A 57,321-nucleotide genomic window follows, 5' to 3' on the forward strand; every position below is an offset into this window, starting at 1 on the left:
CTTCCAGAATGGCTTCGACCGTTTCAGCATCGACAGTTTCGGCCAGTGCAGGCAACTCGGCCCAGAGTTTGGCGACCTCGAATACTTCATTGAGGACGAAGCGCATATCGCGCAGGGGCGCTTTGTAATCAGCCATGATGAAATCGCTCGCTTGGAGATTGGAGAGTAGACATTCAGGATTCGCCAGTGCCGACAGAGTAAGGACGTTTGATGGCGGCGACTTGACCATCCGGGACAAGCGTTTCCTTGCTGCGTCGTTCACCATTCAGAAGGAAGTACGACAGCGCCGGAATCAGGACCAGTGCCCCGAGCATGTTCCACAGGAACATGAAGGTCAGCAGGATGCCCATGTCGGCCTGAAATTTGATCGGCGACCAGGCCCAGCACACCACGCCCGCCGCCAGGGTAATGCCCACCAGTCCCACAACCCGTCCGGTAAACGCCACTGCATTGCGATAGGCTTGGGGCAGCGACTGGCCCTGGCGCTGGTAATGCAACTGCACACTGAGTAGATACAGCGCGTAGTCCACACCGATTCCGACACCCAGGGCGATCACCGGGAGGGTCGCGACTTTCACCCCGATGCCCATGGCCACCATCAAGGCTTCACAGAGGATCGAGGTCAATACCAAAGGTAGCAAAGCCACCAGCGTCGCCCGCCAACTGCGGAAGGTGATCAGGCAGAACAGCATGACCGCCAGGTACACATACATGAGCATGGTGCGGTTGGCCTCGCGCACCACAATGTTGGTCGCGGCCTCGATGCCGGCGTTGCCGGCGGCCAGCAGGAACTGACGATCGGCGGTGCCGTTTTCCTTGGCAAACCTGTCGGCAATGGCCACCACGGCGTCCAGTGTTTCGGCCTTGTGATCCTTGAGGTAACCGATCACCGGCATCAGCGAGCAGTCGGTGTTGAACAACTCCGGGGCGTTGACCGAGGCCTGTTGCGCTGCGTAGTTCAGTACATTCTGGTTGCGCTGGATGTTGTTGAGCTTGGGGTTGCCTTCGTAGGTGCCGGCGGTGATCTGCCGTACCGCGTTGACCAGCGACGTCGTCGCTTGTACACCCGGGTTCTGTTGCAGTTCCCAGGCCAGGCGGTCGGCCAGCACCAGCGTCCTGTAGTCGAGGCAGCCTTCCGGTGCGGTCTTGATCATCACGGCGAACTGATCGCTGGACAGCGCGTAGTGGCTGGTGATGTAGGCGTTATCACGGTTGTAACGCGAGTCCGCACGCAGCTCAGGGGCACCGCTGTCGAGGTCGCCGATTTTCAGGTGCAGGCTGATTGCGAAACCACTGACACCCAGCAGCACAGCGACCAACACGGCACCAGTGGCCCACTTGCGCGTGGTGAAGCGGTCGAGCAGATCCCACACTTTGCCAAAGCCTCGATGCTCGGCGGCGCGCGTGTCGATTTTCAGCGCGCGCTCGGCAGCCTTGCGCCCGACGCCGATGTAGGACAATGCCACCGGCATCAGCAACAGCGAGGTGAAGATCAGCACGGCCACGCCGATGCTGGCGGTGATCGCCAGGTCCTGGATGACCGGGATGTCGATCAGCATCAATACGGCGAAGCCCACCGCGTCAGCCAGCAATGCAGTGACCCCGGCAATGAACAGGCGGCGGAAGGTGTAGCGCGCGGCGATCAGTCTATGAGTGCCGCGGGCGATGTCCTGCATGATGCCGTTCATCTTCTGCGCCGCGTGGGACACGCCGATGGCGAAGATCAGGAACGGCACCAAGACTGAATAGGGGTCGATGGCGTAACCCAGCCACGCAACGATGCCCAGCTGCCAGACCACTGCGATCAACGAACAGCCGACCACCAACAGGGTACTGCGCACACAACGGGTGTAGGCATAAATGATGATCAGCGACGTGATGACCGCGAGGCCGAAAAACATCATGACTTGAATCAGGCCATCGATCAGGTCGCCCATCAGCTTGGCGAAACCGATCACCCGGACCTTGTACTGACCCGTGCCCTCCTCCCCAGCCTTGTGTGAGGCGCCGTTGGCGAACTCGAACTTGTCGCGCAAGCGCTCTTCGAGCTGACGGGAGAACGAATGGTAGTTGATGCTCTGACCAGTGGCCGAGGTTTTGTCCAGCAGCGGCACGATCAGCATGCTCGACTTGAAATCACTGGCCACCAGGCTGCCGACGATGCCTGCGCGGTTGATGTTCTGCCGCAACTGTTCGATGTCCGGGGGCGAGCCCTGATAACTGTCCGGCATCACTGCGCCGCCCTGGAAGCCTTGCTCCGTGACTTCGGTCCAGCGCACGGCCGAACTCCACAGCGATTTCATCCAGGCGCGATCGACGCCCTGCATGAGGAACAGTTCGTCATTGACCTGCTTGAGAACCCTCAGGTAGTCCGGATCGAAAATATCGCCTTGGGTGTTTTCAACCACCACGCGCACGGTATTGCCCAAACCCCGCAGCGACTGGCGGTTCTCCAGGTAGTTCTGGATGTAGGGCTGGCTCTGCGGGATCATCTTTTCGAAGCTGGGGCGCAGCTCCAGGCGCGTCACCGCCATGTAGCCCAACACCACGGTGGCAAGCGCCATCAGCAGCATGAACAGCGGGCGATGGTTGAACACCAGCCGTTCCAGCAGATTACCGGAGCGCCGGTCGAAGTCCGGCAGTTCGCGGATCACCGGCATGGTGTCTTGCTTCAAATTGCCCATGTCTGGGTACTCACTCTGATTCTTGTCATTTTTCGACGGACAGCGTACTCACACCGCGGGCACCGACCAGCACCAGCGCACCATTGCCGGCCGATGCTGCACCGGCAACCGGTGCCTGCCGGGCCTGCGGCATCAATTGCAGCGGCGCATTGCCGCCTCGGCTGATGAGCATGTGCCCGGCCTGGGTGAACAGTCGGAAATGGCCGTCGGCGTCCCGCGTGGCAGCGGTGATGCTGACCTGCAGACCGCTCTCGAGCTGGGTCCAGTTCAGCCCGCCATCGGTGCTGCGAAACACATGCCCGCGCAGGCCATAGGCGAGCACTTCGCCAGGCTGGCCGACTACGCCGAAAAAACTGCCTTGATAGGGTGTCGGTAAGGCGGAGAAGCGTTGGGCGTGGTCATCCCATTTGAGCAGCAGGCCTTGTTCGCCGGCGATGTAGAGCGCCTCGCCCGTGGAGGTAATGGCATTGAGGTGAAACCCTTGCGGGTTGTCGGTGCGGTCCTGAAACGGTACCCAATGCTGTCCACCGTCTTCGGTGCGCAGGATGAGGTTGAAGACCCCGACCGCATAACCGAGCCTGTCGTTGGCGAACCAGACGTCGAGCATCGGTTTATCGGCGCCTTCCTCGATCCATCGCTGGCCATCGGCGGCCAGCACGGCCCATTGTTCGTTGTCCGGTTCAGCCTGCGCCAGGGCGGTGTAATGCTTGAACATCAGCTCGCCGATCTGGCGGCCATCGAGTTGCTTGGTCCAGGTGACGCCGGCATCGCTGCTGTGCAACACCACACTGTCATTGCCGACCGCCCAGCCTTGGGTGGCCGAAGGAAAACTGACCGCCGTAAGGTCGGAACTGACCGGTACTGCGGCCTGCTGCCAGTGTTGTCCGGCGTCATCGGAATAAAGTATGTGCCCGCGCTGGCCCACGGTGACCAGACGCTGCCCCGCCTGGGCTGCACCCAGTAAGGGGCTGCTCGCTGCCAGTGCACTCGACCGGGATGGCAGATCCAGCACGTCCACGTAGGTCGATGCCTGCGCACCGCCCAGCAGCAACGCCAGCAGCGTCCCGAGCACCCGTGGCGCAATCTTCTTGTTACAGGAGCCCATGATGCGCCCTCTTGGCAAAAAGGCGCCGGGAAGTACCTGCGTACGACCCGGCGCAAAAACTGCTCGATCATCAATCGGCAGTAGCGACGAAGGTGTTAACGGATACCGGCACCTGCCAGCGATTCCGGTGCCCATTGAGTCTTGCTCAGCGCCTCGCTGTATTTGATACCGCCGTAAGGGCCAGGGAAGCCCACGGCGCTGTAAGTGCCACCGACCAGGTCGTAAATCAGATAAGGCGAGGCATCCGGCACCTGTTGGTCGTAGCTTTGGCTGAGGAAGCTATAGACGCCGCGGTACAGTTGGCCGTTGGCATCGTATTGGTCGGATGCCAGAGCGACCCAGGTGTCTTCATCCAGATAGAAGCGGCGCTTGGCGTAGATGTGCCGTGCTCCCGGCTTGAGGGTCGCCTCGACCACCCACACCCGGTGCTTTTCCCAGCGAACGAACTCGGGTGCCAAATGGTTGGGGGTCATTACCGGCTTCAAATCGTTCTGATACGTCACACGGTACGTGTTGTACGGAACGATCACTTCCTGCTTGCCCACCAGTTTCCAGTCAAAGCGGTCCAGCGCACCGTTGAACACGAAGGAGTCGTCCCACGTAGAGGCACCGGCGCTGCCTGGGTTAGGCGTGTCGTAGGCCAGGCTCGGTGCCAGCTTCACGCGGCGTTGTCCCGGCAGGTATTGCCAGCCACGACGCGGTTGCACCAGCGGGTTGACCGAGTCGCGCAGCATCACAGCCTCACCGGCACGACGGGCCGGGCCGGTGAAGGTCAATTTGGTCTGGTAATAGGTGTCCGCAGCCACCAGCTGTTTGGACAGGTCGTCATAGGCGGCGTAGTTGATCTGCGCGATACCGGTCGTAGCCAGACTGGCGACGCCGGCGGAGTCGACGTTCCAGTTGTCATACTTGACCTGGAGATTGACGCCCTGGTAGCGCAGCAAGTGGTTCCAGATGGCCTCGGCGCCGGTCTTCGGGATCGGGAACGGAATGCCCGGCAACGCATTTTCGATGGAATTGCCGCCTTCGGTGGAGCGTGCCGCAGTGGCATTTTTTACCGTGTTGTCCAGCACACCTTTAGGCAACGCGGCCGTGCGGTGAGTCGGGAACACCTCGACACGGAAGCTCGGATAACGCTTGACCAGTTCGGCGGTCACTGCGGTCAGCTGGCCCTTGTATTGATCCACGTTCTTGCCATCGATCACCAGCACCGGCTTTTCAGAAGCGAATGGATCGGGGCGCGATTTGTCGCCCGCCTTGAAGCTGGCCGGCGGGGTAGTCAAGCCACCCTGATAGGCAGGAATTGAACCGTCGGCGTTGCCGGCTTTTTCGGCGCCGACCTGGGTCAACTGGTTGCCCAGTTTCGCCGCTTCCGCGGCATCGACAGCCGCGTGGATCGGTCCGGCAAGGGCCATGGCCAGGGAAGCGGCCATCAGGGTATAGGCGAATTTCATCTTGGTGTTCTCCTGCTTTCGCGAGGCTGGGTGAATCAGAAGGTGGTTTTCAGGGTCAGGTAAACCGCACCCCGATCCTCGGTGGCACCGGAGCCGGAGGCCGAAGCCAGACCGCCTGCGTAGCAGGTGTAACGCTGTGTGCCGTCAAGGGCGTTAGGGGTCGAACCATCGGTTGCGCCGTCGTCGCAGTCCATGGTTTTGCCAAAGGCGTCGACGTACTTGAGGTCAACGTAATACTTGTTGTAGATCGCGGCGCTCACTCCAACGGCGTAGTTGCCGGCATCTTCCGCGCCACCCGCTACCACAGGTGAAACACCGTCGATGCCGACGTTGACCGAGATCGGAGCACTCAGGTCCACGCCGGGAAATACCTGGTACCAGGTTGGCGTGAAGTTGACGGCGATGCCCCAGTTGTCACGGGTGGGTTTGTCGATACCGCGATAGGTGTCTTCGCCCTTGTAGAGCGCCTTGTTTTTACTATCGAGGCTCAGCAGGTTGCTGTAGTACAGCTCACCCAACAGCGTGGCGGAATCGAACAGCGGCGTATCGGCGATCGCCACCAGTCCATTGACGGTCCAGTGCAGTGTGTCGCCCGTGGCGGCCAGGCTGTCACCGTCCCGTGGCACATCGGTGATCACCCCGGTACCTGGACTGCGTGCAGGGAGCAAGCCAAGACCCGCCTGCAAGCCGCCGGCACCCGGGGCACTGATGATCGCCGGAATGCTGGCCAGTGGCATGTTGTGACGAATGTTCAAATCGCTGCCAACGCTGACCCCGCCCACTTCCTTGGACAGACTCAGACCATAGATATCGATGTCATCGCCATAGGCAAATTCATAGGTGGCAGTGCTGATCGAGTTACGCAGCCCCGCTACCCCGCCCACGCTGGTCAGGCCCCGAGTATCGAGGACGGCTTGGGGGAGAATGTCGGAAGTCTTGCGGTAGTAAGCACTCAGCGTTCCGTCCAGCCACTCGGGCGACCATTTGAGCATCAGGCCCCAGTCACCGCGATTGTCCGGGGTGTAGTCATGACCGCGTCGAACGGTGGTCAGGGTGCCATTCGGCCCCGCCAGCCCCGCACCACCGGTATGCCCCAGCAGGAACGACTGAGCGCCGAAGCCGACCACGTCGGAGCCGCTGTAGAAAGTACCGGCCTCAGGCAGGCGAGCGCCTTCCCAATCCAGGAAGTACTGGGCGCCGAAGGTCAGTTCGGGAGTGAGTGTAAAGGTGCTCGAAATCTGGTTGCGCGGAACGAACAGTTCCTTGGCTTCGGTACCGGGCGATGCCGCGGCCTTGGCGAGGTCAAGGGACGCCTGTCCATAGCTCAGCGAGTGCACCGGGTTGAGTACCGTCTCGCCCCAGAACACGTTGTGCTGGCCGGCCTTGATGCTGAGCTGGGAATCATCGCCGACCTGGGTGTTGTAGAACACGAAGGCATCGAGCACTTCGCCAGACGGCCCGCTGTAGTAGCGCTGGGCGTAGTTGCTCAGGTGCGGGCTGCCGAAAATGGCCGGTGCCGCCGGACGCCCGCCAAACCCGGAAATCGATGAGTATTCATCGTTGCCGTTCACGAACGGGTTGGAGTTCGAGCCGGTGTTGTCATAAGCCTTGTCGTACCAACTAGCCGTGCTGACACGAAAGCCCATTTTGTTCTGGTAAACCACGTCCAGCTCGGACAGCAGGTCGACGCGGTTGGTGATGTTGGTGCCGGCCTTGCGGAAATTGTAATCACCGTCGTTGCTGTTGGGCGTCCCCAGAATGCGCTGGTCGGCACTCTCCGTACGCACGCCATAGTTGTACTTGACGGTGTTGTCGAAACGGATGGACCAGTCTTCGCTGCCCGTATCCAGTTCGACAGCGTGGGCGGCCGGCAGACTCGAGGCCAGGATAGCGGTGGCGAGCAGTTGGCGCCGCGCGCAGAGATTGCGACTCTTCATCGGGTGATACACCTTTATTGTTTTTGTTGTGGCTTGCCGGCAGACCTGGCGGCTGACGACGGGTAAATGGGGTTCAGGCTACGGATGGATAAGCGCTAGTCCCGGAACTCACTCTAAGAGCAACGCTGTGATCGGGATTGACTTATCGGGGCATTGGTTTGACATTTCGGGACGTCCGACAGACCGTCCCGAAAAACTCAGATGTAGGTGCCGCCGCCGGCGTTGATGATCGAACCGACCAGGTAACACTCGTCCGACGCCAGGTGGGACACCAGCGCCGCGTACTCCTCGCCCTTGCCCAAACGCCCCAGCGGCATGACCTGTTTGAACACGCTGAGTTGTTCAGGCGACTGCTGTTCGAGGTAGCGCTCGAAGGCTGGGGTCTGGACGCCGCCCGGACAGATCGCATTGACCTGCACATTGGCGCCGGCCACTTCATAGGCAACCGCACGGGTGAACGCGATGACCGCACCTTTGGCTGCCGAGTAATGCGGGCTGTGCGCCCCCATGGCGGAAATGCCGGCAATGCTGGCGATGTTGATGATCTTGCCGTAGGCCTGGGGCTCCATGCGCTGCAAGGCAGCGCGGGTGCAATAGAAAACGCCGTCGACGTTCACCGCCCAGAAGCGCTTCCATTCTGCATCGTCCATGTGGCGGGTGATCTCCAGCGACTGACGGGGCAGCGGTTGGGTCACCAGCGCGTAATGGCGCTTGCGGCGCTCGTCATCATGGGGTTTGTCCGGCACCAACGCAGCGTTGTTGACGAGGATGTGCAGTGTGCCGAATCGCACATCGATCCGTTCGAACATGGCGTTCACGTCAGCGCTCGACGAGACATCACATCGCACTGCCAGGCATTGCGCGCCCAGCGCCTCGATCATGCTGCGTGTGGTTTCAAGCGCCGCTTCGTTGATGTCGCAAATGACCACGCTGGCGCCTTCACTGGCCAGGCGCAGGGCAATGGCTTGGCCCAATCCACCTGCGCCACCGGTAATCAAGGCAACTCGACCATTCAATTTCATGGGGACACTCCGTCTTGTGGAGGACGAAGTGTCGCCGAGCGGCGAGCATCCGCCTTGACCTGACGGGACATCGACCTGTCAAACGGATGGATCGCTGCCAGCCTGTTTGCTGCGGTTTCGCCATTCCCGAGGCGAACAACCGAATTCAGTGCAAAACCAGCGCGTAAACGAAGTCGGAACCGCGTAACCGATCATCATGCCCACACGCTGCAGGGAATAATTTTTGTTTGCCATGTAATGCAAGGCGAGTTCGCGACGCACAGCGTTGAGCAGCTCGGAAAATGTCAGGCCGGCCTCATCCAGTTCCCGTTGCAGGGTTCGCACGCTGACGCCTTTGGCATAGGCCACCTGATGGATGGTGGCGCGCCCGACCGGCATCAGCAAATAGATGGCCTTGCGCACATCGAAAATCACCGAGTGCTCGCTGGCGTCAGCCATCGAATCCATGAACTGACGAGCGTAACCCGCCATCGCCGGGTCGGCCTGGGGATTGAGTTGATCAATATCCTCGGCGTCGCAAACGATGCCATCGAACTCGGCGTCGAACACCACCCGGCAACGAAAGAATCGCGTGTGCTCCTGCTGGCTTGCCGGGGCCTCATGGCTGAAATGAATGCTATGCGGATGCCATTGACTGCCCATCAACGATTTGCACGTGCGGTGCAGGATGCCGATCGCCAGCTCGGCCGCTTGACGCTTGGGTACGCCCGCATCGGCCATGATTTCATCGCGGATCAGCACCGTGTGCCCTACCGTTTCCAGGTTCATGGCCAGTGTTCGATTGAGCAGGTGTCGATACTCGATGCTGGTGAGGAGCATGTCGCGCAGTGTGCGCTGATGACTGAACAGCAAGCTGATGGCGCCGAGATCCGAGAGTCGTCGAGCCTCGGCCATGCGCAGGCCAAAGGCCGGGCAGGATGAGCGAGCCGCAGAGGACTCCAGCAGCTTGAGAGCCGCCTCCAGCGGCAGCATGCATTCCGGGTCATTCAACATGACGGGCGTCAGGCCGACGCCACGCAGCATCTCGCCCGGATTCAGGCCGAGGTTCTGGGCAACCTCCGTGTAGTTCTTGAGGGTTGCCGCCCGTACAAACGCGTCCATCGCACCTCCTCCCGTGTTCTCGACTGCCGTCTTCGGTGAAGCCTGCAATCAATTATATGGGCACCGATTGAACACTGGTATTGGCACGTATTGAAAGGTTTTTGGCACGTGATGAGAGGTTTTCACCTGCCGGTGGCCCCAAAGTACAAGCCATGTACCACCGACAACGCCCCCCTCAAAGCACAAAAACAACAACTGACTGGAGACATGCATGAACTTTCTTGACGGATCCATGTACCCCGAAAACCAGCAAAAACTGGTCATCACCGCCGCCCCGTTTGCACCTTCCTGGATCCCCGCGGACTTCCCGGAAGAGATTCCAGTCACCATGGAAGAACACATTCAGATGGCCGTCGACTGCTATAACGCCGGGGCCACTGTGCTACACCTGCATGTGCGCGAGCTGGACGGCAAGGGCTCGAAGCGACTGTCCATGTTCAACGAGTTGATCGCCGGCGTGCGCGAAACCGTACCCGACATGATCATCCAGGTCGGCGGCTCGATTTCCTTCGCACCGGAAGATGATGGTGATGTCGCCAAATGGCTCTCGGACGATACGCGGCACATGCTCGCCGAACTCTCGCCCAAGCCCGACCAGGTGACCATTGCCATCAACAGCAACCAGATGAACGTCGTCGAGCAAATGCTGGAAGCCGACATTGCCGGTACCAGCATGGGCACGCCCGAGGGTTTTCGCGCCTACCGTGAGATGACCATCCCGGCGGGTCCGGAATGGGTCGAAGAGCACATCAAGCGCCTGTCGGCCAATGGCATACAAACGCAATTCCAGCTCGGCAACATTCCCTCGTTCGAAACAGTTGAACGGATGATGCGCCGCGGCGTCTGCAACGTGCCGCTGATCCTCACCTGGGTGGCCATTGGCGGTGGCGCCGACTCCCCCAGCCTCTACAACCTGGCGAATTTCGTGCGTGCCTGTCCGGACGGTTCCGTGCTGACACTGGAATCCTCGGTACTCAACGTGCTGCCACTGAACGTGATGGCGATTGCCCTGGGCCTGCATGTGCGTTGCGGCACTGAGGACAACATCTGGACCCAAAGCCGCGATCGCAAAATGGGCACGGTCGAGCAGATCGAGCAACTGGTGCGCATTTCCCGCGAAATGGGTCGCGAAGTCGCCACCGGCAAAGAGGCTCGCGAGATCTACAAGATCGGCACGTTCTACAAGGACGCCGACGAGACGCTGGCCGAGAACGGCTTCGCGCCGAATCGCAAATCCGGTCAGAAAGGCTTTACCCAATTCGGCTAAGTCGAACCTTGTGGGGCGCACGCTTGCAGTACCTGCGTGCGCCCCGCGAGTCCCGCTACACCTCATTTCAAGAGCTGCGAATTGAACGCGGCCGTAACAAGAGGAAAGACTCCGTGACTTTGCATGCTCCAATGGAAGTACGCAGTGAGACCTGGCGACGTGTCGCACGACCCTACGCCTGGGTGGTCTTCGCCCTGACCTTCGGCCTGTTGCTGTCAGACTTCATGTCCCGACAGGTACTGACGGTGGTTTTCCCGCAGCTGAAAGCTGAGTGGGGTCTCTCCGATTCCGAGCTCGGCGCGCTCTCCGGCGTCGTTGCGATCGCCGTCGGCGTGCTGGCCTTTCCGCTGTCAGTCGTCGCTGATCGCCTGGGTCGCATCCGCAGCCTCATCTTCATGGCGGCAATGTGGAGCCTGGCAACCCTGATGTGTGGTTTTGCCTCCGACTATCAAGAGATGTTCGTGGCGCGTTTCTTCATCGGCGTCGGCGAAGCGGCCTATGGCAGCGTCGGTCTTGCCGTGGTGCTGAGCATTTTCCCGCCGCAGCAAAGGTCCACCATCACTGGTGCGTTCCTGGCCGGAAGCATGGTCGGTTCCGTGCTCGGCATCGGCCTGGGTGGCGTCCTGGCGACACATTTCGGCTGGCGTGCGTCCTTCGTAGGCATGGCGATTTATGGCATCGCGCTGACGGCGGTGTATGCGCTGGTCGTCAGGCCTCGCCGCCTCGAATCGCCGCGCCCGGCTGCCGGCTCGGATCAGCGTCAGGTGCTTCCTCCGCTCAGGAGCCTGTTCTCGACGTCTTCAGTGTTGAGCATCTACATCGGCAGCGGCCTGCAGTTGTTCGCCATCGCTGCCCTGCTGACCTGGCTGCCCAGCTACTTGAATCGCTTCTACGACATGCCGCTGACGAGCGCCGGTGCAGTTGCGGCCATCTTCATGCTCTGCACGGCAGTCGGTATGCCTCTTTGCGGCGCCATCGCCGACCGGTCGTGCCACGGTTCGCCAACGCGAAAAATCGGATTGACCATGGGCTACTGCCTGCTCTGCAGTGCGCTGTTGACCGTGGCCTTTCAACTGCCGGCTGGACTGGCACAACTGGTCATGATCGGCCTGGCGATGTTCGTTGGCGGTGGCATTGTCGGCCCCTCCGGCACCATGGTCGCCGACCTGACACCACCTGCCCTGCACAGCACCTCGATGGCCACGCTGGCCATTGCCAATAACCTGCTGGGCATGGCCCCTGGCCCCTTCGTCACCGGGTTGCTCGCCGATCGCATTGGCTTGGCCTCAGCGCTTCAGCTGCTGCCATTGGCTGGCATTGCCGCAGCGCTGGTGCTGATGGTCGGGGTGCGCAATTACCGACAGGATCTTCAACGCGTCTGCGCTCAGCCTTGTTCCTGAGGCAAGCGCCACGGAGCGTGGAAATCGTCGAAGCACCCTCACCCTCTGCGAGACCTCTTTATGACAAACATCCTGGTGGTGCCCGCCTCTGTTGATCTGGGCATTGGCAAGCGCGCGCGTGTGCAAGCCAACGGCAGCCATATCGCATTGTTCAATGTCGATGGCCAGGTTTACGCCATCGACGACAGCTGCCCGCACAACGGCGCCTCATTGTTGTTCGGCAAGCTCGATGGTCGCTGGGTGCAGTGCCCCGCCCATGGCCTGCGTTTCAATCTGGCCACCGGCTGCCTGCGCGGCGGAGGGATGAACGTGCGCGCCTATCCCGTCGAGATCGCCGAAGACTGCATTCGAATCACCCTACCCACTCCCGTCACCCGCCACCAATAACTTCAACAGCAGGTTGATCATGACCCAATCATTCACCACAGCCCGTCATTGGCAACAGAGTTACGACGCCCGCGTACCGGCGAATATCAACCCCGATGCCTGGCCTTCGGTGGTCGCGATGGCGCAAGACGCCATGCAGCGCTACGCCAGCCAAACGGCATTTCGTTGCTTCAAGCACTCCCTCAGTTATGCGGATGTCGATCAGCAGTCCTGCGCATTTGCCGCCTATCTTCAGCACAACGGAGTGCAACGAGGAGACCGGGTTGCGGTGATGCTGCCCAATATCCCGGCATTTCCGGTGGCCATGTTCGGCATACTCCGGGCTGGCGCAGCCCAGGTGAATGTCAATCCGACATACACCCCGCAGGAGCTGTTGCACCAGATCAATGATGCCGGCGTCCATACCATCGTCATTATCGCCAGTGCACTCCCCACTCTGGAGGCAATACTGGTCGGCACCACCATCAGAAAAGTCATTGTGGTCAACCTTTGCGATACCTTGCCCGGGCCAGTGGCCGACGGCGCGATGGATATCCAGTCTTCAATTCCGTTGACACGTTTCAGCGACGCCTTGCGTGAGGGCAGCACGTTGCACCTGACACCGGTTGACCTGACGGGTGACGATTTGCTCTTTCTGCAGTACACCGGCGGCACCACGGGCCCCTCGAAAGGTGCTGCGCTGTCTCACCGCAACCTGATCGCCAACATCATGCAGGCACGCGCTTTTCTCCCTGACATGTTCGACACTGACGGCGACAACGTGGTGGTCACGGCGCTGCCGCTGTTCCACGTGTTCGCCCTGACGATCAATCTGCTGATCGGCTTTTCGGCCGGAGCCGAGAACTGGCTGGTTCTCGATGCGCGCAATACCGATGATCTGGTCGACACGCTGATCAAGGCACGGCCGACGCTGCTGACCGGGGTCAATACCCTGTACGGCGCGCTGGTACGCCATCCGCGAATCGGCGAAGTGGATTTCTCGCGCCTGCGCCTGGCGATTGGCGGTGGCGCCGCCGTGCTGCCGGCAACCTCGACGCAATGGAAAACCATTACCGGCCAGGAGATCCTCGAAGGCTACGGCCTCTCCGAGACGTCGGCCATTCTGTGTCTGAATGTCATGGGACGCAGCCAATTCTCCGCGGCCGTAGGACTACCCCTGCCTTCGACCGACATCGTGTTGCTCAAGGACGATGATCAACCCGCTCAATTAGGCGAGGCGGGAGAAATTTGCGCCAAGGGGCCACAGATCATGTCCGGTTACTGGCAAAAACCCACGGCCAACGCCAACGCGTTTACCACCGATGGTTACTTTCGCACGGGCGACATCGGCATTTTTACCGCCGATGGCCTGCTCAAGATTGTCGATCGTAAAAAGGACTTGATCATTGTCTCGGGCTTCAACGTTTACCCCAACGAGGTGGAGGTCGTTGTCGCCAGTTGCGCAGGTGTCAGCGAATGCGCCGTGATCGGCATGCCGGATGAACGCAGCGGGGAATCCGTGTGCCTGTACGTCGTCAGGGCCAACGATGCCGCACTCGATGAAGCTCGGCTGATCGAGCACTGCCGTGCACACCTTGCAGCCTACAAAGTACCTCGCCAGGTGCGATTCCTGGCGGCGTTGCCCAAGTCCACCGTGGGCAAGATATTGCGTAGGGACTTGCGCGTACTTGCAATCGCGGACAGCTCCACCGAAGCGACGGCGGTCAGTTGAACTGACGATACGTCAGGGCCAAAGCGAACTTCACAACCCGCAAATCCCATTGCCGAATTAACGCTGGCGCCTGGTGTCATTCGCCACTCCCCCCCTCCTCAACACCGTTCCTTCGACGACGGCCCAAGGGCATCCTCGGGTCGTGGCGGGGACGATATTTGACACCAAATGAAAGGTGGCTGGCACCAAATGAGAAGTTCTCAAACAGCCTTCGCCCTACAGTCAATCAACGGCCACACCGACACCTGCCCATTGCCATATCCCCATGGCTTCGCCTGCGAGGACTGCACTTCATGAGCTCAATCGCTCTCGTCAATATTCACTCTCGGGCCCTGGAACTGGTGCCGGGATTTTTCGTCAGCGTGATCGTTGCCACGGCGGCGACCTTCCTCTCCGAGCACTATGGCGCGCCGGTGATGCTGTTCGCGTTGCTGCTCGGCATTGCGATGAATTTTCTGGCCGGCGAAGGCAAGTGCAAGGCCGGAATCGAGTTCACTGCGCGCACTGTCCTGCGCCTCGGTGTAGCCCTGTTGGGGATGCGCATCACACTGGAACAAATTGCGACGCTGGGCTGGAGGCCACTGGCATTGGTGGTGATCGCAGTGGTTACGACCATTGCCGTGTCCGTAGTGGCCGCGAAGGTCATGGGCTTCAAACGCATCTTCGGCATGCTCACCGGTGGCGCCACGGCGATCTGCGGCGCCTCGGCGGCACTGGCCCTGGCTGCCGCGTTACCCAACCATCCGCAAAAGGAACGCGCCACGCTGTTTACCGTGATCGGGGTGTCGGCGCTGTCCACGGCGGCGATGATCCTCTACCCGATGATCGCCAAGTGGTTTGCCCTGTCGCCGCAGGAGGCCGGCGTGTTTTTGGGCGCGACTATCCATGATGTGGCTCAGGTCGTGGGCGCTGGTTACAGCATGTCTACCGAGACCGGTGATACCGCCACGGTGGTCAAGCTGATGCGGGTGGCGATGCTTGTGCCGGTGATCCTGTGCGCCACGCTGATCACTCGCGCGCAGGGTGCGGACCCCGCAGGCAAGCGCCCGCCGCTTCTGCCCATGTTCGCCATCGGTTTCCTGGTCCTGGCCTGTGTCAACAGCACCGGTTGGATAGCGCCCTCGGTACAGGGCTTCATTAACGAGTTGTCGCGGTGGTGCCTGGTGATTTCCATCAGTGCCCTGGGAATGAAAACCCAGCTCAAGGAACTCGCCACGATCGGTATCAAGCCCATTGTGTTGATGGTGGGAGAAACCGTGTTTCTCGTAGGTCTGGTGTTGCTGTTGCTGCACTGGGGGCTGTAAGGCGCGGGTTTGCGAAGACCGATCCGGCCTTCGCATCGGGGCAAGCAAGAGGTGTCGTGATGAATTCAGAAGGTACCTTGCACCGGCCCCTCGTCGGCCAGTTTTTTGGCCTCATCAATGAGGATCGGAGCGCCAAGCGCCATGCTGTGAATGCCCAGAATCGAGGTCAGCTGCAACACCGCCAGGATTTCCTCGACGGTGACACCCAGCTCAAGCGCCTTGCGAATGTGGCGACGCACACCGGGCGCATACAAATGAGTGCAGGAAACGTCGACGGCGATGGCGATCAGTTCGAAGGTCTTGGGTTCCAGAATCCCCTTGCGCAGGGGGTGTGTGGCCATGCCGAGAAACTTCTCCGTCCAGTCGGCATCCAGCTCGGCCAGCGAGTCCCAGGCAGTATTCCAGCTACCCGCCTCACGCATGGCGTCGCAGGTAGGGGTGTCCGGTTTGGTCTGGTTTTCATTCATTGCAATTCCTCAAGGTTGAGTGGTTGCTTTCAACTCTAAGCATGCCGGTGCCCTCTGTATTGACTCCAGGGGGCACAGGCGTGACATCTCGGGACACGCGCACGTATGGGTAATCACTCAATGAAAGGTCTTGTTCGAAGTGCCAGCCTCACCAACTACGCGGAAATTGCACGCTCGTTGAACGTCGACCCGATGCAACAGTTGCGTCTTGTCGGCCTTGATCTACGCTGCTTGCTGCAGCCGGACCTGAAAATCTCCATCGAGGCCGTGGCGCGATTGCTGGACAGTTCTGCGTGGGAAGCCGGCGTGGAAGATTTCGGCCTGCGGTTGGCAGAAAGTCGCAAAGTCTCCAATCTTGGACCGCTGGCATTGCTGTGGCGTGAGCCAACCCTGCGCTCAGCATTGAAGGCGCTCCAGGAGTTTCTTTATCTGCACAATCAGGGGTTGGTTCTGGATATCGAAGAAAGTGGCGGCGTGGCGGTGTTACGTCTTGAGCTGGTGACGGTCAGCCACTTGTTTGTGCGACAGTCCGTGGAGTTGGCGGTAGCGGTGACTCACCGAATGTTAAAGACTCTGCTCGGCAACCAATGGCATCCTTCTGCGGTGTGTTTGCGCCACTGCGCCCCCCGAGACGATAGCCGGCATCAGCGTGTGTTCGGCACGGCGGTACAGTTCAATTGTTTGCTGGACGGCATTGTCTGTCGCACCAGCGATCTCGACCAGACCCTTCCCAGTGCCGATCCGGAAATGGCCCGCTACGTTCATCAGTATCTGAAAAGTATTCACGAAGATTCCAGGACAGCCCTGCTCGAGCAGGTGCACCAGATGATCTGGACGCTGCTGCCTACCGGGCGTTGCTCGGTAGAACAGGTGGCAGCCCACCTTGGCCGCGACAGACGGACACTGCACCGGCACCTGGCGCGCGAGGGTGAGACGTTTTCTTCGTTGCTGGATCAAGTTCGCAGGGAGCTCGCATCACGTTACCTGGCAAACCCCCACCATCCTTTGAGCGAAATTGCCGGTGTTCTAGGTTTTTCCGAACTGAGCGCCTTCTCCCGTTGGTTCAGCCGACTCTTCGACTGCAGTCCATCCTCCTGGAGAACCCAGCCCTCCCCGATCAACCCAAGAAAACCGGCTCTTGAGCTATTCAATTAGAGGCTGTCCACAGGGGACAGCCCACATACAGCGCCATTGCGCGAGGTAACCTGATTTGCTGAAGCACATTGTCGGGTCGTATGGTGTCCTCCTCACTCACAAACTCCGATACCGGCGCTCGAAATCACTGGCGAGCTGTTCAAGGGTCACGCTCCCCAAGCGATCGATCAGCAACGCCTGCGCCGCATCAAATGCCTCGGTCAGCGCAGCATTCACAGCCTGTTCAACCAGGCATTCCGGGTGATCAGTCGACAAGCCGATGGCAAAGAGCGAGGACGAGCCCAAGGCCTGATGGATGTCCAGCAACGTCATTTCCGCAAGCGGTTTCGCCAGCGTCCACCCGCCGCGGTGGCCCTTTTCTGAACGCACGTATCCCTGCTCCTTGAGCAATGCCATGGTCCGTCGGACCACTACCGGATTGGTTCCGAGCATCTGCGCGATGGTATCGGACGTGGCGGGTTGTTCGTGACGAGCCATGTGGATCAGTACGTGCAGCATGCGGGACAGGCGAGTGTCGTTTCTCACGGTAGGCGGCTTCCTGAAGGGCGTGGCGTGAGTATCCCTCGATACAGCAAAAGTTACGAGACCATTGACACTCCGACATCATGTAACTTACGTTGTTTCTAGAGTTCTTCGAGCAGGTCGGAGATCCGGGGAGACTTGACCATGATTTATGACGTGATCATCGTTGGCGGCAGCTATTCAGGCATTTCCGCAGGTTTGCAATTGGCACGAGCACGCCGAAAGGTGTTGGTGATCGACGCAGGCCAGCGCCGAAATCGGTTTGCTCAAAGCTCACATGGCTTTTTAGGACAGGACGGTCGCGATCCCGGCAAGATTGCCAGCGAGGCACGCGCTCAGTTGCTGTGTTACCCAACCGTGGAATGGCTGTCGCAATCCGCCATCCAGGCCACGACGGACAATGATGGATTTGTCATATCCACTGCGAACGGGGAACACTTCACGGCGCGGCGCTTGATCCTGGCCACAGGGGTGGTGGATGAGTTGCCTGATGTTCCCGGACTGTCAGAACGCTGGGGGCAGCGCGTTTTTCATTGCCCGTATTGTCACGGATATGAACTCGACGGCGGGCCGATTGGCGTATTGGCGGCATCGCCGATGGCCATCCACCAGGCGTCAATGCTGCCCGACTGGGGACCTACAACCCTCTTCCTCAACCAGTTACTTGAGCCTGATGTCGACCAGTTGGCCATGCTGACCAGGCGTGCAGTGGTAGTGGAGCACGAGCCCGTCCTGTCGATCAGCGGGGAGCACGCCGATGTGAGGCTCGCCAGCGGCCGCGTGATCACACTTGCAGGACTGTTCACTCAGCCACGCACGCGCATGGGCAGCCCGTTGGCAGCGCAATTGGGTTGCGAATTCGAAGCCGGTCCAACGGGTGAGTTCATCAAGGTCGATTCGATGCGGGAAACCAATGTATCTGGCGTATTCGCTTGCGGGGATGCGGCAGTAGCCGCTGGCAATGTGGCCATTGCAGTGGGCGACGGCGCACGCACGGGCGGCGCGGCCCATCAATCGCTGATGTTTCGTTGAGCATCGTTCCCATGATGCCCGCGGCGGGATCTGCCGCTTTCCGGCATCAGTCGCATCAAGCGAAGGCTCACAAGGGATGGGCAGTTAGCAGCTGCCCCGATACCCGCTTCAAATCACGGCTTGAGCTTCAAATGCGCGTTGACTCTTGCGCTTTTAGGGTCAACCAGCCAGAACTCATTGTTAGCCACTTTCACCTGGCTGCACTTCGTTGGATAGCCCTTCAGGATGAAGCAAACAACGCCCTCTTTTCAGGGTCCAGCTTTCCTTCTCGGGCGGGTTGGGCGCCATTTGGAGAAAGTCATGTCGCACCTTCCTTGTAGTTGCCGGACAAATTTCCGGTAAATCAAAGCGTAGACAAGCCAGATTGCCGGCTCCTGTGCAGGCGCCCAACGGACGAGCAAAAAAACCGTGGCGAGGGGATTTATCCCCGTTCGGCTGCGCAGCAGTCGTAAAACCAGAGAACGCGATTTGCCTGATTCGCCTCGGTTGTAGCATCTGGGGCTGCTTCGCAGCCCAACGGGGATAAATCCCCTCGCCACGGGAATCCCCTCACTACAGCAATCCCCTCACCACAGAATCCCTTTGCCACGCCTTTATGTGTATCGATTAGTGGCCAGTACTGCCGGTATCAACCCGCCCGACCACCAACCTTTATCTGCGTCAGCCCAACCAACCCAGCCTGCTTCAGAATCTCCTCCGGCGTCGCATCCGCCGTGGGCATGATCAGGCTGTTTTCGCCATCCCCAAAGTGCAGTTGAAGCAGGTGCATCGCCGCTTCATGGGCCTGCAGTTCTGAATGCTTGAGTTCGAACACATGGGTGCGGGACTCGCCGTTGAACAGGTAACTCACGGTGTAGTTGTGCATGGAAGGATCCTCGTCATGGAAGTAGTGCAACTGATTATCCTGACTGGACAGTCAGTTTTTAGTTCAACTGCACCGCTTTGCGCTGTTCATTGAGGATCGATAGCAGCCTTTCAAGGCAGGCTACAATCGGTCGAAGTGGATTGATTTTTTGTCGTTGACGCGCTTGTCAGCAATTAAGCGCTCGTAAAGCAGCCGATGTGCAGGAGGCGTTTCTGACTAACTTCCCTATCGTTGCCACGGTCCTTTCAATAATATTGGGGCTTTCCGTCACCCGCCTACTTCTCGGTGCGTTGACGGTGTTCCGCATTCGAAGATCGGTTGCGCCCGACTGGGTCGCTCTTGTCTGGGCCGTTACGCTTTTTACGACACAGCTGCAATTCTGGTGGGCGGTCAATTCACTGCCTGCGGTGAAGGTGGTGTACTCATTTCCGGAATTTTTACTGCTCGTGCTATTGGCGTTATCGCTATTCGTATCTGCCGCCCTGTTGCTACCCAGTCGTAGTGAGGACGAGCAAAACGGACTTCGCCTCTACTTTGAACAAGATGGTCGTTACGCACTGCTATTCCTGTCCACGTATCTGGTTCTAGGCCTCATCGTGAACGTGTTCTTTTTCCAGGCTTCCCCGCTAGCGCTGTGGGGCGTCTTGGACGTCATCATGATCCTGCTGCCACTGTGCACATTCGTGGCCAAATCCCGCAAAGCGTATTCAATACTGACGTTGATGTATGTGCCGGTTATCGTTATCGACACTGTGATATCTCTGACGAATTAGGCGCAGTGCCTGCCGTTACTTCCCCGCCCAAATCCCCTGCCTTGTTTCACATGTAAAACAAACGACTCTCTTGGCGTTACCTAAAAAAGCACCGTCCTCTCGCACTGCCCTGAACTTCGCACAAGCAATGTGCAATTTCGTGCCATATAAGAAACCTCGTTTCGTATATGAAACACACCAATATTTATAAAAAACGCCTAACTGTTTATTTATAAACGACTTTTAAACAAAAAAGCGACTTGGCAACGCTCTGGCATTGTTCATGCACTAAACACCGTATCACCTATAAAACAGACCAGAGACCCTTCCCAATGGCTGTGAACGAGATGTACGCCGTCGCCCCGCAATGGATTAAGCCCGCTCCCAAGGAAGACCAGGAGCCCACCGAAATCGAATTCCGCAACGTCGGTAAATGTTTCCCGGCCAAAGGTAAATCCGAAGCGCCGTTCGCCATTCGCGAAGTCAACTTCAAGATTCGTCGCGGTGAAGTGGTGTCGATCATCGGCCCTTCCGGTTGCGGCAAAAGCACCATCCTGAACATGGGCTCAGGCCTTTATCGACCTTCCGAAGGCGAGGTGTTCGTCGGCGGTGAAGCCGTGACCGGACCGGTTCGCCAGGTCGCGTTCATGCTGCAAAAAGACCTGTTGATGCCGTGGCGCAGCATTCGTCGCAACGTCGAACTGGGCCTGGAGATTCAAGGTGTCGCAGCCGCCAAGCGTCAGGCCGTGGCCAAAGATCTGCTCGATCGTTGCCACCTGCAAGGCTTTGCCGACCACTACCCCTTCCAGCTGTCGGGCGGCATGCGTCAGCGTGCGGCACTGGCTCGCACCCTGGCCATTGACCCGCAAGTGCTGTTCCTCGACGAGCCGTTCTCGGCACTGGATGCGCAAACCAAGATGATCCTGCAACAGGACATGGCGCGGATGCTGTTCGATGAAAAGAAAACCGCGCTGTTCATCACCCATGACCTGATTGAAGCCATCGCCATGTCCGACCGGCTGCTGGTCATGAGCGCCCGCCCCGGCACCATCATCGAAGAAATCAGCATTGACCTGCCCTTTCGCGACAACCCGCTGGAGCGCCGCAAGCTGCCGGAAATCGGTCCGCTGGTCGGTCGCCTGATGGAGTTGCTGCAGGTCGGTGAAGACACCGAACTGCATTGATCAACGCCCGTGTGGCCATCACCTGATTCAGGAGTACGCATGTTCAAGTCTCTGTTTCAACGCTTCAGCCAGCTCTCCGGCCTCGCCCTCGGCCTGGGCCTGACGTTTGCTGCCCAGGCACAGTCCACCGATGTGACTTACCTGTTGCCGGCACCGCCGAACTCGCCGGCCTTCGCGCCGTGGATCATCGCCCAGCAGAAGGGCTACTACGCCGCCCAGAACCTGAACATGACGTTCATTGCAGCCAAGGGTGGCGTGGACGTGGCGAAGCAGATCGGTGCCGGTAACGCGATGCTCGGCGGCGCCATCGGCGACACCCCTATCGTGGTGCGCGCCAACGGTATTCCGGTGCGCGCCGTAGCGGTGCTGGGTGCAGGCGGGGTCACCATGATCGCCACCAATGCCGCCGAAAACATCAACTCGATCACCGACCTCAAGGGCAAGACCACGACGGTGATGTCCTACTCGGACACCACCTACTACGCCCTGCTCGCTTCGTTGCGCAAAGCCGGCCTGGGTAAAAACGACGTGAACATTCAGGCCGCCGGTCCGTCGGGCGTCTGGCAGTTGTTCTCGGCGGACAAGGCCCAGGCGATGGCGGGCGTGCCGGACTGGGTGGTGAATGCCGAAGACGCGGGAGTCAAGATCAAGCTGATTCCGCAGGATCAGATTTTCGAGAGCATGGCCCAAGCCATTCTCGCCTCCGATGACGCCATCAAGAACCATCCGCAGATTGTCCGCGGCGTGGTCCAGGCCACCCTGCAAGGCATGCGCGACATCATTCAGGACCCCAAGGCCGCCGCCGCCACGTTCGCCCAGGCCGTCCCCGCCTACGCCGGCAAGGAAGCCTCGCTGGAGAAGGTCTTCAAGCTCTACGTCGAACACGTCTACGCCAACCAGACAGTGCCGGGACGCATCGATCCGGCGCGGCTTGAAGCGGTCCGCCAGTTCTATGTCAGCGAAGGCATCGTCACCCAGGAGCCCAAGCTCGACGACCTCTATACCAACCAGTTCATCGACACCCAAACAGCCGCGCAATAACGGCGAGTGACGACAAGGTAAAGACACGATGAAAAACCTCAATAACTCCATGCTCGGCAGCGTTGCCCTGCTGATCCTGTTCCTGGTGCTTTGGCAGTGGGGACCGGGACTGCTCGGCATGCCCGAATTCGTCATGCCGCAACTGAGTCGCGTGGCTCAGGAAAGCGTGGTGATGTGGCAGACCGGCGGGCTATTGCAACACACCCTGATCACCGCGTTCGAGATCATTGTCGGCTTCGGCCTGGGTGCCCTGCTCGGTGTGGCCATCGGCGTTTCGCTGGGCCTCTCGCCGGCCGCGGAAGCCATGTTGTCGCCGTACATCCTGGCGCTGCAGATTGCCCCGAAAGTCGCCTTCGCACCGCTTTTTGTGATGTGGCTGGGCTACACCATTTACCCGAAGATTCTGATCGCCATCCTGATCGTGTTCTTCCCGGTGATGATCAACGTGCTGTCGGCGATTCGCACCGTCGACCCGGACATGATCAACCTCGTGCGGACCATGAACGCCAGCCGCTGGCAGATCTTCCGCCTGGTGGAGTTCCCGTCGGCCATGGCCGCGCTGTTCTCCGGCCTGCGCATTGCCTCGACCCTGGCCGTGATCGGCGTCACCGTCGGTGAACTGGTCGGCGGTAATCAGGGCCTGGGCTTCCTGCTGGTCGATGCCGAAGGCCAGGGCAATACCGCTGGCGTGTTCGTCGCCATCGTGATGCTCACGGTCATCGGTGTTCTCGCCTACGGCGCCGTGGTCTGGAGCGAAAAACGCGTCCTGCACTACATGCCCAAAGCCATGTTGAGCACCCAATGATGACGACCCTCAATCGCTTGCTCGAAGGCCGCCGCGTGCTGGTCACCGGTGGCGCCCGTGGCTTGGGCTACGCCTTTGCCCAGGCCATTGGCCGGGCCGGTGCCCATGTGGTGATCGCCGATATTCTCGCTGAACGGGTGCAGCAATCCGCCGCCGAACTGGTTGCCGAAGGCCTGGTCGTGCATGGCGTGACGGTCGATCTTGCACAACCGGATTCGATCGATGCCTGCATCGCTGAAACCGTTCGTTTGCTCGGTGGGCTCGACGGCCTGGTGAACAACGCATCGATCACCAATTCCGGCGGCAAGACCTGCGTAGAGCTGACCCTCGACACCTGGGATCAGGTCATGCAAGTCAACGTGCGCGGCACCTGGCTGATGACCAAGGCAAGCCTGCCAGCCCTGCGCGCCAGCGGTCATGGCGCCATCGTCAACCTGGCGTCCGACACACCGTTGTGGGGCGCGCCGAACCTGTTGGCGTATGTCGCGAGCAAAGGCGCAATCATCGCCATGACCCGCAGCCTGGCCCGCGAACTGGGCGCTGACAACATCACGGTCAACGCTATCGCGCCGGGCCTGGTGCTGGTCGAAGCCACCGCCTACGTGCCCGAAGCCCGTCACCGTTTGTACAAAGATCAACGGGCCATCCAGCGCCCACAACTTCCCGAAGACGTCAGCGGCGCCGTGCTGTTCGCGCTGTCCGACCTCGCCCGTTTCATCACAGGACAAACCTTGCCGGTCAACGGCGGGTTCGTCATGCCTTGACTTGATCTGGAGACAGCCATGACCGATTTATCCGCACACGTACAAGACACTCCAAAAAGCTGGGAACAACCGGCCGGCAGCGACCTTGAAAGCTGGATGAACACCCGCATCGCCCGCTACGAAACCCGCAAGTACGACTGGAACGCGCTGAAATTCCAGGCCGACTACGACCCGAAATTCCGTCGTGCGCAAATGCGCTACATCGGCACCGGCGGCACGGGCGTCAGCACCGACATGAACACCATTCCATCGGAGAACTTCACGTTTTCCACCATGGTGATTCCCGCCGGTCACGAAGGCCCGCCGCACCTGCACACCGACGTTGAAGAAGTGTTCTTCGTGCTGCGCGGCAAGCTCAAGGTGGTGATCGAAAAGGACGGTGAGCGTTTCGAAACCATCCTCACTGACCGCGACGTGATTTCCGTGCCGCCGGGTGTGTACCGCGAAGAGATCAACATCGGCGATGAAGACGCGTTGATGTGCGTGATGCTCGGCGCGAAAAAACCCGTCACCCCGACCTACCCGCCAGAACACCCTCTGGCCTCGATCAAGCGCGGATAAGCCCATGTTGCACGCCATCGACAATCACGCCTCGTCGCTGACCGACGATCTCCAGGCCCAACTGGCCCTGCACTTTCCCCTGCGCCTGCTGGAGATTGCCGGTGGACGCCAGGGCATCCGCGAATGCGGGGCCGGGCCGGCGATTGCGTTGCTGCACGGGATCGGTTCGGGCTCGGCGTCGTGGTTGCAGGTGGCCCGCGTACTCGGCCAGAGCGCCCGGGTGATTGCCTGGGACGCGCCCGGCTACGGTGAATCCACACCGCTGCGGGCACTGGCGCCCGATGCGTCGGACTATGCCGAGCGACTGCTGCAGATGCTCGACGCACTGGGTATCCAGCGCTGCGTGCTGGTGGGGCATTCCCTCGGCGCGATCACCGCCACCGCGTTTTCCAGCGGTGTGCAGCAACAGCGTATCAGCCGGCTGGTGTTGATCAGCCCGGCGCAGGGTTACGGCCATCCATCCCGTGCCTTGCAGCGCCAGGAAGTGCGCAGCAAACGCCTGCGCACGCTGGAGCAACTGGGCATTCAAGGCATGGCCGAACAACGCAGTGCACACATGCTGTCGCCCAACGCCAGCCCGAAGGCGAAAGCTTGGGTGCAATGGAACATGGCGCGGCTCAAGCCCGACGGGTATCGCCAGGCCATTGAACTGCTGTGCGGTGAAGACCTGCTGCGGCATGCACCATTGTCGATGCCGTGCGAAGTGCATTGCGGAGAAGCCGACGGCATCACCCCGCCCGAAAGCTGCCTGCCCCTCGCCAAGGCGTTGGGTGGCACGTTCAACCTGATTGCCGATGCCGGGCACGCCAGCCCCATCGAACAACCGTGTGTCGTCGCGGGCCGTCTGGCCTGCGCCCTCAAAGAATCCCTGACAGGTGCATCGCTATGAACGATTCAGATCTGCTGAAGGACGCTCAGGACAAATACATCGTGCCGGGACTGGAGCGCGGCCTGCTGCTGCTCTGCGAGTTCAGCCGGCGCAATCGCACGCTGACCGCGCCGGAACTCGCCCGCCGTCTGGCCTTGCCGCGCTCGACGATCTTTCGCCTGCTGACGACGCTGGAAACCATGGGCTTCGTCACCCGCAGCGGCAACGAATACCGCCTCGGCATGTCGGTGCTGCGCCTGGGCTTCGAATACCTCGCCTCCCTGGAACTCACCGAACTCGGCCAACCGTTGCTGGCGCGGTTGTGCGACCGCCTCAACTACCCGAGCAACCTGGTGGTGCGCGACGGTCGCTCGATCGTCTACGTGGCCAAGGTCTCGCCGCCGTCGGTGTTCTCGAGCGCGGTCAACGTCGGCACTCGCCTGCCCGCCCACGCCACCGTGCTGGGGCGCATTTTGCTCGAAGACCTGTCGCTCGCCGAGTTGCGTGAGCTGTACCCGGAAGATCATCTGGAACAGTTCTCGCCCTGCACGCCGAAAACCGTGATGGAGCTGTTCGACATGGTTCAGGCCGACCGTCAGCGCGGGTTTGTCAGCGGTGAAGGTTTCTTCGAGTCGGCCATTTCAACCGTTGCCGCACCGGTGCGCGATCAGTCCGGGCAGATTGTCGCGGCGTTGGGCGTGACGATTCCGACCACGCAAATTGCCCACGTCAACTTCAACGAATTGCTCCTGCAAGTGCGGCGCAGCGCCGACGAGTTGTCGCGTCTGCTCGATTACAACAGCGGCGCCGGCCACGACGGTCAGAACCGCGTGACGGCCTTGATGAGGGATTGAGATGAGCCTTTATCAACTGCAAGGCCACACGGCAATCGTCACCGGAGGCTCTTCGGGCATTGGCCTGGCGTGCGTCGAGTTGCTGCTCGAAGCTGGCGCGGCCGTGGCCTTCTGCGGTCGCGACGAAGATCGCCTGCGCAACGCCGAAACCGCCTTGCGCCAACGCTTTCCTGAGGCACGGTTGCTGGCCCGGGTCTGCAACGTGCTCGACGCCGATTCGGTCAACGCCTTCGCCGCCGCCAGCCTGGCCGCATTGGGACCGGCCAGCGTGCTGGTCAACAACGCCGGGCAAGGCCGCGTGTCGACCTTCGCCGACACCACCGACAGCGCCTGGACCGAAGAGCTGAACCTGAAGTTCTTCTCGGTGATCAACCCGGTACGTTCGTTCAAGACACAGCTTCAAGGTCAAGCGGACGCCGCCATCGTCTGCGTCAATTCGCTGCTGGCCAGCCAGCCCGAACCGCACATGGTCGCCACCTCCGCCGCCCGTGCCGGCGTAATGAACCTGGTGCGTTCGATGGCCACCGAATTTGCCCCGGACGGCATTCGGGTCAACGGCATCCTGATTGGCCTTGTGGAATCCGGGCAATGGCGCCGACGTTTCGAAGCCCGCGAAGAGCGGGATCTGGACTGGACCCAATGGACCGCCCAACTCGCACAACGCAAACACATTCCCTTGGGGCGCCTGGGCCTGCCGATTGAAGCGGCCCGCGCGATCCTGTTTCTGGCTTCGCCCCTGTCGGCTTACACCACAGGCAGCCATATCGATGTTTCTGGAGGCCTGTCCCGCCATGCGTAATGAAAATACTGTCACCGTTGGCGCTGCCATCACCGCGTTCCTCGAACAGTGCGACGTCAAGGCCGCGTTCGGCGTGATCTCGATCCACAACATGCCGATCCTCGACGCCTTCGCTGTACGCGGCAACATCCGCTTTGTCATGGCCCGGGGCGAAGCCGGCGCCACCAACATGGCCGATGCCTATGCCCGCACCACCGGGGGTCTGGGCGTGTGCCTGACGTCCACCGGCACCGCCGCCGGCAACGCGGCCGGGGCGATGGTCGAAGCGCTGACCGCTGGCACGCCGCTGCTGCACATCACCGGGCAGATCGAAACGCCGTACCTGGACCAGGAATTCGCCTACATCCACGAAGCCCGCGATCAACTGACCATGCTCAAGGCCGTGTCGAAAGCCGCGTTCCGTGTGCGCAGCGTCGAAACGGCGTTGAGCACCATGAAGCTTGCGGTGCAGACCGCCCTGACCGCGCCGACCGGTCCGGTCAGCGTCGAAATCCCGATCGACATCCAGTCCACCTTCATCACGATGCCGACCGACCTGTCCCCGCTGCCGGTCCCGGTGGCCGTGCCGTCGCCCGAAGCGCTGGATCTGGTAGCCGAGCGTCTGGCCAGTGCCACCCGACCGCTGTTGTGGCTCGGCGGCGGCGCGCGGCATGCCGGCCCGCAGGTCAAACGCCTGCTGGACATGGGCGTCGGCGTGATCACCTCGACCCAGGGTCGCGGCGTGGTCAATGAAGACGATGAGCGCTGCCTGGGCGCGTTCTCGCAAAACAAGCGGGTCGAGCAATTCCTGCAAAGCTGCGACGCCCTGCTGATCGCCGGCTCACGCCTGCGCAGCAACGAGACCTTCAAGTACGCGTTGAAATTGCCGCGCAACACCCTGCGCATCGACGCCAACCCGGCCATCGAAGGTCGCAGTTACAACAGCGAATTGTTCATCTGCGGTGACGCGGCACTGGCCCTCGAAGGCCTGGCTGATCGTCTGGAAGGTCGTCTGCAGATCGACCCGACGTTCCTCGCGGAGCTCAAGGACGTTCGCGAAAAATCCCGCACACAATTGATCGCCGACCTGGGCCCGTACTCGGCCATGGTCGAACAGCTGCAAGCCATCACCGGGCGCAATTTCTCCTGGGTGCGCGACGTCACGCTGTCCAACAGCATTTGGGGTAATCGCCTGCTGACGCTGTACCACCCGCGTGCCGGCGTGCATGCGCTGGGTGGCGGCATTGGTCAGGGCCTGTCGATGGGCATCGGCGCGGCGGTTGCGGCGGCGGAAACGGCGCCTGAACGCAAGGTCTTCGCGCTGGCCGGTGACGGCGGTTTCATTCTGAACCTCGGTGAGCTGGCGACCCTGGTGCAAGAGAACGCCAACGTGGTGATCCTGCTGATGAACGACCAGCGCTACGGCGTGATCCGCAATATTCAGGACGCGGTCTACGGCAGCCGTCACTGCTACGTCGACTTGCACACGCCGGACTATTCCAAGCTGGCCGAATCGCTGAACCTGCGCCACGGCCTGGTCACCGACCTGAAGGATTTCGGTCGCGTCGTCGACGGTGCGCTGGCACAACCGGGGCCGTTCCTGCTGGAAGTCGACATGCTCGCCGTCGGCAGCTTCGCCACCCAGTTCGCCGGTCCGCCCAACAGCGAAACCAAAGCGCAAAAAGCCACGGCCTGAGGACTTCGTCATGTTGCACATCACCATGATCGGCTGCGGCGCCATTGGCGTCGGCGTGCTCGAACTGCTGGAGAAAGACCCGCAGCTGTGCGTCGACTACGTGATCGCCTCCGCCGGTTCCGAAGCGTTGGTACGCCAGCGCCTGGCCTGCTTCAAACAACCGCCGCAGGTGCTGACGGCATTGCCGGCTGACGCCCGCCCTGACCTGCTGGTCGAGTGCGCCGGCCACCGCGCCATCGAAGAACATGTGCTGCCGGCGCTGGAACGTGGCATCGCCTGCCTGATCGTCTCGGTCGGCGCGCTGTCCGAAGTCGGCCTGGTCGAGCGCCTGGAAGCCGCCGCCGAACGGGGGCAGACCCGCATCGAATTGCTGCCCGGTGCCATCGGCGGCATCGACGCGCTGTCGGCGGCCAAGGTCGGCGGCCTGGACGCGGTCAACTACACCGGCCGCAAACCGGCCCGGGCCTGGAAAAACACACCTGCGGAAACAGTGTGCGACCTGGACAGCATCACCGAAGCCACGGTGATTTTTCAGGGCAGCGCCCGGGAAGCGGCGCACCTTTACCCGAAGAACGCCAACGTGGCCGCGACCCTGTCGCTCGCCGGGCTTGGCCTGGACCGCACCCACGTGACGCTGATCGCCGACCCGCAGAGCGAGGAAAACGTGCATCACTTCGAAGCCCGCGGTGCCTTTGGCGGTTTTGAATTGAGCCTGCGTGGCAAGCCGCTGCTGGCCAATCCGAAGACTTCGGCCTTGACCGTTTACAGCGTCGTCCGCGCCTTGGGCAACCACGCTCACGCGATTTCGATTTAGGGGACAGCGATGACTTTTGAACAGACGTTACCCATCTGCATCGCCGGCGAATGGCGACTGGGGCGCGGCGAACGCTACGCCACGTGCTACCCGGCGACCGGCGAGGCCGTTGCCTGGCTGAACGCCGCCAGTGTCGAAGACGTGGAAGACGCCGTTCAAGGCGCCCATCTGGCGTTTTTGCACAGCGGCTGGGCGCAGCGCAAACCCCATGAGCGGGCCAGCGTGCTGTACCGCATTGCCGAGCTGATCCGTGAGCGCAGCGAAGAACTGGCGCAACTGCAGCGTCAGGACAATGGCAAACCGATCAACGAAACCCGGGCGTTGGTGGCCAGCGCTGCCGGCACGTTCCAGTTCTTCGCCTCGGCGTGCGAAACCCTCGAAGAAACCATCACGCCGTCCCGTGGTGATTTCGTCACCATGAGCGTGTACGAGCCGATGGGCGTGATCGCCGCGATCACCCCGTGGAACTCACCGATTGCCAGCGAAGCGCAGAAGGTGGCGCCGGCACTCGCAGCGGGCAACGCCGTGGTGATCAAACCGGCGGAAATCACGCCGCTGATGGCCTTGCAACTGGCGCGCATCTGCGAAGACGCCGGGTTGCCCAGAGGCCTGCTCAGCGTACTGCCGGGCAAAGGTTCGCTGCTCGGCGATGCTCTGACGCGTCACCCGCTGATCAAGCGTGTGTCGTTCACCGGCGGCACCAGAACCGGCAAGCACATTGCCCACATCGCCGCTGACAAGATGATGCCGGTATCCCTGGAACTGGGCGGCAAATCACCGACCATCGTGCTCGAGGACGCCGACCTTGATCATGCGGTGGCCGGGGTGTTGTATGGCATTTTCAGCTCGTCGGGCGAAGCCTGTATCGCCGGTTCGCGGTTGTTCATCGCACGAGCACTGTACGCGCCGTTCATGGCGCGACTGGTGGCGGCGGCGGCTGAACTGCGCGTCGGTGATCCGGCGGATGAGCGCACGCAAATGGGGCCGCTGATCAGCGCCAGTCACCGTGAATCGGTCGAGCGTTATGTCGCGCTGGGACTGGCCGAAGGCGGTCGGTTGCTGCTCGGCGGCCAGCGTCCGAAAGGCGGAATCTACGACCAGGGTTACTACTACCCGCCGACCATCCTCGAAGGCTTGAACAACACCCAGCAAGTCTGCCAGGAGGAAATCTTTGGTCCGGTGCTGGTGGCCATGCCGTTCGATGACGAGGCGCAATTGCTTGAGCAGGCCAACGACAGCCTGTACGCCCTCGCCGCCGGCATCTGGACCCGCGATTACAAGCGTGCCTGGACGCTGGGACGAAAAATCCAGGCCGGTACGGTGTGGATCAACACCTACAAGCAGTTCTCGATCTCCACCCCGTTCGGTGGCTGGCGCGACAGCGGTCTGGGCCGGGAAAAAGGTCGCCTCGGCATCCTGCAGTACATGGAACAGAAGAGCCTTTATTGGGGCATGAATGAACAGCCACTGGCCTGGGCCGGTGTGCAACGCGAGGTAGGGTTATGAGCGTTTTAGGCATTGATGAAGTCACCTACGGCGTCGAAGACCTCGACACCAGCGCACGATTTTTCAGCGACTGGGGCCTGAGCAAAGTCAGAGAGCAACCTGACGAGGTGATCTTCGAAACCCTCAATGGCTGCCGCGTGGTGCTTGCGGACATCAACAAGGCCGGCTTGCCGCCCGCCATCGAAGCCGGTTCGACCGTGCGCGAAGTGGTCTGGGGCGTGGCCAGCGAGGCTGACCTGAAGCTGTACAGCGAGCGCATCGCCAACGATCCGGGGTTTATCGAAGCCAACGGGCGCATCGGTTGCACCGACCCCAATGGCCTGGCAATCCGCCTGCAAGTCACCCGCAAGCGTGAGCTGAACATCGAGTGCAGCGGCCACAACACCTGGCAGACCAAAGGCCGGATCAACAAAGCGGCACCGATCTATGACCGAGCGACGCCGATCGAAGTCGGCCACGTGGTGTTTTTCGTCAAGGACGTCAACGCGTGCGAAGCCTTCTATCACGAGCGATTCGGCTTCCAGGCCTCGGACCGTTAACCGGACCGCGGCGCGTTCTTGCGCACTGCCGAAGAAGGCGGTCACCACGACCTGTTCATGCTGCAACTACCCGCCCCTCGCGCCGGCCTCAACCACGTCGCGTTCACCGTGCGCGATGTGCACGAAGTGTTCGGTGGCGGCATGCACATCTCGCGCAGCGGCTGGGCCACGGAAATCGGCCCGGGACGCCACCCGGTGTCGTCGGCGTTCTTCTGGTACTTCAAGAACCCGGCCGGCGCACTGGTCGAGTACTACGCCGATGAGGATCAACTGACCGGCGAATGGGAGCCTCGCACCTTCGAACCGGGCCCCACGGTCTTCGCCGAATGGGCGATTGCCGGCGGCATCGATGGCAACACGCGACGCCAGCACAACGTGGAAGCGCCCCAAGGCAAATTCCTCACCGACAAGCCAAAACCCTGAGCAGGAGTCGTCCATGTCTTCGTTGAATATCGCCATTGCCGGCGCCGGCATCGGTGGCCTGACCGCCGCCATTGCCCTGCACCGTGCCGGCCATCACGTCACCGTGTTCGAACAGTCGAAAGCCTTCCTGCGGGTTGGTGCCGACATCAACCTGACCCCGAACGCCGTGCGTGCCCTGGACGGTTTGGGTGTGGGTGCTGCGGTGCGCATTCCCGCTGCTCGCCCGACCCATCGCATCAGCCGGATGTGGGACAGCGGCGAGGAAACTTCGCGCCTGGAAATGTCCGATGCCGCCGAACAAAAATACGGCGCGCCGCAACTGACCATTCACCGCGCCGACCTGCTGGCAGCGTTGGCGGACGTGTTCCCGCAAACCCAGGTGCAGTTTGGTAAACGCACGGAACAGGTGACGCAAAACGCCGACGGTATCGAACTGCGCTTCAAGGATGGCAGCCGCCACGTGACCGATCTGTTGATCGGCGCCGACGGCATCCACTCGGTGGTGCGCAACGCGCTGTTCGGCGACGAGCAACCGCGCTTTACCGGCGTGGTCGCCTACCGCGCGGTGGTGCCGACCGAGCGCGTGGCGCACGTACCGAACATCCAGGCATTCACCAAATGGTGGGGCCCGACGCCGCAAAGCCAGATCGTCACTTTCCCGCTGAATCAGGGCCGGGACATCTTCATCTTCGCCACCACCGCCCAGGACAGCTGGCATGAAGAATCCTGGACCAGCGCTGGCGATGCCGATGAATTGCGCAGTCACTATCAGGATTTCCACGGAGACGCCCGGGCACTGCTTGATGCTTGCAGCGAGGTGCTCAAGACGGCGCTGTACGAACGCGATCCGCTGCCTTTCTGGTCCAAAGGTGCGATGACGCTGCTGGGCGACGCCTGCCACCCGATGATGCCGTTCATGGCGCAGGGCGCTGGCCAGGCCATCGAAGACGCGGTGGTGCTCGCCCGTCATCTGCAAGACCTGACCGGCACGGCCGGGATCGCCGATGCCCTGCAGGCTTATGAGCAGTCGCGGTTGCAGCGCACCAGTCAGATCCAGATCGGTTCACGCGGCAATCAATGGCTCAAGGATGGCGGGAACGCCGACTGGGTCTATGGCTATGACGCCTGGGCCGTGCCCATGCCCAACGTGGCTTGAGCATGAGCGAATCGCTGCGGGTGACCGTGCTGCTCAAGCACGACCAATCGAAGAACCTGGAAGACATTCAGCGGCACATGAAGCAGCAGGACTGGTGGGAGCGGTTTCCCCCGCAAGGTGTCGAGGTGGTGTCCTGGACCGTGGCCATGGGCCTGGGCCAGATCGTCACCTTGCGCTTGCCACCCAGCCTGCTGCCGACCCTCAACGTCGAGCTCGAACGCTCGGCCTGGGGGGTGTTCAGCACTGAAGTGTTCCCGACGTACGACTTTATTCCCGTGCGCGAAATGATCCGCGAACGGGTACGCAATGGAGGTCAATGAGATGAGCAATACCGAACCCTACCTGGAGCCCCATCAGGCCCGCAAACGGCCCAACACGCAGTTCGAAGAGTTGCTTGGCGACTCCATCGAGCGCGCGTTCGGCAATGGCGTCACCGAGCTGCCGGACCTGCTCGCGCACCTGAACCGGGCCGGGCCGCCCTGCCCGCTCACCACCGGAGAGTGGACCCCGGACGCCTACACAACCCTGATGGCTCGGCTGGGCGAATGACCCGCCGGAGGTAAATAAGAAATGAACATGAATACAACCGTCGATCCTGTAGAAAACCACCTGGCAAACGGCCTGAAGAACCTTTGGTTCCCGGTCTTGCCGTCCGACCAGTTGGGCGAGAAACCGGTGTCGATCCGTCGACTGGGCTACAAGATCGCCTTGTGGCGCGACAATGACGGCCACGTGCACGCCCTCGAAGATCATTGCCCGCATCGCGGTGCGCCGCTGTCCCAGGGACCGATTCTCGGCGACCGTCTGCAATGCCCGTATCACGGCGTTGAAGTGCGCTGCGACGGTACGGTCACGAAGGTGCCCGGCAGCCCCGGTTGCAAACTCGAAGGCAGCCGCCCGACGCGGATGTTCCACACCCGTGAAGCCGCTGGCGCGATCTTTCTCTACAACGCTGCCGAGCCCCACGTGGACACCCCGCCCGAACTGGTCCTGCCCGAGCAACTGACCTCCCCGGAGTGGAGCAGCTTCATCTGCTACGCCGAGTGGAAAGGCGATTACCGTTACGTCATCGACAACGTCATGGACCCGATGCACGGCACCTACCTGCACAAGATGTCGCACTCCATGAGCGAAGGCGAAGCCACGGCCAAATTCGTCACCCGTGACACCGACACCGGGTTCTTCTTCGAGAAGGAAGGCCAGCGTGGCGTGAACTTCGACTGGACCGAATTCATGGACAACAGCTGTCACTGGCTGCGTCTGGAAATTCCCTACCCGAAAACCGGCGGCCCCGGCGGAAACTTCACCATCATCGGCAGCTACACCCCAAGCAGCCGCTCGCTGTCGGCGGTGTTCCACTGGCGTTGCCGTCCACTCACCGGCTGGCAGCGCGACACCTGGCGCTTCCTCTACAAGAACCGACTGGAAGCGCGGCACTGGGCGGTGCTGGAACAGGACCGGGTGTTACTCGAGTTCATGGAGCCGGACGCCAACCAGCGGGAAAACCTCTACCAGCATGACCTCGGTGTGGTGCGTCTGCGTCGTTACCTGAAAAACGCGGCCAAGGCTCAACTGGAGTTGATCGACGCGAAGCAGTTGTCATGAGTGCAGCCGTGCAGCGTGTTCAAGCCGGCTCGTTGAGCGAGCCGGCCGGCAGCACCTGGTCGAATGCCTTGCTGATCGGCAACGACGTGGTGATGTCCGGCATGACCGGGCATCCCGCCACGCGCCAGGCCGTCGAGGCTGGCGCGCCGCTGGACGCCTACGCACAGACGCTGGTGGTGTTGAACAAAATCCGCGCGCTGGTTGAAGCGGCTGGCGGGCATGTCGGCAACCTCTACCGGCTGACGGTGTATGTGACCGACATCGCCGACAAAGAGGACGTGGGCCGCGCGCGGCGTGATTTCTTTGCAGGTCATGCGGTGTTCCCGACCTCGACGCTGGTCGAAGTGAGCGCGCTGGTGTTTCCCGAACTGCGGGTGGAGATCGAGGCCGGCGCGCGTCTCGATCTCGATTTGCGAACTGTCGAAAAGAGGTGACCGATGTCCCATTCCTCCCCCCTCACCGCGCTCGTGCACACCCTGCGCTACGAAGCTGACGGCATCATCAGTGTCGAGTTGCGGCCCTATGGCGACACGGTATTCGCCCCGTTCGAAGCCGGGTCGCACATCGACCTGCACTTGCCCAACGGGCTGGTGCGCAGCTACTCGCTGCTCAACTCCCCGAGCGATCAAGGCCGCTATGTGGTCGGCATCCTGCGCGATCGCAACAGCCGTGGCGGTTCGGAATATGTGCACGGACAACTGCGGGTCGGCATGCAGCTGCCGATCTCGTCGCCGCGCAATAACTTCCAGCTCGACCTCAGCGCCAGACACAGCGTCCTGGTGGCCGGCGGTATCGGCATCACACCGATCTACTGCATGTTCCGCCAACTGCTGGCGCTGGGAAAATCCGCCGAGCTGATCTACTGCGCACGTTCCCGGCAGGAAGCGGCCCTGGTGCAAGAGCTCAGCGGCCTGGGCGCGAAAGTGCACTACCACTTCAACGACGAAAAAGGCGTGCCGCCGGACCTGGGCGCTTACCTGGCGAATCAACCCGCCGACACGCACTTCTACTGCTGCGGCCCGACGCCCATGCTCGATGCCTTCGAAAGCACCTGCGAAGGCCTCGGCTATCCCCATGCGCACATCGAGCGCTTCGTCGCGGCTGAACTGCCGCCCTCCGAAGATGCGCAGAGCAGTTACAGCGTCGAACTGAAGAAATCCGGCAAAACCCTGTCGATCGAGCCGGGTTTGAGTTTGCTCGACGTGTTGCTGGAGGCGGGTTGCGACATCGACTACAGCTGTCGCGAAGGGGTGTGCGGGTCCTGCGAGACCCGGGTGCTGGAAGGTGATATCGACCACCGTGACGGCGTGCTGACCAAAGCCGAACGTGCGGCCAATAAATCCATGATGGTGTGTGTGTCAGGGTGCAAGAGTCGTCGTTTGGTGCTCGATCTATAGCGCTGTTAGTTAGTTCACCCGTTAAACAGGCCGACAGTGTTGTCGGCCTTTTTTTATGCGCGTGAAGTAAAGACGCACAGATAACGTGCAATTTCGTTACCCCGCCAGCGCCCTGTTTCACGGGCAACACAAGAAAATGCGTTTCCCATATAAACCATTGTTTTTACTAAACAAAAGACAACCCGGTAGAGTTGGCATAGTTTCTGCTCTATTCACATCAAGTTCATAGGCCAGACGCCGTATTACCTGTGAAACAGTCAATACCGACACGCAACTGATAAGAGCAACACTTTCTGGTTATTCATCCCTGCCTTTTTCAAGGCGGCGGAAAAGTGTTGCCAGTCACTTAACACTACAGGGGAGGTCAACATGAAGAATAACGTTCTATGCCTGGGATTGATGTTGTGCAGTTGCGTCAGTTTCGCGGGCGAGCCCGGCCCTGCTGCACCCGAAGCATCAACGACCGGCAAAAAGCCTTTTCCGCATATCGCCTGGCGCAGTGACGATGGCGACAGCAGCCTGGACATCGGTGGCGCGTTGCGCACCAACTACCGCGACGAACATTGGGACACCACTGAAAACAATGGTCGGTTTCTCTTCGACACTTTCCGCATCGACGTACAGGCCACTTACAAGAACCTCTACAGCGATGTTGGCTATTGGTTTCAAGATGACGGAAAGCGCTCCATTGATCGCGGTTTTGTCGGTTATCGCTTGAACAGCAATTCGAACCTGCAACTGGGCGCACCCTTCAAGCCATTCGGTCTCGAACCGTATCCGCAGTTCGGCTGGAGTTATCACCTGCCCTTCTTCATGGGTTATGGCGTCAGCGCCGGCACGGGTTTGAAATACAGTTACAAGGATAAGGAGTGGGATGTGCAACTGGGCTTCTTCCCGCGCATGTTGCCGTCGGACATTCGCTACTCGCCGGAAGTCGGGCGCTACGCTGATCTTAAAGACAATGCGATCCCGTTCACCCAGTCACGCCAGGACAACGAGAAACACAACCAGATCAACGCCCGCGTCGCGCGGACCTTTACCAACGATGGCTGGAAAACCGAGATCGGCGCATCGGTCGCCGCCGCCCAGCTGTACAACGACACCACCAAGGATGACGGCGACTATTGGGCCGGTGGCATCCACGCCATCATCAACAAAGGCCCGTGGACCGTTACCACCCAAGGTATTCGCTATGAATACGACCCGAAAAACCCGGCAGGCGTCAGCGACGATTCCGTGCTGATGGGTGGCAACGGCCTCACGCCCGCCTACTTGATCGCCTCTAAAGCTACTTTGGTTTCACTGAACGTCGGTTACGACATTCCAACGCCGAAACTCGGGCAACTGAAGAAGATCAAGCTCTACAACGACTACAGCCGCATGATGAAAGACAAAAGCGGTTGGGACGACTCCCAGATGTATACCGTCGGCGCGCAATTCCTGGCCATGCCGATCATCGCGTGGCTCGACCTGACCTGGGCAAGGAACGCCAACCCGTACGGCGGCGCGGAGAATGGAACGGGCTTTACCAATACCCAGTCGGCGGGGAGCAATGAGTGGTATTACCGGACGAATATCAATATCGGGTATTACTTCTAACGCCAGTGAAATCACAGGCAAACACGATGTTCTGTAGCAGCTGGCGAAGCCTGCGTTAAGCGCGACGCTATACCTGTGGCGAGGGGATTTATCGAAACGTCGCACCGCCCCGTTGGGCTGCGCAGCGGCCCCAAAATCTTTACGACTGCTGCGCAGCCGGACGGGGATGAATCCCCTCGCCACAGGTTCGCCAGCTGCTACAGTTATTGATGTTCGTTTAAACAAAAGGCCCTTGAAGGGCCTTTTTCTGCATTGAAATTATTACGCGCTGCGCCACGATTCAACGGTGTCGGAGCCATGTTCAGCCTTCCACTCTTTAAGCGTTTTGTGATTACCGCCTTTGGTTTCTACGACTTCGCCCGTTTTCGGGTTTTTATAAACCTTCACTTGGCGAGCTTTGCGAGTGCCTGACTTCGGCTGGGCTGCGGGCGTGCGGCTACCTGCTTTTGGATCGAGCAGGTTGACGATGTCTTTCAGGCTGTAGCCGTACTTGGCAAGCAACGCGCGAAGTTTGGTTTCGAATTCAATTTCCTGTTTGAGGCCTGCATCCCCTTTTAAGGTTTCAAGCGCTTTGAGCTGCTCGGCGAGGTGTTTTTCAAGTTGGCGGAACTCTGCAAGTTTGGACATGGAAACCTCTATCTGATTTGTTTTCTAACGTTACACCAAAAATAAGCGTTCGCTAGAAAGATTGTTTTTATGTGACTCATTTGGCTAATAGATTGAATCAAGTAGCAGGCGCATGGTCTTGTCAGGGCAGTAGATCAAGGCCCTTCCGAGCACTCAGAGGTAACGTCAGCCTGGACACCGCACGAAGGCGCACTATGGTTTTTCAGAGATGAAACCAATGGACTAACCTGCCTGCATTGATAGTTGAATGCACAGATCAGTCGTAAAGGACGTGCAATGCTCCCCAGTGAAGAGCCAGGATTCAAGGTAGAAAGCGCCCCCGAGGCTGCCGCTGCAAAAGCGGTGCGTGCGCGAACCATCTTCCGACTCACCGTGAGCTTCATGCTGCTGGTCGTCTTTGCATTCATGGCGGTTGAAGGCTGGCGGGAATGGCGTGACTATCGCGCCGCGTTTGCATCGGCCCACGATTCGGTAACGAATCTGGCGCGCGCAACGGCTCAGCATGCGGAAGATGCCATCCGGCAAGTCGACGTGCTGACCACTGCGCTCAGCGAACGGGTGGAAGGCGACGGATTAGAGAACATCGACGTCCCGCGCATTCATAAACTGCTGATAGAGCAATCCAAAATAATGCCCCAGCTGCATGGGTTGTTTATTTATGGCGCCGACGGGCATTGGATTGTCACGGACAAGGAAATAACCCCCGATACCGCGAACAATGCCGACCGCGATTACTTCAAATACCACCGTACTCACGAAGATCGACACGTGCGTATCGGCGACGTCGTCAAAAGCAGATCCACCGACGATCTGATCATTCCCATCTCCCGCCGCTTGAACAACAAGGACGGTTCCTTCGCCGGTGTACTGCTGGGAACCCTCAAGGTCAGTTACTTCATGGATTATTACGGCGATTTCAAAATCGATGACAAAGGCGCTCTGGTGCTGGCCTTGCGCAACGGAACCATCCTGGTTCGACGCCCTTTCATGGCATCCGTCGTCGGTAAAAGCCTGGCCAATAGCGAGATCTTCCAGCGCTACCTGCCACACGCCAACGAAGGCGTCGCAGAAGTCAGAGCGGTCATCGACGACACCGATCGCCTGTACGGTTACAGAGCATTGACGACCTACCCCCTCGTCGTGCAAGCCGGGCTTTCGCGCGAATCCATCACGGCACCCTGGCGCCGGGACCTACTGAAAACCGGCTTCGTGCTGGTCTTCTTGATCGCCGTGCTCGCGGTCTTCGGTCTTATCGTTTTGAGTCAGTTGCGTCAAAGGATGGTGATGGAACGGCAACTGCGTCGCGTGCACCAGGCGATGCGGGACATGGCACTGACGGACAGCCTGACCGGGCTGGGCAACCGTCGGCGTCTGGATACAGCGCTGGTCGATGAAATACGCCTGGCCAGGCGCCAAGGCTCATCGCTCGCCGTGGTCATGCTCGATGTCGACTACTTCAAACGCTACAACGACCGGTATGGCCATGCCGCGGGCGATGACTGCCTGAGCGCCGTGGGCGGCGCGATTCAGCGGGCGGTCAAAAGACCTGGTGACCTGGCCGTCAGGTACGGTGGAGAAGAATTTACCGTGCTGCTTCCCAACACGAACACCGCAGGCGCCAAACAGGTTGTCGAGGACATCCTGGACGCCATACGAGCCCTGAACATCGAACACGCCGAGTCTGCGCTGGGCAAAGTGACCGCAAGCGCCGGGATAGCGGTAAGCCGGCCGAGCATCGAAGACGTCACGCCGGCTGCCCTGCTGAAGCTGGCAGACGCGCAGCTCTACCTGGCAAAACAACAAGGGCGCAATCGCTGGTGCTGCGCCGACGGGCCCACTCAGCAAGCGATTATTCCGCCGTTATGAGAAACATTCGCAAATAAGTGTTTGGCAATATTTCGTAACTGCGTATGATATTGATTCCCAATAACATCAAAATCATACGTGAGCTCGCATGCCCTCTCCCATCGCCCTGTGTTCACCACATACCGTTACGCCGCGCGCGCCTTTGGCACTGCGCCCTCTGGCTCTGGCCGTGCACATGCTTGCGGCCGGTATCGCCTTCGCGGCGCCCTCGGTGCAGGCGGCGGAACACACTGAGCAGACAGAGACGGGAAGCTCTGTGACCTTGGCACCGATCGCTATCACGGAAACTGACAATCGCAAGCCCAGCGCCGTGACCGAAGACACCCATTCGTACACGACCGAGGCTGCACGCACGGCCACGCCGCTGAGCATGTCGCTGCGCGAGACGCCGCAGTCGGTCAGTGTCGTGACCCAACAGCGCATACAGGACCAGGACCTGAAGACGATCCTCGACGTGGTCAATAACGCCACCGGTGTGTCGGTCAACCGCTACGAGACCAGCCGGGCACAGTTCAACGCTCGCGGCTTTGAGCTCAACTCGCTGATGATCGATGGCGTGCCCACCATCTATGAGCAGCCATGGAGTTCGGGGGAGATTTTCAGCAGCCTGGCCATGTATGACCGCGTTGAAATAGTGCGTGGCGCCAACGGTTTGATGACCGGTGCCGGCGATCCTTCCGCGTCCATCAATATGGTGCGCAAGCGCGCCAGCAGTACGGACCTGAAAGGTTCGGTCGAATTGAGCGGCGGAACATGGGACACCTATGGCGTCGAGGCCGATGTGGCCACTGCGTTGAATTCGGAAGGTACGATCCGCGCACGACTGGTCGGGGAGACCAACGAGGGCGACACGTGGATCGATATGAACTCGAACAAGCGCCAGACCCTCTACGGCACCATGGACATCGACCTGACGCCCGACACCACGCTCTGGTTCGGTTTGAGCCATCAGGAAAGCAACGCCGACTCGCCGATGTGGGGCGGTCTGCCCGTCTGGTACGCCGACGGCAGCCGCACCCACTGGAGCCGCTCCAAGACGACTTCTGCCGATTGGAGCAAGTGGGACACGACCTACAAGACCTACTTCGTCAACCTTGATCACACCTTTGCCAACGACTGGACAGTCAACCTCAGCTACAACCGTGGCGAGCGAACCAGTGACTCTTCCCTGCTCTACCTTTCCGGCAATCCGGGGCAGAACGGCAGCGCCGGCATGGCTTCGTTCCCGGCGACCTACAAGACCGAAGCCACCCAGGATGACTACGGCATCCGCTTCAATGGCCCGTTCTCGATGCTGGGTCGCGAGCACGAACTGGCCTTTGGTTATGTGGACAGTAAACAGAAGTTCGACGCCGATTCACTCGATGCGCAGACGGGGTTCGGCGGGGTAGCCGACTTCGATGCCTACAACGGTAAGTTCCCCGAGCCGGTGTGGGGCCCGAAGACAGACTACGGCTACAGCGAGACCCGACAAAAAGGGCTCTACGCCGCCACCCGCCTGAACGTGACCGACGATTTCAAAGTGATTCTGGGCGCGCGTGAGAGCTGGTACGAGCAGACCAGTGATGACGTCTTTTCCGAAGTGAGCAAGACCGATGTCGATCATGAGCTGACCCCTTATGCAGGCGTTGTCTACGACCTCAACGACAACCTCTCGGCCTATGCCAGCTACACGGAAATCTTCCTGCCGCAGTCGGTCCGCGATCGCAATGGCCAGACGCTGGAACCGATCGTTGGTGAAAGCACCGAGCTGGGGCTCAAGGGTGAGTACTTCGATGGCCGCCTGAACGCCTCCGCCGCGATTTTCCAGATCAAGCAGGACAATCTGGGCCAGAACACCGGGGTGCTGATCGACCCTGCGAACCCTGTCGGCGGCTTCGCCTACGAGGCCAGTGAAGGCGCGACCAGCAAGGGTTTCGAGCTGGAAGTTTCCGGCGAGCTGGCAACCGACTGGAATGCCTCGGTGGGCTACACCCAGTTCAAGGCTGACGATGCCAACGGCGACGACGTCAACACGCTGTACCCGACCAAATTGCTGCGCACCTTTACCACCTACCGTCTGCCCGGTGCTTTCAACAAGCTGACCATTGGCGGCGGGGTCAACTGGCAAGACTCGATCTACACCTATGCCATCAACCCGGCAGGCAACTCCGAAAAAATCCAGCAGGATGCCTATGCACTGGTCAACCTGATGGCGCGCTACGAGATCACCGAAAACCTCTCGGCGCAGGTGAATGCCGACAACATCACCGACGAAAAATACTTCGACATCTTCGACGCCTACGGCGCCCTGACATACGGTGCACCGCGCAGCTTTACGGCTTCGGCGAAGTATCGTTTCTAAGGCAAACACTCGGCACCGGCGTTGGGCCGGTGCTGATCGGCCCCCCTTGCGAACGCAGCAAATCCGTCCGGCCGATATCACCGGGAATGATCTATGATCGGCGGGTATTCCTTCGAGTGTTCCTCCTATGATCAAACGTTGCACGTTGCTCGACCACGACGGCTGGCTGCCGCTGCGTGTTGCCCTGTGGCCTGATTCCGCCGCGAACAATGACGATGACAAACAGACGATGCTGAGCGCGCCGGAGCGTTATCTGGTGCTGATCTTCGTCAGTGAGAACGGCACCGCGCAAGGATTTGCCGAGGCATCGATCCGGTCGGACTACGTCAACGGTACTCACTCCTCGCCTGTGGCCTTTCTCGAAGGCCTGTACGTCCAGCCCGACAGTCGCCGCCAAGGCATAGCGCGGCAACTCGTGGCGGGCATCCAACAGTGGGCCGAAGAAACGGGCTGCACCGAACTGGCTTCGGATGCACTGCTGGATAACCAGGCAAGCCATGCCATGCATGAGTCATTGGGCTTCGCGGAGACCGAGCGAGTGGTTTACTTTTTGAAGCCTTTGGGGAATTTCAAGGCGTAGGGACGACGCAAGACCGTTCAGTCCAGGCTCACCCAGGCACGCTTGGCACCTCAAGCCCGACCTTCACGCGGTCCAGCGCCACGATGGTCTTGAACCAGGTCACGTTGGCGTTTTCGGCAAACAAACGCCGGGCCAATGCCTGGTATTCCTGCATGCTGGCAACGGTCACCACCAGGACGAAATCCACTTCGCCCGTGACGTAATAACACTGCTGAACTTCGGGCACGGCAAAGTGTGCCTTCATCGCTTCCAGTGCCTCGATACTGGTGCGCTCGGCCATGACTTCCACGATGATCGTGATCGGCCGTCCTACGGCGGTGGGGTCGACGATGGCGACATTGCCCGTGATGACGCCCCGCTCTTGCATCCGCTTGATACGGCGCTGGACTGCGGCCGTGGAGAGGTTGACCTGTTCGGCCATCAGCCGCAGCGGTGTGGTGTTGTCACGCTGGACGAGGTCCAGGATGGCACGGTCGAATTTGTCCAGGGATTCGGATGCAGCGTCGGTTTTGGCCATGATCGTTCCGCGAGAAATTTTCTCGAAAACTAGCAGAAAACTGCGACCCTTTATCTAGCCGCGAGAAATATTATCTTGCCGACAGCCTGCAGGAGCAGCGCTGGTCGGGAACTCACACAGGATATTATCGGCATGCTCGCACTGTTCCATCTCTCCCCCGTCCTGTTGGTGACCGCCATGCTCGTGGTGCTGCGCCGGCCACCCGTTCACGCCGCCATCGCCGGCACGCTACTGGTCGTGGTGCTTTGGCTCGCCGGCGCGGCCGATGCCTGGCACCTGGGCAGTCTGATAGCTGCTGCTCGGGACACCGCCGTGCTGTTTGCAAGTACAGCCTTCGTGATCGTGCCGGGGCTGGCGTTCGTGATTTTTATCGAGCGTCTGGGCGTCAACCAGGCGTTCAGTCAGTGGGTGCGCTCGTTGGGTCTGGGGCGCGGCGATCAACTGGTGTTCATCGTCCTCGGGCTGGCACCGTTGCTGGAGGCGATGACAGGGTTTGGTGTGTCATTGATCGCTACGGTGCCCCTGCTACTCAGCCTTTTCGAACGTCGCGTCGCGCTGCGAATTGCCCTGGCTGGCATGGCAATCATGCCGTGGGGCACGCTGGGCCTGGCGTCGGTCATTGGTGCCTCGCTGGCTCATCTGGACGCCCCTGCCCTGGCGTCGACTTCGGCGTTGACCAGCGCGCCGGTGTTCCTGGCCCTCAGTGCGATGGCGCTGTACCTGGCCGGTGTTCGCGAGTCGCGGGAATGGCGGTCGCTTGGGGTTTTCTGGCTGCTGTTCGTGGGTGTGCTGTACAGCGCCAGTCGTTGGTTGGGGCCGGAGGTGGCTGGCGTTGCTGCGGGTTTGGTGACGTCAGTCGCCGTACTGTCCGCCGGGCTGCGTCGCCGTGATGGCGAGCGCGGTGCGGTGCAATGGCCGCGTCAGGCATGGCCGTATCTGGCGCTGATCGTTCTGATTGTTGCGTTGAAGATCCTGTGGGCGATCACTGCCTGGCAGGATCACTGGGTCGTACAGGGCGCGCAGGTCAGCTGGAAACCCCTCGCCTCGCCTGGCGTGGCGTTGATTCTGGTGCTGATCGGGCTCTGGTTTCACACGCGCACTACACAACGCCAGCCAGGGTCTGACGTCTGCCTGCCGGCTGCGTTGGTCGCTCGGGCAAAGCGGCCACTGTTGACGATTTTCTTCTTTCTCGCGATGTCGCAGATGATGGTGAAGGCCGGCTTTCTGGCGGGGTTGATGCAATTGCTCGCAGGCCTGTCGCCGACCGCCGCGACGTCACTGGTGGCGATGCTTGGCGCGCTGTCTGGATACATGACCGGGTCGAATGTGGGTGGCAACGCGATCTTCATGCCGGCTATCGCCATGATGCCCGAAGGCTCCCGCCTGTTGCTGGCCGCCGTGCAGAACAGCGCGGCGGGTCATGCCGCACTGGGTTCGCTGTCGATCGTCATGCTGATCCTGGGACTGGCCAAAACCCAGGCGCAAGAAGAAAGCGATCTGGTCAGGTTCGGTTTTGCGCTGGTCTGTCTCAACACGGTGTTAGTCGCGTTGGGCGCGGTGTTGCTCACTTAGATGATCTCCAAACGGGCAAAGTCCTGTGGCGAGGGGATTCATCCCCGTTGGGCTGCGCAGCAGCCCCAAAACCATCACTATCGGTGAACCTGATACACCTAGGTTGCAGGGTTGGGGGCTGCTTCGCAGCCCAACGGGGATGAATCCCCTCACCACAAATGTATCCGTACCACTCAAGTGAACAGCACTCTACAATTGTCGGCTTTTTTCGCGACAGGAAGTCACCATGCAACGCGTCGTCATTCTGGGCAATGCCGGTAGCGGCAAATCCACCCTCGCCCGCGCACTCGGCGAGCGCCTTGGTATCCCCGTGGTGCATCTGGATACGCTGTTCTGGGAACCCGGCTGGGTCGAACCCGACGCCGAGCAATTCCGCGCACGGGTCCGCGAAGCCATTGAACCGGACGCGTGGATTTGTGAAGGCAACTATGCGCGTCGCACCTTCGAACTGCGCCTGCCTCGAACCGACCTGATCATCTGGCTCGACACGCCGCGCCTCACCTGCTTGACCCGGGTGATCCTGCGCAGCGTCATGAACCGCCCTCGCCCAGACCTTCCAACCGGCTGTACCGAGAAGATCGACCGGGCGTTCCTGACCTTTTTGAACTTCGTGTGGACGTTCGACCGAGGCTACCGTCCAGGTATCGAGTCAGTGCGCCTGGCCGTTGGCCCGCATGTTCCGACGCTGCACCTGCGTGGCACCCGGCAAATTATCGCGTTCCTCGACAGCCTGCCCGCGACGCCGGAAGGTTGCCTTGAATAAAGCGAGGGTGGCCAAGCACTGACTTGGAGAACCGCTCGGCTCCTGTTTCAACGGAACACCCAAGACAACGAACCCGGAGATTACACAGTGGTCAAACCATGTGATGGCATCGCCCCTGAGCAAAGGCCTCAAGCCAGTTTCATTCACGTGCGACGCTTGCGATTCACACACTTTAGGGTGCACCGGATAACCTTCAGTCGCCTCGCTCCTGCCTGACGCAGACGTCGAATGCCACTGCTGCCATCCACTGCTCCCTTATCGGAGTTCGGACATGACTCATTCGATGCGCTTCTTCCTCTCGATCTTCCTCGCGACCGCCTCATTGGCCTCGGCGAGCTTCCTCAACACAGCAGGGGCCGCCACAGCCGAGGACCTGGATGCCGATTCTCGACAGGCGTTGCAAACGCTCTACAAAGCTACGCCCTTTGCCGAAACCATCGCGCACAAAGCCAAAGCCGTGCTCGTCTTCCCGAAAATCATCAAGGCCGGCCTGGTGTTCGGCGGCAGCTATGGCGAAGGCACCTTGATGAAAGGCACGAAAATCGAGAACTACTACAACTCCGTCACCGGGTCATGGGGGCTGCAGGCAGGTGCCCAGTCGTATGGGTATGCAGTGTTTCTGATGACCGACAAAGCGGTGAAATACGTGAGTGAAACCAAGGGTTGGGAAATTGGTGTCGGCCCAACCGTTGTAGTGGTCGATGAGGGGGCTGCGAAAAACCTGTCCAGCTCGACGCTCAAAGACGACGCGTATGCGTTTATTTTCGACCAGCAAGGCTTAATGGCCGGGGTCAGTATCGAAGGGACGAAGATTTCTTTGATCAAGCGTTAAGGCGGGCAGGAAAAGATAACGGTGGCGAAGGGGTTTAATCCTTCGCCACAGCTTCGTTACACGCTCTACTGGCATGTACTCGTCGAGCGATGTGGCCGCAAACACTGGATGAGCATGTTGAGCTGTTTCTCCAGCAGTACCCATCGATGAGCACTCAGATCTCCTATTTTCTGTCTCAGGCAACACGTCCCTGCGCAGAATCGAATGAATTTTCAACTCGGCTGCGGCAGTTCCTTACCTGGATGGCTGCTGAAATAGCTTAAACAGGAACCGGGCTTCCCCGTGGTGCACGAGCGCTGCCAACCGCTATAAAAAAGTGCACCTAACCGTGCACCCCATCCCTCTCATCCCCTGCAAACCCCAGCCAGCCGGGCCGGTCATGTTCTGGCTCGCTGTTTGCAATCACCTGTCTCGCAGTCAACGCTGATTGCACATACATACGACAAAGGCGCCGTGTAGCTCCCCGTTTTGACGGAGGGGTTACATGGCGCCTTTTTTGTTTCCGGCGGGCAGGTGTTGGCAGAGTGTCGAGGGGCGAGGATGGCTAGCAAAACCGTACGCAGCGTGTGTCCCTATTGCGGAGTGGGCTGCGGCATCGTCATGCAGGTCGAAGCGAATTCGGTGGTCAAGGTTGTGGGAGACAAGACCCACCCGACCAACTTCGGGCGACTCTGCACCAAAGGCAATACCTGTGGCCAGGCGATCGAACAGTCGGGCCGGATGGAAAACGCCTACCTGCGCCAGGAACGCAATCGAGACCCGGTGCGTCTCGCGATGGACACGGCGATCAGTGAAACGGCCAGGCGGTTGCGCGAGATCCTTGATGCGCATGGCCCCGACGCGCTGTCGTTTTATGTCTCCGGGCAGATGTCGCTGGAAGCCCAGTACCTGGTCAACAAGTTGGCCAAAGGCTTTGTCCGCACGAACAATATCGAGTCCAACTCACGCCTGTGCATGGCCAGCGCCAGCAGCGGTTACAAGCTCTCCCTGGGGTCGGACGGACCACCCGGTTCCTATGAGGATTTCGATCACGCCGACCTGTTCTTCGTGATCGGCGCCAACATGGCTGACTGTCACCCGATTTTATTCCTGCGCATGATGGATCGGGTCAAGGCTGGCGCCAAGCTGATCGTGGTCGACCCTCGCCGCAGTGCCACGGCGGACAAGGCCAGCCTGTTTCTGCAAATCAAACCCGGCACCGACCTCGCCCTGCTCAATGGCTTACTGCACCTGCTGGTGAAAAACGGCCACACCGACCCGGACTTCATCGCCTCCTTCACCGAAGGATGGGACGCCATGCCCGATTTCCTGAAGGACTACTCGCCCGATAAAGTCGCCGCGATCACCGGGATTCCCGAGGCTGACATTCGCCAGACGGCCGAGTGGATCGGCCAGGCTGGCGAGTGGATGAGCTGCTGGACGATGGGCCTGAATCAAAGCACCCATGGCACCTGGAACACCAATGCCCTGTGCAACCTGCACCTGGCCACCGGTGCGATTTGCCGGCCGGGCAGCGGACCGTTTTCCCTGACCGGGCAACCGAATGCCATGGGCGGTCGAGAGATGGGTTACATGGGACCCGGGCTGCCGGGCCAGCGCTCGGTGCTCGTCGAGGCGGACCGGGCGTTCATCGAAGACCTATGGGAGATTCCTCAAGACAGCCTGCCCCGGACTGTCGGCGGCGGCACCGTGGCGATGTTCGAGCAGATGCGCTCAGGACACATCAAAGCCTGCTGGATCATCTGCACCAACCCCGTCGCCTCCGCCCCCAACCGGCAAACCGTCATCGAAGGCTTGCAGACCGCTGAGCTGGTCATCACCCAGGACGCCTTTCTCGACACCGAGACCAACCGCTACGCCGACATCCTGCTGCCCGGTGCTCTGTGGGCCGAGGCCGAAGGCGTGATGATCAACTCCGAGCGCAACCTGACGCTGATGCAAAAAGCCGTGGAGCCACCCGGCGAAACGCTGCCGGACTGGCAGATCATCGCCCGGGTCGCCTGCGAAATGGGCTTCGCCCAGGCCTTCACCTACGCCTCTGCTTCCGAGGTGTTCGATGAGATAAAACGCGCCTGGAACCCCAAGACCGGCTATGACATTCGGGGCGCGAGTTATGCGCGCCTGCGCGAAAAACCGCTGCAATGGCCCTGCGCATTGGATGACACGCCGGACCGAAATCCGATTCGCTACCTCAACAACGGCGCCAGCCAGACGCTCAAGGTCGAAGCCGATGGCAGCCAACCCGCCATCGTGTTTCCCACTGACAACGGCAAGGCGACGTTCCTGGCGCGTCCGCACCTGTCACCGGCGGAAATGCCGGGGCAGGATTTCCCCTTCGTGCTCAACACCGGTCGCCTGCAGCATCAGTGGCACACGATGACCAAGACCGGAAAAGTCGCGACGCTGAACAAGCTCAATCCCGGGCCCTTCGTCGAGATACACCCGCAAGACGCCGCCAGCCTGGGCATTAAGGACAAGGACCCGGTCGAAGTCCGTTCGCTACGGGGCCGGGCGGTGTTACCCGCCGTGGTCACCGACCGCGTGCGGCCAGGCAATTGCTTTGCGCCCTTCCACTGGAACGATGTGTTTGGCGAAAACCTGGCGATCAACGCAGTGACCCACGACGCGGTCGATCCGATTTCCCTGCAGCCCGAATTCAAATTCTGCGCGGTCGCTTTGCAACGGATCGAGCTGATCGAGCATGCGTTCCTGGACATCCCCAACCGTATCGATTCAAGCACGCCATCCGTGAGCAGCAACCATGCGACCGCGCCCTCTTCTACAACGGACAACACCCCCTCGGTGACGCTGCTGTGGGCGTCGCAAACAGGTAACGCCGAAGCCCTGGCCGAGCGTTTTTCCTCGCGTTTGCGCGACGCCGGCCTGGCGGTGGAGCTGAGTGCAATGGCCGACTTTCCGGCGAGCAAACTGGCCAGCACCCAGACACTGGCGTTGATCAGCAGCACCTTCGGTGACGGCGATCCTCCTGACAACGGCGAAGGTTTCTGGCACACCTTGAACACTGCCGAGACACGTCTGGAATCGCTGCGTTTTGCGGTACTGGCGTTGGGTGACCCCAATTACGACCAGTTCTGCCAGCACGGCAAAAGGCTCGATCAGCGTCTGCAGGAACTGGGCGCGACACGGCTAATGGAACGCGTCGATTGCGATACCGAGTTCGAGGCTCGCGCAGACACCTGGCTGGCGCAGTTGCACAACACGTTGATGCCCGTGCAGTCGGTGAGGGTCGCGCCCACACAAAACGTGGTGGTTCACGCCATCGAGACGCCCAGCAAGGCCAATCCCTACTCGTCAAGGTTGTTGGTCAATCGGCACCTGAACCACCAGAGTGAAAACAAGGAAACCCGAATGTTTTCACTGGCCCTGAATGACTCCGGGCTCACCTATGAGGCCGGCGATGCCTTGGGTGTCTGGCCGCGCAACTGCCCGGAACTGGTCGGCGAGTTGCTCGAACGAACCCGACTGGGCACTGACACCACCGTCAACGTCGATAAGCTGGGTGATATCCCGTTGCACCAGGCCCTGACCGAGCATTTCGAAATCGCCCGGCCGAACAGCGACACCCTCGCATTCATCGCCGAGCGCAGCCCCAACCCGGCGCTGAAACAACTGCTGGGCAGTGAGCGCAAGGCGCAACTGAAAGACTGGCTGTGGGGTCGGCAACTGGCGGACGTGTTGCAGGAGTTCCCGATCGACTGCTCGGCCAGCGAATTGTTGGGCACGCTCAAGCGCCTGCAACCGCGCCTGTATTCCATTGCCTCGAGCGCCAAGGCACATCCCCACGAAGTCCATCTCACCGTGGCAGCCGTCCGTTATGGCAAGCGTAAAGGCACCTGCTCGACCTTCCTCGCCGATCGCGCAGAACGCGGTGAGGTCCCGGTATTCGTTCAACCGTCGAAGCACTTTCGCCCACCGGTCGATGGCGACCTGCCGATCATCATGATTGGTCCTGGCACGGGCGTGGCACCGTTTCGAGGGTTCCTGCAAGAACGACGTGCGCGGGGTGACGAAGGTCGCAACTGGCTGTTCTTTGGCGAGCAGCACGCCGCGACCGATTTCTACTATCGAGAAGAACTGGAAGGTATGCAGCGTGATGGTCTGCTGACTCGACTCAGCCTGGCGTTTTCCCGTGATCAGTCAGAGAAAATCTACGTGCAGGATCGCATCCGCGAACACGGCGCCGAGCTTTGGCGGTGGCTACAGGAAGGGGCGCAACTGTACATCTGCGGGGATGCCAGTCGCATGGCCAAGGATGTCGACCTGGCCCTGCGCGAGGTCGCGCAACGCCAGGGTGGACTTGACCCGCAGGGCGCCACTGAATACTGGCGTCACCTGAGCGAGCAGAAGCGCTATCTGCGAGACGTTTACTGACTAGACACAGCATCAGCCCAGGCGGGCGCAGCGATTTTTGCCCCGCCTGACGCGGTCGACTGCGATATTCGGTTACATATTACCGCTGCGTTAAACGCTTCGAATCTCCCCGAACCTGGCGATATTAAGTTTCGTTTAAGGTCGTCTCCCTACTCTCGCGCCCAGGCACATCGCTGCACAAACACGTGCAAACAACTGGGCATTCAGGTTATGAACCACCTTTCAAACAATACGAATCCACCTTTCAGCATTGTTCTGGTCAATTACAAAACACTCGACATCACCAAAGCCTGCCTCGAGCTTTTACACAAACACGTCGGTCACAGAAACATCCCGGTCTGGGTCGTTGATAACGACTCTGCGGATGAGAGCGTTGAATACCTGCGCTCGCTGAACTGGATCAACCTGATCGAACGCAAGCCAGCCGGCAAGGAAGCGGGTCACATGGCGCACGGCAGAGCGCTCGACATGGCGCTGGCGCGCGTCTCGACCGACTACCTGTTCCTGCTGCACACCGATACCTTCATCTACGATGAATCGGTGTTCGACATGATGTTGAGCAAATGCATCAACGATCCGCAGGTAGCGGCCGTAGGCTGTGTCGAGCAACTGGATCGCGGGATGTTCAGGTCTTCCTGGCGTTATGCCTCGCGGCTGTTCAAGCACCATTTCCGACGCCTGAAACAAACCTTGGGGCTGCGCTCCAAAGACCCGAAGCCCTGGCGTGAAGTCCACCTGAAGAGTTTTTGCACCCTGTGGAACAGCGGGCTGATGAAGCAGCATGAACTGCATTTCCAGCTCGATGATCGTGTGCCCGGTTACACGCTGCAAGACCGCATGGTCGAGATGGGATACCGCGTCGAATTCCTCTCGCCCGGAACGATATTCAAGTACCTGGACCACATCCAGGCCGGCACAGTCGCTGCCGCCGGTGGCTACAACACCACCCACCGCCGCAGCAAGATGTACAACGACATGCTCAAGCGCATCGGCAAAACCGGCTTTGCACAATGAACGTCCTGCTATTGGCTTGACCGATAGCAGCGGCGGCGCCTGCGATGCTCCAAGCGATTTCTGCACTTTTTCTGCAGGTGATCACTGGATTTTCCGCCGTTCATACCTACGCTCTTTTGCGGGGGACTCTAGTTCACCGGTGGTCCGGGGCTGGGCCTGTCCCGAACGAAATGACGGCTTAAACCCTTGGAGCAAACACCATGACCTTGTCACGAAAACTGTTCATCGGCGTCGCCCTGACCAGCCTCCTGCTCAGCGGTTGCACCTCGAAAGTCACGGAGCGTCAGCAGTACTCCGGCTTCCTGCCCAACTACAACAACCTTGAAGAAGTGACCACCACCAGCGGCGAAAAGGCCATGCGCTGGGTGAGCCCTTCGTGGAATCCGAACGCGTATGACACGGTGGTTTTCAACAAGCTGGAACTGTACCCGGCGCCGCAGCCGAATGAGCGCGTCAACCGTCAGACGCTGGATGATTTGCAGAATTACATGACCAGTCAGGCCAAGGGCGTGCTCGGGCAGAAGTATCGCGTGGTGACGAATCCTGCCTCCGCCACCGCGTCGAAGACCTTGATTCTGCGAGCAGCGATTACCGGGGTAAACGCCGAGAACGAGGGCATGAAGTGGTATGAAGTGGTTCCGGTGGCGGCCGTGGTGGGCGGTGTGACCGCCATTACGGGACATCGTGATCAGGACACCACGCTGTTCATTGAGGCCGAGCTCATCGACGCAAGCAACAACCAGACGGTGGCAAAAGTGGTACGCAAGGTCTTCGGCACCACCTTGGAAAACGACAGCCAGAAAATCACAGCCAATGACTTCAAGGTAGCGATCGGTAAGCTGACCAGTGATTTGAGGGCGTTCATCAAGTAGTACACCTAAAGGTAAGGTGAAATATTCGAGATCGCGCGCGCTGTTTAAACTTCCTTCTCCCCCACGTGAGCAACGTCATCAATCGCACTGCGCGCGGCCTCGACGCCTTCCAGACAAGCGAGCGCCAAACCTATCCCTTGGACCGGGTCTTAACGGTCTTTTTACGCCCCTTTGCAACGACCTCCTGGTATTCATCGGTACCGGTCTCTTTCGCTGAGCTTGCGAGCGCAGGGCTGCTGCGAACGCGGTAACTGGCAGGGGTCTTCTTGACTGAGGAGCGAGCGGTTTGGATGTGAGCCGCCTCGGTCGGCGCCGGGGACACGAAAGCGCCCGGCTCCATTGCAAATCGTTGGGCCAGGGCATAAGCCATCTTGTGACTGATGGGCCGATCGCCGTTCAGCACCTTGGATACCGCTGTTTTATCCCCGATTTCAGGGAGGTCAGAACCGGTGAGCCCAAGTGTCTCCATCAGATCCCTGATCAGTTGCACCGGCGTACACGTCGATTCAAACGCAGCACTCGATTCGCGAAACTGTTCGGAGTCGCGCTGATAGGCGAGCATTTCGTCCTCGAGCTCCACGAGGATTTTCTCCTCCACCTTGCTCAGTTCGCGCCCGTCGTTGAGTTCATCGAGCAGGTCGGTCGCGCGCTCAAAGTCGGCGGGGGTCTTGATGCCGTGCACGAACTCACCGCGCAGGCGCTCCAGCACCGCGGTCAACTCGCCAAGCGTGGCAATCATTGTTTGTATATCAGGGCGGCCTGCGCTCATCGTTTCATCCCTTTATTGCTTGCATACCAAACGTTGGCGGCGTCGTAATCGGCGTGCGTGTAAATGTGTTTGACGTAGAACTTCTGCCGGAAATAGTTGACGCCACCTATCACCCGCAAATTATTGCCGCCTACGTCGATCACCACCCAATTGGCCGTAGCTCTCGGCTTGAACAAGTCAATACCGTGCAAGCCGAACAGCTTTTGCAAGTCCGGGAACGATGTCGGGCGGGCCATCTTCAACAATCGCCGGCAACGTTCAAGGCCAGCCCTTTCGTTCGGGTATAAGATCGCCGCGTCGTCAAAACGCGATGGCGTGAGTATGTCCATGGGCTTCCTTGTCTATGGGCCGATGCTACTCTAGTTGTGTTTTTTGACAACCCCTGTTTGTCGGTAGCATCGTTTGAAGATCATAGGTGAGCATCAAGGCGCGGATGGCGGTTGGCAACAGCCGCACATACGTTCCACCTTCGGGGAAAATCAGTCGGCGCTCGATTTGCAAGCGATGGACTCTAATGCTCCTGGCGGAGCGGAGATTTCATGCAGGCGGTAGTCAGGCCAGATGACTTGCCAGGTCCAGCCCGATACCCTGACCTCCTCCCGTCGCCCACTTCACCCAGACGAGCATGTCATGAAATCCCCCGCAGGTTTATTGCTGTCGGCCATCGAGCTGGATCGTGCCAGCGCCATCCCCTTGTATCGCCAACTGTATCTGCAGATTCGCAAACAGATACTCAACGGCAGAATCCAGGGCGGTGTACGCCTGCCCTCGACCCGAACCTTGAGCAACGAGTTGGGGTTGTCGCGGATCACCATTCTCAATGCGTTCGATCAGCTGATAGCCGAAGGTTTCCTGGCCTCGCGCACGGGCGCCGGAACCTACGTCGGCACTGACTGGGAAAGCCGGGGTACCGAGAGCGAACAACAGCGTCCGCCACCGCGCCTGTCCGACCTGAGCCAGTCGATGCTGTCATTGCGCAGCGATCATTTCCGGGGCGTGTCCTATGCCGACTGGGACCCCTCCACCCCGACCTCCTTTCTGCCCAGTCACTGCTCCTATGACGCCTTCCCGCAAGCGATCTGGCGGCGCCTGATGAACCGGCATCTGCTTAAGCCCACCAAGGCCATTCTGGGTTATGGCGAGTTGCAGGGCTTGCAGGCGTTTCGCTCGGCGATTGCCGAATACGTCTTCGATGCGCGGGGTATCGAATGCAGTGCCGGGCAAGTGGTGATCGTTTCCGGTGCGCAACAGGCGTTCAACCTGCTGGCGATGCTGTTGCTCAATCCGCAGGACAGCGTGTGGATGGAAGACCCGGGGCACATTGCCGCGCGCATCGCACTGCAGGCCCAGGGCGCTCGGATCGTGCCGTTGCGTATTGATGAACAAGGGATAGATGTCCAGCAAGGGCTCAGCGAATGCCCTGATGCACGGCTGGTGTTTTGTACGCCGTCGCGCCAGCATCCATTGGGCGTCACCCTCAGTTCTGCGCGGCGCCAGGCCCTCATCGACTGGGCCGCGCAGCATCAGAGCTGGATCATCGAGGACGATTGCGACAGTGAATTTCGCTACGCGGGCCGCCTCCTCCCGGCGCTCTACGCCATGGACCAGATGGCCCGGGTGATCTACGTCGGCACGTTCAGCAAAGTGCTCTTCCCGTCATTGAGGCTGGGTTATGTGATTCTGCCGCAAGCCCTGGTCGACCCCTTCTGCACGTTGCGTGCGGTCATGGATCGCAGTCCGCCGACACTGCTGCAAGCGACCACGGCGGACTTCATGGACGAAGGCCATTTTCTGGGACACATCCGCCGCATGCGGGCGTTGTACAAGGCACGCCAACACGCGCTGATCGAACAGCTTGAAAAGCAGCTCGGCCACTTCTTCCGGATCACCCGGACGGACGCCGGCATGCACCTGATCGCCTGGCTGCCTCCCGAACTCAATGACACTGATATCGCCCGGCAATTGTCTTTGCACAACATCCACACCTACGCCTTGAGCGATTACCGCATCAAGCATGTCCTGCCGCCGGCCCTGCTGATCGGGTTTGCCGGCACGCCTGAAAACCAGGCCAGGGAGCGTGTCGAAGCGCTGGCATCGGCCTTGGACACCCTGGGTTATCTGCCAACGACCTCCTGATGCGAGGCAAAGTGGTCATAACAATTAGCTGATAATGGATCTATCGAGAGTTCCTGACTGGCGCGATAAAGAGTGCGCCGGTAGACCCGGTGTCTGAACCAGGAACGACTCTAATGAACAATAAGATCCAGGAACGATTCAACGCTTTGCTCAGCCATAACGTGGTCGAACACGGGGACGTTCCCGTGCTGACTGACGCACTGGCCCGGCGGCTGCTGGAGCGTCTCGGGCAATTACGCCTGTTTGCCCACGCCTACCCGCTACTGACCAACCTCACCCACGGTCGTGTCACCCCGGCCGACCTGCTGGACTTCGCCTACCGCCACGAACTGCAAGGCCTGAGCCTGCACTTGCTCGATGGCGAGGAAAACAGCCTGAGCCAAATGTCACCCGCCCAACTGCTGGCGTTTGCCGCCAAGGCGCGGGCGCTGGAGCTGGATGTGCACCTGGAAATCAGCAGCACGCTGAAAAAGGATGTCGATCAGGTCGTCGCCATTGCCTTGACCCTGGGAGTGCGCAACATCCGTGTCTACCCCCGTTACGAGGGCACGCTGTCGCAGGTGATGGACGTGATCGAGACCGACCTGCACTACCTCGCGCAACAAGCCGACCAGCACGATCTTTACTTCGACTTCGAGCAGCATGAAGAACTCAAGAGCGGCGAAATCGCGCAGTTGCTCAACCGTGTGAATCACCCACGCCTGCACGCCCTGTTCGACTTCGGCAACATGATCAACGCCTGCGAACAGCCCCTGCAAGCCCTGCGCAACCTGGCCCCGCACATCCGCCAGACGCACCTCAAAGGCGTACGCATCGTCCCGGAACAAAACGGTTTCGGCCATTACGGTGTGTTGCAGGGCAGCGACGAAGACGACCTTCCCGGCGCCCGCCTGCTGTTCGAATTGTTGATGCTGGGCGAGTCTTCTCCCCAGGTCATCGCCTTCATTCTCGAGCAGGAAAACCACTACGTGGCCCCGGCTTTCCGTCAAAGCCAGGAGGCAGCCGACCCCTTTATTGCCTACCGGGAAATGAGCGATACACCGCTGCCGGAAGGCTTCTCGCTTGAGCGAATGCTGGCTGATGAACACCGTTGGGCGAACAACCAGGTCGCCTATGTCCGCAGTGTCCTGGCCGAATTGCGCACCTTGGCCGAACTGACCCTGGCCAGCTCATCCAACGCCTGATCCCGACGACCTGATAACGCCCGGAGAACAATAATGACAACCCAAAACAAGGCCAAATGGTTCAGATTCCTGATCCTCATCCTCGGTGGCGGCACCAT

General features: G+C 60.2%; 52 protein-coding genes and 1 pseudogene (1 of these 53 only partly in view). 39 read left to right on the top strand and 14 right to left on the bottom strand.

Going from position 1 to position 57,321, the window contains the following annotated elements; translation table 11 throughout:
* From H7698_RS27895 to H7698_RS27925, 7 genes are all read right to left on the bottom strand, one after another.
* A partial coding sequence (locus H7698_RS27895; RefSeq protein WP_194691113.1) for an acyl-CoA dehydrogenase N-terminal domain-containing protein occupies positions 1 to 136 on the bottom strand: 136 nt, incomplete at its 3' end.
* A 37-nt stretch (positions 137 to 173) separates the two neighbouring features.
* On the bottom strand, positions 174 to 2,684 hold the full coding sequence (locus H7698_RS27900) for an efflux RND transporter permease subunit (protein WP_194693540.1): 2,511 nt from the start codon (positions 2,682 to 2,684) through the stop codon (positions 174 to 176).
* A gap of 25 nt (positions 2,685 to 2,709) precedes the next feature.
* Positions 2,710 to 3,789: a WD40/YVTN/BNR-like repeat-containing protein gene (locus H7698_RS27905; protein WP_194693541.1), complete on the bottom strand. Its 1,080-nt coding sequence runs from the start codon at positions 3,787 to 3,789 to the stop codon at positions 2,710 to 2,712.
* A 95-nt stretch (positions 3,790 to 3,884) separates the two neighbouring features.
* Complete coding sequence (locus H7698_RS27910; protein ID WP_194693542.1) at positions 3,885 to 5,243, bottom strand: DUF1329 domain-containing protein; 1,359 nt, start codon at positions 5,241 to 5,243, stop codon at positions 3,885 to 3,887.
* A gap of 35 nt (positions 5,244 to 5,278) precedes the next feature.
* Positions 5,279 to 7,180, bottom strand: a complete 1,902-nt coding sequence (locus H7698_RS27915; protein ID WP_194693543.1) for a DUF1302 domain-containing protein — start codon at positions 7,178 to 7,180, stop codon at positions 5,279 to 5,281.
* A 197-nt stretch (positions 7,181 to 7,377) separates the two neighbouring features.
* Positions 7,378 to 8,202, bottom strand: coding sequence for an SDR family NAD(P)-dependent oxidoreductase (locus tag H7698_RS27920; RefSeq protein WP_194693544.1), 825 nt, complete (start codon positions 8,200 to 8,202; stop codon positions 7,378 to 7,380).
* Positions 8,203 to 8,280: 78 nt separating this feature from the next.
* Positions 8,281 to 9,303 carry an AraC family transcriptional regulator gene (locus H7698_RS27925; protein ID WP_194693545.1) on the bottom strand — a complete coding sequence of 341 codons (1,023 nt, stop codon included), beginning with the start codon at positions 9,301 to 9,303 and terminating at the stop codon, positions 8,281 to 8,283.
* Between the two features lie 211 nt (positions 9,304 to 9,514).
* On the opposite strand from H7698_RS27925, the gene H7698_RS27930 reads away from it, so the two are divergent.
* From H7698_RS27930 to H7698_RS27950, 5 genes are all read left to right on the top strand, one after another.
* On the top strand, positions 9,515 to 10,570 hold the full coding sequence (locus H7698_RS27930; RefSeq protein WP_194693546.1) for a 3-keto-5-aminohexanoate cleavage protein: 1,056 nt from the start codon (positions 9,515 to 9,517) through the stop codon (positions 10,568 to 10,570).
* A gap of 131 nt (positions 10,571 to 10,701) precedes the next feature.
* Positions 10,702 to 11,970, top strand: coding sequence for an MFS transporter (locus tag H7698_RS27935; protein WP_194693635.1), 1,269 nt, complete (start codon positions 10,702 to 10,704; stop codon positions 11,968 to 11,970).
* 60 nt (positions 11,971 to 12,030) lie between these two features.
* A complete protein-coding gene (locus H7698_RS27940) occupies positions 12,031 to 12,357 on the top strand; it encodes a Rieske (2Fe-2S) protein (RefSeq protein WP_194693547.1) in 327 nt (108 codons plus the stop codon).
* A gap of 19 nt (positions 12,358 to 12,376) precedes the next feature.
* On the top strand, positions 12,377 to 14,068 hold the full coding sequence (locus H7698_RS27945; RefSeq protein ID WP_194693548.1) for an AMP-binding protein: 1,692 nt from the start codon (positions 12,377 to 12,379) through the stop codon (positions 14,066 to 14,068).
* Positions 14,069 to 14,361: 293 nt separating this feature from the next.
* The gene (locus tag H7698_RS27950) at positions 14,362 to 15,372 is read left to right on the top strand and encodes a YeiH family protein (RefSeq protein WP_194693549.1); all 1,011 of its coding nucleotides are present in this window, start codon (positions 14,362 to 14,364) and stop codon (positions 15,370 to 15,372) included.
* 65 nt (positions 15,373 to 15,437) lie between these two features.
* Here the strand turns inward: H7698_RS27950 and H7698_RS27955 are convergent, their stop codons facing one another.
* A complete protein-coding gene (locus H7698_RS27955) occupies positions 15,438 to 15,839 on the bottom strand; it encodes a carboxymuconolactone decarboxylase family protein (protein ID WP_194693550.1) in 402 nt (133 codons plus the stop codon).
* A gap of 120 nt (positions 15,840 to 15,959) precedes the next feature.
* On the opposite strand from H7698_RS27955, the gene H7698_RS27960 reads away from it, so the two are divergent.
* Positions 15,960 to 16,994 carry an AraC family transcriptional regulator gene (locus H7698_RS27960; RefSeq protein ID WP_194693551.1) on the top strand — a complete coding sequence of 345 codons (1,035 nt, stop codon included), beginning with the start codon at positions 15,960 to 15,962 and terminating at the stop codon, positions 16,992 to 16,994.
* A 96-nt stretch (positions 16,995 to 17,090) separates the two neighbouring features.
* Here H7698_RS27960 and H7698_RS27965 read toward each other — a convergent pair whose 3' ends face one another.
* The gene (locus tag H7698_RS27965; RefSeq protein ID WP_194693552.1) at positions 17,091 to 17,519 is read right to left on the bottom strand and encodes an Rrf2 family transcriptional regulator; all 429 of its coding nucleotides are present in this window, start codon (positions 17,517 to 17,519) and stop codon (positions 17,091 to 17,093) included.
* Between the two features lie 141 nt (positions 17,520 to 17,660).
* Between H7698_RS27965 and H7698_RS27970 the strand changes: the two genes are divergently transcribed.
* Positions 17,661 to 18,548 (top strand): NAD(P)/FAD-dependent oxidoreductase, encoded by an 888-nt coding sequence (locus H7698_RS27970; RefSeq protein WP_194693553.1) that lies wholly within the window; start codon positions 17,661 to 17,663, stop codon positions 18,546 to 18,548.
* 628 nt (positions 18,549 to 19,176) lie between these two features.
* Here H7698_RS27970 and H7698_RS27975 read toward each other — a convergent pair.
* On the bottom strand, positions 19,177 to 19,413 hold the full coding sequence (locus tag H7698_RS27975; RefSeq protein WP_194693554.1) for a hypothetical protein: 237 nt from the start codon (positions 19,411 to 19,413) through the stop codon (positions 19,177 to 19,179).
* 212 nt (positions 19,414 to 19,625) lie between these two features.
* Between H7698_RS27975 and H7698_RS27980 the strand changes: the two genes are divergently transcribed.
* The 20 genes and pseudogenes from H7698_RS27980 (at position 19,626) to H7698_RS28075 (ending at position 37,755) form a co-directional block, all read left to right on the top strand.
* Positions 19,626 to 20,186: a hypothetical protein gene (locus tag H7698_RS27980; protein ID WP_194693636.1), complete on the top strand. Its 561-nt coding sequence runs from the start codon at positions 19,626 to 19,628 to the stop codon at positions 20,184 to 20,186.
* Between the two features lie 326 nt (positions 20,187 to 20,512).
* The gene (locus tag H7698_RS27985) at positions 20,513 to 21,349 is read left to right on the top strand and encodes an ABC transporter ATP-binding protein (protein WP_235992975.1); all 837 of its coding nucleotides are present in this window, start codon (positions 20,513 to 20,515) and stop codon (positions 21,347 to 21,349) included.
* 39 nt (positions 21,350 to 21,388) lie between these two features.
* Complete coding sequence (locus H7698_RS27990) at positions 21,389 to 22,390, top strand: ABC transporter substrate-binding protein (protein WP_194693555.1); 1,002 nt, start codon at positions 21,389 to 21,391, stop codon at positions 22,388 to 22,390.
* 28 nt (positions 22,391 to 22,418) lie between these two features.
* Positions 22,419 to 23,195 carry an ABC transporter permease gene (locus H7698_RS27995; RefSeq protein WP_162441116.1) on the top strand — a complete coding sequence of 259 codons (777 nt, stop codon included), beginning with the start codon at positions 22,419 to 22,421 and terminating at the stop codon, positions 23,193 to 23,195.
* On the top strand, positions 23,192 to 23,959 hold the full coding sequence (locus tag H7698_RS28000; RefSeq protein ID WP_194693556.1) for an SDR family oxidoreductase: 768 nt from the start codon (positions 23,192 to 23,194) through the stop codon (positions 23,957 to 23,959). Before H7698_RS27995 ends, H7698_RS28000 begins: the two co-directional genes overlap by 4 nt.
* 18 nt (positions 23,960 to 23,977) lie before the next feature.
* The gene (locus H7698_RS28005) at positions 23,978 to 24,520 is read left to right on the top strand and encodes a cupin domain-containing protein (RefSeq protein ID WP_162441117.1); all 543 of its coding nucleotides are present in this window, start codon (positions 23,978 to 23,980) and stop codon (positions 24,518 to 24,520) included.
* A 4-nt stretch (positions 24,521 to 24,524) separates the two neighbouring features.
* Positions 24,525 to 25,409 carry an alpha/beta fold hydrolase gene (locus H7698_RS28010; protein ID WP_194693557.1) on the top strand — a complete coding sequence of 295 codons (885 nt, stop codon included), beginning with the start codon at positions 24,525 to 24,527 and terminating at the stop codon, positions 25,407 to 25,409.
* Positions 25,406 to 26,242 (top strand): IclR family transcriptional regulator, encoded by an 837-nt coding sequence (locus H7698_RS28015; protein WP_162441206.1) that lies wholly within the window; start codon positions 25,406 to 25,408, stop codon positions 26,240 to 26,242. Before H7698_RS28010 ends, H7698_RS28015 begins: the two co-directional genes overlap by 4 nt.
* Before the next feature lies 1 nt (position 26,243).
* A complete protein-coding gene (locus H7698_RS28020; RefSeq protein ID WP_194693558.1) occupies positions 26,244 to 27,041 on the top strand; it encodes an SDR family oxidoreductase in 798 nt (265 codons plus the stop codon).
* The gene (locus tag H7698_RS28025) at positions 27,034 to 28,716 is read left to right on the top strand and encodes a thiamine pyrophosphate-binding protein (RefSeq protein ID WP_194693559.1); all 1,683 of its coding nucleotides are present in this window, start codon (positions 27,034 to 27,036) and stop codon (positions 28,714 to 28,716) included. The genes H7698_RS28020 and H7698_RS28025 overlap by 8 nt, the downstream gene beginning before the upstream one ends.
* A 10-nt stretch (positions 28,717 to 28,726) precedes the next feature.
* Positions 28,727 to 29,530, top strand: a complete 804-nt coding sequence (locus H7698_RS28030; RefSeq protein WP_194693560.1) for an aspartate dehydrogenase — start codon at positions 28,727 to 28,729, stop codon at positions 29,528 to 29,530.
* Positions 29,531 to 29,539: 9 nt separating this feature from the next.
* The gene (locus tag H7698_RS28035) at positions 29,540 to 31,036 is read left to right on the top strand and encodes an aldehyde dehydrogenase (protein ID WP_194693561.1); all 1,497 of its coding nucleotides are present in this window, start codon (positions 29,540 to 29,542) and stop codon (positions 31,034 to 31,036) included.
* A pseudogene (locus tag H7698_RS28040) lies at positions 31,033 to 31,998 on the top strand (VOC family protein). The gene H7698_RS28035 and the pseudogene H7698_RS28040 overlap by 4 nt, the downstream one beginning before the upstream one ends.
* Positions 31,999 to 32,011: 13 nt before the next feature.
* Complete coding sequence (locus H7698_RS28045; protein WP_194693562.1) at positions 32,012 to 33,154, top strand: FAD-dependent monooxygenase; 1,143 nt, start codon at positions 32,012 to 32,014, stop codon at positions 33,152 to 33,154.
* A gap of 2 nt (positions 33,155 to 33,156) precedes the next feature.
* Complete coding sequence (locus H7698_RS28050) at positions 33,157 to 33,474, top strand: hypothetical protein (protein ID WP_162438831.1); 318 nt, start codon at positions 33,157 to 33,159, stop codon at positions 33,472 to 33,474.
* Position 33,475: 1 nt separating this feature from the next.
* Entirely contained in the window at positions 33,476 to 33,703 is a 228-nt protein-coding gene (locus tag H7698_RS28055) for a recombinase-like helix-turn-helix domain-containing protein (RefSeq protein ID WP_162438830.1), read from the top strand.
* Positions 33,704 to 33,724: 21 nt separating this feature from the next.
* Positions 33,725 to 34,759 carry a Rieske 2Fe-2S domain-containing protein gene (locus H7698_RS28060; protein ID WP_162438829.1) on the top strand — a complete coding sequence of 345 codons (1,035 nt, stop codon included), beginning with the start codon at positions 33,725 to 33,727 and terminating at the stop codon, positions 34,757 to 34,759.
* A complete protein-coding gene (locus H7698_RS28065; RefSeq protein WP_194693563.1) occupies positions 34,756 to 35,193 on the top strand; it encodes a Rid family hydrolase in 438 nt (145 codons plus the stop codon). The genes H7698_RS28060 and H7698_RS28065 overlap by 4 nt, the downstream gene beginning before the upstream one ends.
* A 3-nt stretch (positions 35,194 to 35,196) precedes the next feature.
* Positions 35,197 to 36,156, top strand: coding sequence for a PDR/VanB family oxidoreductase (locus H7698_RS28070; RefSeq protein ID WP_194693564.1), 960 nt, complete (start codon positions 35,197 to 35,199; stop codon positions 36,154 to 36,156).
* 369 nt (positions 36,157 to 36,525) lie between these two features.
* Positions 36,526 to 37,755 carry a hypothetical protein gene (locus tag H7698_RS28075; RefSeq protein WP_194693565.1) on the top strand — a complete coding sequence of 410 codons (1,230 nt, stop codon included), beginning with the start codon at positions 36,526 to 36,528 and terminating at the stop codon, positions 37,753 to 37,755.
* Positions 37,756 to 38,016: 261 nt separating this feature from the next.
* Here the strand turns inward: H7698_RS28075 and H7698_RS28080 are convergent, their stop codons facing one another.
* Positions 38,017 to 38,382, bottom strand: a complete 366-nt coding sequence (locus H7698_RS28080; RefSeq protein ID WP_162438825.1) for a histone-like nucleoid-structuring protein, MvaT/MvaU family — start codon at positions 38,380 to 38,382, stop codon at positions 38,017 to 38,019.
* A gap of 276 nt (positions 38,383 to 38,658) precedes the next feature.
* On the opposite strand from H7698_RS28080, the gene H7698_RS28085 reads away from it, so the two are divergent.
* The 3 genes from H7698_RS28085 to aac(6') all read left to right on the top strand — a co-directional run bounded on the left by H7698_RS28085 (position 38,659) and on the right by aac(6') (position 43,172).
* Positions 38,659 to 40,248 (top strand): sensor domain-containing diguanylate cyclase, encoded by a 1,590-nt coding sequence (locus H7698_RS28085; RefSeq protein WP_194693566.1) that lies wholly within the window; start codon positions 38,659 to 38,661, stop codon positions 40,246 to 40,248.
* Positions 40,249 to 40,336: 88 nt separating this feature from the next.
* Positions 40,337 to 42,592, top strand: a complete 2,256-nt coding sequence (locus H7698_RS28090; protein WP_194693567.1) for a TonB-dependent siderophore receptor — start codon at positions 40,337 to 40,339, stop codon at positions 42,590 to 42,592.
* Between the two features lie 127 nt (positions 42,593 to 42,719).
* Positions 42,720 to 43,172, top strand: coding sequence for an aminoglycoside 6'-N-acetyltransferase (gene aac(6'), locus H7698_RS28095; protein WP_194693568.1), 453 nt, complete (start codon positions 42,720 to 42,722; stop codon positions 43,170 to 43,172).
* 28 nt (positions 43,173 to 43,200) lie between these two features.
* Here aac(6') and H7698_RS28100 read toward each other — a convergent pair whose 3' ends face one another.
* Complete coding sequence (locus H7698_RS28100; protein ID WP_194693569.1) at positions 43,201 to 43,689, bottom strand: Lrp/AsnC family transcriptional regulator; 489 nt, start codon at positions 43,687 to 43,689, stop codon at positions 43,201 to 43,203.
* 132 nt (positions 43,690 to 43,821) lie between these two features.
* Between H7698_RS28100 and H7698_RS28105 the strand changes: the two genes are divergently transcribed.
* From H7698_RS28105 to H7698_RS28130, 6 genes are all read left to right on the top strand, one after another.
* Positions 43,822 to 45,261: an L-lactate permease gene (locus H7698_RS28105; RefSeq protein WP_194693570.1), complete on the top strand. Its 1,440-nt coding sequence runs from the start codon at positions 43,822 to 43,824 to the stop codon at positions 45,259 to 45,261.
* A gap of 226 nt (positions 45,262 to 45,487) precedes the next feature.
* On the top strand, positions 45,488 to 46,024 hold the full coding sequence (locus tag H7698_RS28110; RefSeq protein WP_194693571.1) for an AAA family ATPase: 537 nt from the start codon (positions 45,488 to 45,490) through the stop codon (positions 46,022 to 46,024).
* Positions 46,025 to 46,295: 271 nt separating this feature from the next.
* On the top strand, positions 46,296 to 46,856 hold the full coding sequence (locus H7698_RS28115) for a YSC84-related protein (RefSeq protein WP_194693572.1): 561 nt from the start codon (positions 46,296 to 46,298) through the stop codon (positions 46,854 to 46,856).
* Between the two features lie 540 nt (positions 46,857 to 47,396).
* Positions 47,397 to 51,248 (top strand): bifunctional nitrate reductase/sulfite reductase flavoprotein subunit alpha, encoded by a 3,852-nt coding sequence (locus H7698_RS28120; RefSeq protein ID WP_194693573.1) that lies wholly within the window; start codon positions 47,397 to 47,399, stop codon positions 51,246 to 51,248.
* Positions 51,249 to 51,458: 210 nt separating this feature from the next.
* Positions 51,459 to 52,262 (top strand): glycosyltransferase, encoded by an 804-nt coding sequence (locus H7698_RS28125; protein ID WP_194693574.1) that lies wholly within the window; start codon positions 51,459 to 51,461, stop codon positions 52,260 to 52,262.
* 200 nt (positions 52,263 to 52,462) lie between these two features.
* Positions 52,463 to 53,134: a DUF3313 domain-containing protein gene (locus H7698_RS28130; protein WP_162438814.1), complete on the top strand. Its 672-nt coding sequence runs from the start codon at positions 52,463 to 52,465 to the stop codon at positions 53,132 to 53,134.
* Between the two features lie 130 nt (positions 53,135 to 53,264).
* On the opposite strand, the gene H7698_RS28135 is transcribed toward H7698_RS28130, so the two are convergent.
* Together H7698_RS28135 and H7698_RS28140 are read right to left on the bottom strand one after the other, a co-directional pair.
* Positions 53,265 to 53,903 (bottom strand): helix-turn-helix domain-containing protein, encoded by a 639-nt coding sequence (locus tag H7698_RS28135; protein WP_194693575.1) that lies wholly within the window; start codon positions 53,901 to 53,903, stop codon positions 53,265 to 53,267.
* Positions 53,900 to 54,232, bottom strand: a complete 333-nt coding sequence (locus H7698_RS28140; protein WP_194693576.1) for a type II toxin-antitoxin system HigB family toxin — start codon at positions 54,230 to 54,232, stop codon at positions 53,900 to 53,902. Before H7698_RS28140 ends, H7698_RS28135 begins: the two co-directional genes overlap by 4 nt.
* Before the next feature lie 301 nt (positions 54,233 to 54,533).
* On the opposite strand from H7698_RS28140, the gene pdxR reads away from it, so the two are divergent.
* The 3 genes from pdxR to H7698_RS28155 all read left to right on the top strand — a co-directional run.
* Positions 54,534 to 56,039, top strand: a complete 1,506-nt coding sequence (gene pdxR, locus H7698_RS28145; protein ID WP_194693577.1) for a MocR-like pyridoxine biosynthesis transcription factor PdxR — start codon at positions 54,534 to 54,536, stop codon at positions 56,037 to 56,039.
* 113 nt (positions 56,040 to 56,152) lie between these two features.
* Positions 56,153 to 57,223 (top strand): sugar phosphate isomerase/epimerase family protein, encoded by a 1,071-nt coding sequence (locus tag H7698_RS28150; RefSeq protein WP_194693578.1) that lies wholly within the window; start codon positions 56,153 to 56,155, stop codon positions 57,221 to 57,223.
* 33 nt (positions 57,224 to 57,256) lie between these two features.
* Positions 57,257 to 57,321 carry the 5' portion of an MFS transporter gene (locus tag H7698_RS28155; RefSeq protein ID WP_194693579.1) on the top strand. 1,201 nt of this gene lie beyond the right edge of the window, so the window shows 65 of its 1,266 coding nt (coding positions 1-65); the start codon lies at positions 57,257 to 57,259; the stop codon falls past the right edge of the window.

Source organism: Pseudomonas sp. p50(2008), from assembly GCF_015351605.1.
Lineage (GTDB): Bacteria > Pseudomonadota > Gammaproteobacteria > Pseudomonadales > Pseudomonadaceae > Aquipseudomonas.

What these genes read in the sequence shown, in the direction of transcription:
- H7698_RS28050 (WP_162438831.1), top strand. Translation starts at nt 33,157, where the DNA reads ATGAGCGAATCGCTGCGGGTGACCGTGCTGCTCAAGCACGACCAATCG.
- H7698_RS27930 (WP_194693546.1), top strand. Translation starts at nt 9,515, where the DNA reads ATGAACTTTCTTGACGGATCCATGTACCCCGAAAACCAGCAAAAACTG.
- H7698_RS27935 (WP_194693635.1), top strand. Translation starts at nt 10,702, where the DNA reads ATGGAAGTACGCAGTGAGACCTGGCGACGTGTCGCACGACCCTACGCC.
- H7698_RS28020 (WP_194693558.1), top strand. Translation starts at nt 26,244, where the DNA reads ATGAGCCTTTATCAACTGCAAGGCCACACGGCAATCGTCACCGGAGGC.
- H7698_RS28045 (WP_194693562.1), top strand. Translation starts at nt 32,012, where the DNA reads ATGTCTTCGTTGAATATCGCCATTGCCGGCGCCGGCATCGGTGGCCTG.
- H7698_RS28070 (WP_194693564.1), top strand. Translation starts at nt 35,197, where the DNA reads ATGTCCCATTCCTCCCCCCTCACCGCGCTCGTGCACACCCTGCGCTAC.
- H7698_RS27955 (WP_194693550.1), bottom strand. Translation starts at nt 15,839, where the DNA reads ATGAATGAAAACCAGACCAAACCGGACACCCCTACCTGCGACGCCATG.
- H7698_RS27950 (WP_194693549.1), top strand. Translation starts at nt 14,362, where the DNA reads ATGAGCTCAATCGCTCTCGTCAATATTCACTCTCGGGCCCTGGAACTG.
- H7698_RS27940 (WP_194693547.1), top strand. Translation starts at nt 12,031, where the DNA reads ATGACAAACATCCTGGTGGTGCCCGCCTCTGTTGATCTGGGCATTGGC.
- H7698_RS28125 (WP_194693574.1), top strand. Translation starts at nt 51,459, where the DNA reads ATGAACCACCTTTCAAACAATACGAATCCACCTTTCAGCATTGTTCTG.
- H7698_RS27970 (WP_194693553.1), top strand. Translation starts at nt 17,661, where the DNA reads ATGATTTATGACGTGATCATCGTTGGCGGCAGCTATTCAGGCATTTCC.
- H7698_RS28120 (WP_194693573.1), top strand. Translation starts at nt 47,397, where the DNA reads ATGGCTAGCAAAACCGTACGCAGCGTGTGTCCCTATTGCGGAGTGGGC.
- H7698_RS28135 (WP_194693575.1), bottom strand. Translation starts at nt 53,903, where the DNA reads ATGAGCGCAGGCCGCCCTGATATACAAACAATGATTGCCACGCTTGGC.
- H7698_RS28130 (WP_162438814.1), top strand. Translation starts at nt 52,463, where the DNA reads ATGACCTTGTCACGAAAACTGTTCATCGGCGTCGCCCTGACCAGCCTC.
- H7698_RS28100 (WP_194693569.1), bottom strand. Translation starts at nt 43,689, where the DNA reads ATGGCCAAAACCGACGCTGCATCCGAATCCCTGGACAAATTCGACCGT.
- H7698_RS27985 (WP_235992975.1), top strand. Translation starts at nt 20,513, where the DNA reads ATGTACGCCGTCGCCCCGCAATGGATTAAGCCCGCTCCCAAGGAAGAC.
- H7698_RS28090 (WP_194693567.1), top strand. Translation starts at nt 40,337, where the DNA reads ATGCCCTCTCCCATCGCCCTGTGTTCACCACATACCGTTACGCCGCGC.
- H7698_RS28030 (WP_194693560.1), top strand. Translation starts at nt 28,727, where the DNA reads ATGTTGCACATCACCATGATCGGCTGCGGCGCCATTGGCGTCGGCGTG.
- H7698_RS28105 (WP_194693570.1), top strand. Translation starts at nt 43,822, where the DNA reads ATGCTCGCACTGTTCCATCTCTCCCCCGTCCTGTTGGTGACCGCCATG.
- H7698_RS28035 (WP_194693561.1), top strand. Translation starts at nt 29,540, where the DNA reads ATGACTTTTGAACAGACGTTACCCATCTGCATCGCCGGCGAATGGCGA.
- H7698_RS27960 (WP_194693551.1), top strand. Translation starts at nt 15,960, where the DNA reads ATGAAAGGTCTTGTTCGAAGTGCCAGCCTCACCAACTACGCGGAAATT.
- H7698_RS28150 (WP_194693578.1), top strand. Translation starts at nt 56,153, where the DNA reads ATGAACAATAAGATCCAGGAACGATTCAACGCTTTGCTCAGCCATAAC.
- H7698_RS27975 (WP_194693554.1), bottom strand. Translation starts at nt 19,413, where the DNA reads ATGCACAACTACACCGTGAGTTACCTGTTCAACGGCGAGTCCCGCACC.
- H7698_RS27920 (WP_194693544.1), bottom strand. Translation starts at nt 8,202, where the DNA reads ATGAAATTGAATGGTCGAGTTGCCTTGATTACCGGTGGCGCAGGTGGA.
- H7698_RS28115 (WP_194693572.1), top strand. Translation starts at nt 46,296, where the DNA reads ATGACTCATTCGATGCGCTTCTTCCTCTCGATCTTCCTCGCGACCGCC.
- H7698_RS27910 (WP_194693542.1), bottom strand. Translation starts at nt 5,243, where the DNA reads ATGAAATTCGCCTATACCCTGATGGCCGCTTCCCTGGCCATGGCCCTT.
- H7698_RS28065 (WP_194693563.1), top strand. Translation starts at nt 34,756, where the DNA reads ATGAGTGCAGCCGTGCAGCGTGTTCAAGCCGGCTCGTTGAGCGAGCCG.
- H7698_RS28140 (WP_194693576.1), bottom strand. Translation starts at nt 54,232, where the DNA reads ATGGACATACTCACGCCATCGCGTTTTGACGACGCGGCGATCTTATAC.
- H7698_RS27915 (WP_194693543.1), bottom strand. Translation starts at nt 7,180, where the DNA reads ATGAAGAGTCGCAATCTCTGCGCGCGGCGCCAACTGCTCGCCACCGCT.
- H7698_RS27905 (WP_194693541.1), bottom strand. Translation starts at nt 3,789, where the DNA reads ATGGGCTCCTGTAACAAGAAGATTGCGCCACGGGTGCTCGGGACGCTG.
- H7698_RS27900 (WP_194693540.1), bottom strand. Translation starts at nt 2,684, where the DNA reads ATGGGCAATTTGAAGCAAGACACCATGCCGGTGATCCGCGAACTGCCG.
- H7698_RS27925 (WP_194693545.1), bottom strand. Translation starts at nt 9,303, where the DNA reads ATGGACGCGTTTGTACGGGCGGCAACCCTCAAGAACTACACGGAGGTT.
- H7698_RS28110 (WP_194693571.1), top strand. Translation starts at nt 45,488, where the DNA reads ATGCAACGCGTCGTCATTCTGGGCAATGCCGGTAGCGGCAAATCCACC.
- pdxR (WP_194693577.1), top strand. Translation starts at nt 54,534, where the DNA reads ATGAAATCCCCCGCAGGTTTATTGCTGTCGGCCATCGAGCTGGATCGT.
- H7698_RS27990 (WP_194693555.1), top strand. Translation starts at nt 21,389, where the DNA reads ATGTTCAAGTCTCTGTTTCAACGCTTCAGCCAGCTCTCCGGCCTCGCC.
- H7698_RS28060 (WP_162438829.1), top strand. Translation starts at nt 33,725, where the DNA reads ATGAACATGAATACAACCGTCGATCCTGTAGAAAACCACCTGGCAAAC.
- H7698_RS28025 (WP_194693559.1), top strand. Translation starts at nt 27,034, where the DNA reads ATGCGTAATGAAAATACTGTCACCGTTGGCGCTGCCATCACCGCGTTC.
- H7698_RS28000 (WP_194693556.1), top strand. Translation starts at nt 23,192, where the DNA reads ATGATGACGACCCTCAATCGCTTGCTCGAAGGCCGCCGCGTGCTGGTC.
- H7698_RS28015 (WP_162441206.1), top strand. Translation starts at nt 25,406, where the DNA reads ATGAACGATTCAGATCTGCTGAAGGACGCTCAGGACAAATACATCGTG.
- H7698_RS28080 (WP_162438825.1), bottom strand. Translation starts at nt 38,382, where the DNA reads ATGTCCAAACTTGCAGAGTTCCGCCAACTTGAAAAACACCTCGCCGAG.
- H7698_RS28005 (WP_162441117.1), top strand. Translation starts at nt 23,978, where the DNA reads ATGACCGATTTATCCGCACACGTACAAGACACTCCAAAAAGCTGGGAA.
- H7698_RS28055 (WP_162438830.1), top strand. Translation starts at nt 33,476, where the DNA reads ATGAGCAATACCGAACCCTACCTGGAGCCCCATCAGGCCCGCAAACGG.
- H7698_RS28075 (WP_194693565.1), top strand. Translation starts at nt 36,526, where the DNA reads ATGAAGAATAACGTTCTATGCCTGGGATTGATGTTGTGCAGTTGCGTC.
- H7698_RS28010 (WP_194693557.1), top strand. Translation starts at nt 24,525, where the DNA reads ATGTTGCACGCCATCGACAATCACGCCTCGTCGCTGACCGACGATCTC.
- H7698_RS28085 (WP_194693566.1), top strand. Translation starts at nt 38,659, where the DNA reads ATGCTCCCCAGTGAAGAGCCAGGATTCAAGGTAGAAAGCGCCCCCGAG.
- H7698_RS27945 (WP_194693548.1), top strand. Translation starts at nt 12,377, where the DNA reads ATGACCCAATCATTCACCACAGCCCGTCATTGGCAACAGAGTTACGAC.
- H7698_RS27995 (WP_162441116.1), top strand. Translation starts at nt 22,419, where the DNA reads ATGAAAAACCTCAATAACTCCATGCTCGGCAGCGTTGCCCTGCTGATC.